The sequence below is a fragment of the Methylobacter sp. Wu1 genome (genome assembly GCF_036553575.1).
Classification (GTDB): Bacteria; Pseudomonadota; Gammaproteobacteria; order Methylococcales; family Methylomonadaceae; genus Methylobacter.
Genome location: NZ_JAZHOC010000066.1, coordinates 1 through 53,231 on the forward strand (window position 1 = coordinate 1; position 53,231 = coordinate 53,231).

The window sequence follows — 53,231 nt, forward strand, 5'->3', positions numbered from 1 at the left end:
CGATGCACTACGGCCGGACTTCATAATTTGGTTGCTGCCACAATCCGGGCAGGTAATTTCTTGATAACAGGTCATGCTCCATATTATATGAGCAAATCACATATTTGACCCATTACCGCAGTTTTTATCTTGTACTTAGCACCAAATTATCAAACAAATCTGTGCCGTAAGCGTTTAAGAGCGACGCATCATAACCATAATGGGATAGAACGGTCTTTTTTAACGGCTTCTGGATTAGGGTTGCAGAAAGAGAGGCTCTAGACGGACACTAAATCATTGCATCTTATCTTTAATATTAATAATGTTAATAATACAATCTGCAATTCTTTCAACATCAATATTGAAAAAGAATAAAAATCATATATAGTGCTCGAGCTATAAATCACGGTGTATATTCTAAAAATAACAAATAAATACTCCGAACAACAGAAATACAGTCGAGACAAATACTTATCGTACTTTAAATTAGCTCAATTCATCTTAAGCAATCCTTCTCTGACAATAAACAACGTGATATTTTGACAAGGCTCTGATTATTATTGCTTTTCGCAATGACTATTGCTTCACAATCACGCTTGCATAGCATAACAAAAAAGCAAAAATGAAAATATTGTCATATCTGGCATCTGCGCAGAGTCGGCGTTTGAACGTATCCAAGTCGCGTGCGGTTTTTACACGGCATCAGAGTATGACTGTATATCTCCAGGACCATAGCCGAGCAGGAATTTATATATTTTTTCTCACCCAAATTTACTAACTGTAAAAACCCTGCCGCTAATTAAGCAAGTTATGAAATGACCGCACTATAAAAACAAAGATAGCCGTATGCAGTGCAAAAAAGTCGAAATGAAAAAAAGCCATATAAGCACGGATAGTACGTCCAATACTCAAGCTTTGCAGACACTGGAATCACACTTTAAGAATATTATCGAGCAGATGGATGAGATTGTCTTTACTGTTAATCCTGACGGCTGCTTCACCTTTCTTAATCCGGCCTGGCAAGTTCATACAGGATATGAAATAGCCGAAACCATTGGCCAGCCTATCCATAATTTCATTCATTCTGACGATTCACCGATATTTCTAGACTGTTTTGATAATGCAGCAAGGTATTCTGAAATTCGCGTTTTAGATAAATCCAATAATACGTTGTGGTTTAAAATGTCGTTAAAATCTATTCAGGAAAAACCTTGCATTAAGGCGTTTTCTGGCATTTTGACTAACATCACCGCGCAAAAAAATTTAGAAGCATCCGAAATACTTTTTACCTCATTAGTCGAAAATACTTCTGAAATTTTTTTTCAGATAGACAACTTGTCGAAGTTGATTTTTTTAAGCCCCGCCTGGTCAAGAATCACCGGCTATTCTGTCGAGGAAAGCCTTCACCAATCGTTGCTTTTTTATGCGCATGAGGATGACCGTAGCAATGTCTTGCGCTTTCTGCACGCTAAACGCGATCCGAGGACCACTTCAAGTTGCCTTGATTTCAGGCTTGTTACTCAAAGCGGTCAAATTCGTTGGGTTTCAATGCGTTTTCGTACCAGTGGCTCCGGTTTTCACTCCATTGGTAAAATAACCGGAACACTGCAGGATATCACTGTACAAGTGAATGCCGAGAGAGACCAGAGAATCTGCAATGAACAGTCGATAACGACGGCATTGAATGACGGCATCTGGAATTGGAATCTGCTGACGGATGAAGTCTACTTCTCACCCCGCTGGAAGGAAATGATGGGGTATGCTGACGATGAATTAGAAAACGCTTATTCCACCTTATATAAACTGATTCATCCCGATGATCTCAAGGAAGAAAAAGCAAAATTAACAAGTTGCCTGCAGAGCAAAAATAATCTCTACGAAACCGTTTATCGCCTGAAAAACAAAAGCGGCGGCTGGATCTGGATCTTATACCGCGGCATTATTACGCGCGACGCATCAGGAATGGCGTTACACATAACGGGATCGCATACTGATATCACCCCACTTAGACAAATTGAAGAAGCGCTGATAGAGCGGTACCGGGAACTCAACGCCATATTCAGCATGAATCCCGATGGCCTTGTTACATTCACCTCAAATAACTGCCTAAGTTCGGTCAATCATACGTTTTTGTCAATGACTGGCTTTTCATCTGAAGAGCTTACGCTGATTTCTGAAAGCGAATTTACTGAGAAAATGCGCTCAATCAGCGCACCTGATTTAGCTTATGCCGTTGATAAAAATCAACCCTTCATAGTAAAAATCCAGCCGATATGCAGCCAAATAAAGAGTCCTTCACCTGCCCGGCACGATAATAAGTTGAACGCTGCCTACCTGAACTCAAATGCGCGGATACTGAAAGTCACTACCTGTGAATTCACCAACGAATCTATATCAAAAATAATCTATTTCCGCGATGTTACGATTGAAACGGAAGCTGATCACATGAAATACGAGTTTTTGTGTAATGCTGCTCATGAATTGAGGACACCTATGTCCAGCGTGTACGGCTTTACTGAATTATTACTGACACGTGAGTTTGATAAAGTAATCAAGCAGGAAATATTACAAAATATCCATCAACAATCGGCTAGTATGGTGAGAATGATTAATGACCTGCTAGATCTGGCAAAAATTGAAGCGCGTACAGGAAATGCCTTTCATTTTGCGGTCCATCCTCTGGAATCTGTCGCCAGGCAAGCATGCGCAGAATTCATGATACAAGGCGATACACGCACAATTAAAACACTATTTAAGGATGAATCTCATCTTGTCTATATGGATATTGATCAAATCAAACGCGCACTGACAAATATCATTAGCAATGCATTCAAATACTCACCTGACGGCGGAGAGATCAGCATCGATATCTGCCAGCGTAACAATATCGGCAGATCAAACGAAGTTGGCGTGCTGATTAAAGATCATGGAATCGGCATGACGCAGGAAGAAGTATCCCGCATGTTTGACCGTTTTTGGCGAAGCCCCAACGCCAATCACATCGCCGGGACTGGACTAGGCATGCCACTGGTAAAAGAAATCATGAACATTCATCAAGGCCACATCGAAATATCGAGCACACCTGGACTAGGAACAGAAGTTGCTTTGTGGTTCAAGGAAAACAAATATGAAGGACGGAAGGATGGAAATCATTGCTAACGAAGACCAACAATTGACCACGCTTTTAATAGTTGATGACATTGCCGAGATGAGAAAACTTCTCAGGCTAACGTTCAGCGATGGCAACTATCAAATATTCGAAGCCCCAAACGGCAAAGAAGCGTTAAAGATTATTCTAGAGGAAAAACCGGACATCATTTTGCTCGATATTATGATGCCCGGCGATATTGACGGCCTGGCTGTCTGCGATTTTGTCAAATCGTCAACGCTCAAAAATTGCCGGGTTATCTTATTGACAGCAAAAGGACAGAAAAAGGATTTTCAAAAAGGGCTTGAGGCAGGCGCGGATATTTATATAACCAAGCCGTTTAGCCCGATCGCGCTGCTCGAGCGTGTTGAAAATATGAAAAGACAATAGCCGCTCATTCCTTCTCGCTCGTCCCCAGCCGCTTTGCAACGCATGATACTTAAAATTGCAATATCGGACGCCCCGATTAACTGGCGCCGGCTGTAACTGTCGACAAAAAGCAGGCAATTGCTCAGGCGGCTTCTCTAGGGTGTTTGCGCTCGAATTTGATCGGGGAACGATAGCATAATGTAGAGCTTGAGCACCATTCGGATACAGCCATACATCCGGCTGGCAAACCGAACCCTGTAAATTTTATAAGCGGTCTTAGTAAGTAGTTATACTTATTTTTTTATTTTACCTTCAGCCTTAATATCGCAGTTTTACTCTCAGCCCTGATAATTGCATTTTTTGTCCTCTGTTTTTTGACTAAGGACATAACACAGCAGTAATTCGATAAAAAAGCCATGTCACCCACCATTAACAAAGCAAAAACGAAGCAGGTTCAAATCCTGAGGATTCAACACGATGATATGTGTTCAAATTTCATGGATGAGAAAATATCGTTGCTTGTAATGAAATTAGCAGCGTACTTGCATCCTGTGGGCGCCGAATGGCTTACTTTGCGAAATATAGCGAACTTCATATAGCAATTGGGGGCGAAGCAAGACTTAAAATTCAATCGGCGTTAATACCAAATACGCGCAACTTACAACAGCAAATGATTGATATATCGATAAAAAATCAACTGCAGGACGCGCCGAAACTGGGCAACTACATTGTTAGCGAAAAGCTGGGAGAAAGCTTGCAGGCAGTGGTGTTCAAAGGCTATCACAAACACGTCCCCGACCAGCCGTTGATCATCAAACTGCTGAAGCAGTTGTCGAGTTGGGACGACCAATCCCGGTATTTGCGCCAGAAAATTGAACGCCTGAAAGTGCTTCACGATCCGCGCGTTTGTACGCCGATTGCACTGGAATCATACGGCGATCTGCAGTTTATCGTTCAGCCCTGGTTCGCCGGACAACCGCTGAACCATTGGGCAAAAAAGCAAGACAGGCTCGATCTCAACAGTTTTTTTACGCTGGCCTGCTCATTAGCCGATACACTGCAAGCTGTGCACGATGCCGGCATTACCCACGGAGGCGTCAAACCCCACAATATTCTGCTGCAGCCCGGAACGCTGACCTTGAGGCTGACCGATTTCATAACGCCGCTGGACATCCGTGATGTCAGCCATTTTATCTACGACCCGGAATTTGTACGCCATACCTTGGCCTACACCTCGCCGGAACAAACCGGCCGCATCAACTACAGAGTCGATTTTTCCACCGATTTGTATTCATTGGGGATTGTATTTTATGAATTGCTTACCGGCCAGCTGCCGTTTTTTTCCAGCGATCCCCTGGAGCTGATTCACTCTCATCTGGCCGAAGAAACGCCTAAAGTCAATCAGCTCAAGCCGCAGATCCCCCGGGTTCTGGCCGATATTATCGCCAAGCTCACCGTCAAGCAGCCGGAGAAACGTTACCAGAGCACCTCAGGTCTGCTGGCCGATTTAAACCGTTGCAAGCAAGAATACGCCGACACGGGCAGCGTATCGGCGTTTGCAGTAGGCCAGCATGATCGCAGCCGCCGGGTCATTTTCATTTCAAAAATGGTGGGCCGTCAGGCAGAAAGCCAGCTGATACAACAGCAATACAATGATGTCATCAGCGGCAAATTCCGCTCGGTCTTTATTTCCGGACTGTCCGGCATTGGCAAAACCCGGCTGATTCAGGAACTGCAAAAACCGCTGGTCAAAAATCGCGGTTACTTCACCTCCGGCAAGTTCGACCAGTATCAGAAAAACATTCCCTACAGTTCACTGATTCAGGCACTGCGCAATCTGATGCGCATTTTTTTGACCGAAAGCGACATGCAGGTTCAACAATGGCGGACCAGAATACTCGAGGTCGTAGGAAACAGCGGCAGCGTCATCATCGATGTGCTGCCGGAACTGGAATTCATCATCGGCCGCCAGCCGGAAGTGCCGCATCTGCCGCCCGTGGAAGCCCGCAACCGCTTCAATAACCTGTTCGGTCGTTTTCTGGCCTGTCTGGCCAGCGAAGACAATCCGCTGGTGCTGTTCATCGACGATCTGCAATGGTGCGACAGCGCAACCTTCGATTTTTTACAAAACCTGTTCGACAACCATCATGAACATCCCTTCCTGTTTTTCATGGGCGCCTATCGGCACAATGAAGTCGACAACAGCCATCCGTTCAGCAAGCTGATCCGCAAGATTCAGGAAAACAACAGCCCGTTCGCGGAAATTCGCGTAGAGGCGCTCACCGACTCCGACTGCCACGAGATGGTGGCCTACATCCTCGATTCTTCACTGGAAGCCACGGCCAATCTGGCGGAATTTATCGCCCATCTCACCGAAGGCAACCCGCTGTTCGTCAGTGAGAGCCTGGCCTGGCTGTATAACGAGGGATTGCTGAATACCGATGACGAACATCACTGGCATTGGGATATCAAGCGGATTCGCGACACGCAGATGCCGACCTCGGTGGTGGAACTGTTCAGCTCCAAAGTAGGCAAACTGCCCTTCAAAACCCTGCACATTCTCGACCACTGTGCCTGCATGGGCAACCGCTTCAGTGCGGAAGATGTGGCGCTGGTGCTGGATATTCGCATCGAACAACTCTTCGAGGATTTGAAGCCGGTATTGAATCTGGGCATGCTGCTGGAAAACAAATCCGATCTGCAATTTGTCCACGACCGGGTTCAGGAAGCGGTGCTGCGCCAGGTCGATCCCCAGGCCAAGCCCGCCATTCACTGGCGCATAGGCAACCGACTGCTGCGAGCGGTGCCGGCAGGAACCCATCTTGAAGCGCTTGACAACCTGTTTACTATAGCCGCCCACCTCAATCTGGGCCGTCCGGCGGACATGGATCACGAGCTGGCTTACCGGCTGGTCAATATCAACTTCCATGCCGGCAACAAGGCGCTGGATGCATTGGCCGGCGATGCCGCCAACGATTTTTTCCAGAAAGCCCACGACTATCTGCCGGCCAATTGCTGGCAGCAGGCTTACGATCTGACTTTCCGCATTTATCAGCGCCTGACCAAGACCGAGCTGATGTGCGGCCGTTACGAAAAATCGGAAGTGCTGATCAATTATCTGATCGAACACGCCGTCAGCGACCTGGATAAAGCCGAAGCCCTGGCCGAACAGACCACGTCATTGTCTTCGTTCGGCAACTTCAACAAGGCGATAACTACCGCCAACCGCGGCCTTGCCTATTTCGACAAGTCAATTCCGGAACAACCCGAAATAGCCAGGCAGCGGATGCTGGACTTGATGGCGGAAATCGAACAGCAGGGCGACGTCTGGACAACCATCCTGCATATGCCTTTTACCCATGACCGCAAAAGCAAGATCGAACTGGCGTTCTACAGTGAGCTGATCCCCGATCTCTACATGTCCGGCCTGGTGCCGCAACTGTATCTGTCAGCGGCGCAATCGACGCTGCATTGCCTGCACGGCGGCATGGATGAATCGGTAATTTATTCGTTTTCGATCATGGGCCTCAACCTCGGCGAGCAGGGCAAGTTCGAACTGGCTTTTCTTTACCAGGATCTAGCCCACGACCTGTGCGAAAAACACCCGAATACTTTTGGCGCCACCCGCGGCATGAACGGCATTGTCTGGTGCAATATGCACTCGCGCAGCCATCCGGCCGAAATCGTCGAATACAGCCACAAAGCCATACAGTGCGGCAAAAATTGCGGCGACTTGTATAACGCCGGCCTGTCCTATGGACCGTTGATGTGGAATTTGCAGGTGCAGGGCAAAAATCTGCGCCTGATTGAAGAAGCCGCCGAGGAATGCCTGCATTTTTCCCGCAAGAACCAGCTATCGTTCTCGGTCGGTCTTGCCGAAGCCGTGCTGGCCGGTTGGGTGGCGCCGATGAAACCCGATTACCAGCCGGTGGACATGGCCGAAACGCTGGCGCGCTGGGAAGTCGATAATTATGTCGCCGCTTCCGGCAGTTATTTTGCACTGCTGGGTTTCGCCCAGCATTATCTGGGCGATTACGCGGCGGCGGCTGTGTCCTTGCAAATGGTGGAACGCTATCTGCACGGCTTGACCGATAACGTGCTGAAACGTCTCTGGTATGTCTTCCGTATCGTCAATCGCCTGCGCTGGCCGGAAGGCGCCGACTGGCCTAAGCTCGAAGCGGAAATCGCACCGCTGCTGGCCGAACTGGAAACCTGGGCCCGTCTCGGACCGTTGCTGAAACCGTTTCTGGCCTTTGTCTACGCCGAGATGGCCCGCGCCCAGAGCCAGATGCGCGACGCCCGCAACTTGTATCTGGATGCGATCGCGGTCGCTCAGGCACAAAACTACGGCCTGCTCACCGGACATCTGTATGAAGCATTGGCCGAGGTGGTAACAGCCGGTAATCTCGGCGATGCCGAACTTTACTACAGCGCAGCGCGGCGCGCGTATAGGATGTGCCGCGCCGATCGCAAAGGCGCCCTATTACAGCAGCGGCACCCTTATACTTACACCGAGCTCGAGAATACAGTTCGTCTCGAAAAAAATGTTGCTCTTGACGCGCCGGCTACTCTGCCGAACCTCGACATCAATTACCTCATGAAATCGGCGCTGGCTCTGTCGGCGGAAGTCGATCTTAATCTGCTCATGCAAAAAATCATGACCGTAGTGCTGGAAAGTTCGGGAGCTCAGCACGGCTACCTGCTGATCAGGGAAGCCGATGAACTGCTGGTCGCAGCGGAAAGCCATGTCGGCAAAAAACACATCGTTAATCGCCAGTATCTCAGCCTTGACAAGACCCGTAGCGGCATCAGCCGCGCCATCGTCAATTACGCGCTGCGCACGCGCAAAAAAGTGTTATTGCATGATGCGATGACTGAAGGCGAGTTTCAGGATACTCCGGAAGTGCAGGCATTAAGGCTGCGTTCGGTCCTGTGCCTGCCGATCATCAAACAAAACGAATTAATCGGCCTGCTCTATCTGGAAAATCGACTGTCAACAGGCGTATTCACCCCTGAAAAAACCGATATGACCGAGTTATTGACCGCTCAGGCTGCAATTTCTCTGGAAAACGCCCGCCTCCTGGAACAAACCCGACTCGCCTATACAAAGCTTCAGGAAAACCAGGAGCACATGCTGCAGATGGAAAAACTCTCGGCATTGGGAACCCTGGTCGGCGGTGTCGCGCATGAGATCAACAATCCGCTGATGGGCGTCATGAATTTTGTCGAATTCGCCGCAGATAGAAGCGCTGATAAAAAATCGAAGGAAATTCTCGATCAGGCGCTGCAGCAGATCCACCGCATCAAGAAGATTGTCAGCAACATGCTGGTCTTTGTTCATAACAGATCAACCCCAAGCGGCACCTGCCAGATTACTGAGGTGGTCAGGCAAAGTCTGTTGCTGCTGGAAGGCGAATTGAACAAGAAAAGCATAAAGGTGGAAATCGACGCCGCCGACGATCTGCCGTCCATCCATTGCTGTGCCGATAGCCTGCAGCAAATCCTGGTCAATCTGCTCATCAATGCCCGCGACGCGCTGGCTGATAGCCATCAGCCGCTGATCAAGATCGCAATCAGGCGCATGGAAGACATGCTGGAACTGAGCGTGGCCGATAACGGCCCGGGCATCCCGCAGGATGTGCAAACGAAGATTTTTGATCCGTTTTTTACCACCAAGCCTCCCGGAAAAGGTACCGGCCTGGGCTTGTCGGTCATACGCCGCCTGGTTCAGGATGTCGGGGGCAATATACAGGTGGAGAGTTCACATGGACACGGCTGTTGCATGCGACTTCGATTTCCCCATGTTTGAGCGTTTAACTTTCCCTTACACATAACTTGTGGATACTGAGACTGCCATTTATGGCCAGGATTCCTCAGCGCTTGAGCATTTAAATTTCTATAAACAAGAGACAAAAATATATGTTAAATAAAATTCTGGTAATAGACGATGACCCCGCAGTGCGCGGCGCTTTCAAACTGATTCTGGAAGAAGACAATTTCTCGGTCCAGGAGGCTGAGGACGGTTTGCAAGGCATTGAAATGGCTCTTGTCGAACGTCCCGACCTGATCTTTCTCGACCTGCGCATGCCCGGCATCGATGGCGTGGAAACCTTGCGCCGGCTGAAGACCATCGATGAAACGCTGAACATTTATATTGTCACTGCCTTTTCTAACGAATATATGGAGCAGTTGAAAGACATACATGAGGAAGGCTATAAATTCGAACTGGCCAGCAAGCCGCTGTCGTCCACACAAATCCGCAATATTGCCCAGATCGCCCGTATTGCCGCGCCCCGGCTAGAACGGCGCGCAACGCAGCATAAACTTGTCCTGACCCTGTATGTGGTATCCTTGAACAACGAAACCCGCCGACTGGTCGAGCAGATTACGGCCGCGCTCGCCAACCTTTACGATCCCGGCCATTGGGTTTTAAACGTAGTTGAAGTACTGGGCATGCCGGAGAAAGCGCTTGAAAAAGATGTATTTGCTACGCCCATGCTGGTGCGCGATATGCCTGAACCCGTGCTGAAACTGCTCGGAGACTTGTCGAGGGTGCCATCAATCATCGCGGCCATTACCACCGAAGCTAAAGGAATTGGCGTACAAACCATCATCGTTTAAGAAACTGTTCGACTATGGCCGCTCACTCTTTCAAGCTTGACCTGATACTGGACACTATCACCGATGGTGTTTTGGTTGTAAATAGCCAGGGCGTCGTACTCTATGCCAACCAGGCCGCCGAAACCCTGCTGGCGCGCAGTCCGATAATCGGCCAATCGTTGGCGATTCCGCTCAATCCTGATAACGACAGCTATCAGGACATTAATCTGATCCGGCCGGACGGACTCGCCTGGGCAGAAATGCGTTCCTCGCCGCTGGAATGGGACGGACAACCGGGCTATGTCATCGCCTTGCGCGACATTACCGAACGCAAGCACATGGAGTTGGAACGGCAAAAGTTTGTGTCGCTGGCCGACAACAGCATGGAGTTCATCGGCATGTTCGACATGAATTTCAATCCATTCTATATCAACGAAGCCGGCATGCGCCTGATCGGTCTCGATAGCCTGGAGCAGTGCATTCGAACGCCAGTCCAGGAGTTTTTCTTTCCCGAAGATCAGGGCTACATCCTTGAGGAATTTTTCCCGCGCGTCCTGCGCGATGGTCATGCTGATGTGGAAATCAGATTCCGTCATTTCAAGAGCGGCGCACCCATCTGGATGATCTACAATGTATTCTTCATCAAAGACTGCAACGGTGAGCCAGTCGGCATCGCCACCGTGAGCCGCGATATTTCCGAGCGCAAACAGGCTGAGGCCGCCCTGCTCGAAGCCGATCAGCGCAAGGACGAATTCCTGGCCATGCTGGCCCACGAACTGCGCAATCCGCTGGCGCCGATCAGCAACGCCGTGCAGATCATGAAACGCTCCGGCCTGGACGAAACACGGCTGACCTGGTGCCGCGACATCATCGGTCGCCAAGTCGAACACCTGGTCCGGCTGGTGGACGACCTGCTGGATGTCTCGCGCATCAGCCGCAACAAAATCGAACTCAAGAAGGAACCGCTCGAGGTATCGGCCATTGTGCAGCGGGCGGTGGAAACCAGCCAGCCGCTGATCGATGCCCGCCGTCATGAATTCACGGTACAGCTGCCGCCTGAGCAGGTTTATGTCGAAGGCGATCTGGTCCGATTGTCGCAAGTCGTGTCGAACCTGCTCAACAATGCCGCCAAGTACACCGATGAAGGCGGCCGCATCAATCTGGCCGTTGAGCCAGCGGGCGATGAAATCTTCATCCGCGTCCGCGACAACGGCCGGGGTATCGATCCCTCGGCGCTGTCAGGCCTGTTTCAACTGTTCTATCAGGTGGACCGCACCATCGACCGCGCCGAGGGCGGTTTGGGCATTGGGCTTGCGCTCGTCAAAAGCCTGGTGGCGATGCACGGCGGTGAGGTGTGGACCTACAGCGAAGGCCGGGGCAAAGGCAGTGAATTTGTCATCCGGCTTCCCTGCCTGCGGACATCAACGGTCGCGCCAATTTTCTGTCAGACAGGCGCCAGGCCGGATGAAGGCCCGCTCCGCATTCTGGTAGTCGACGACAACCGCGATGCCGCCCAGAGCCTGTCCATGCTGCTGACCAGCGAAGGCCACGCTGTACGGTTGGCCTATGACGGTTACACGGCACTGAAAGTCGCTCTGGCTGAACGGCCGCAGATTATGCTGCTCGATATCGGCCTGCCCGGCATGGACGGCTACGCGGTCGCGCGGGCGCTCAGGCAAGATCCCGCCCTGAAAAGGATGCAACTGATCGCATTGAGCGGCTACGGACGGCAAGGTGATCATGAACAGGCGAAAACAGCCGGATTCAACGGTTATCTAACCAAGCCGGTCGATTTTGACGAACTACAGGGCGCCTTGACCCAACCATCATTTCCCGACCATATACCCAGCTAGGTCCGTCTTTGCATCGCGAATGGGTCACGGCAAAATCTCTAGGCAAAAATTGAATATTTGCGGAAAACTTTTTCAAATCGCCCGCACTGAAAGCACTCCCTGAATGGAACTTAGTCGAGCAAGGGCTTCCATCGGGACTTTATCGTTTATATCGAGCAACGAATAAGCATAATCCCCGCGAGACTTATTCAACATATCAACAATATTAATCCTGCTCTCTGCCAGAATCGCAGTAATCTGACTGACCATGCCGGGGACGTTTTTGTTAGCAATCGCAAGCCGAAAGCCATCGTTAAGAGGCAAATTGACATCCGGAAAATTGACCGAATTGCGAATATTGCCGTTTTCCAAAAAGTCACGCACCTGTTGAGAAACCATAGCAGAGCAATTATCCTCTGCTTCAGCGGTCGATGCGCCCAGATGCGGCAATACGATTGTCCGCGGATGATTCAACAAGGCCCGCGATGGAAAATCCGAAACATAAGCATGAAGTTTAGAAGATTCCAGCGCCGCCAGGACGGCAGTTTCCTCGACTATTGCGGCTCGCGAGAAATTCAGCAAAGTCGCTTTGGGCTTCATCTTATCGATGCATAACTCATTAATAAGCTGTCGGGTATGGTCATTCAGCGGTACGTGCAGACTGACAAAATCCGAGCCTGACAACAGCTCATCCAAGCTGCCGGCAGGAATGGCATCTGCTGAGAGTCGCCATGCACTTTCCACAGTAATCTGGGGATCGAACCCCACTACTTTCAAACCGAGAGCCGTAGCGGCATTGCTCACTTTTACGCCAATGGCACCCAGCCCCACTACGCCCAATGTCTTGCCGGCCAACTCGAATCCCGAGAAGCGCTTCTTGCCCTGCTCAACTAACACATCAAGTGATTCCCCATCTCCATCGAGATTTTTTGCGAAATACCAGGCATCGGCAATATTGCGCGCCGCCAGCAACAGGCCGGCGATAGTCAGTTCAGTCACGGCATTTGCATTGGCGCCCGGCGTGTTGAACACGGGAATGCCTCGCTTTGAGTACTCGGAAACGGGAATATTGTTAACGCCAGCACCCGCTCTGCCCACGGCTTTAACGGTCTGTGGGATGGGGATATCATACAGATCGTGAGAGCGCAGCAGAATCGCATCAGGACGTTCAATCTCCGGCCCGACTTCATAGCGTTCAGCCGGAAATTTTTCCAGACCGCTGCTTGACAAGGCGTTATAGGTTTTGATCTTGAATATGGGTGAATAGTGATTCATCGTAAAACCCTGCAACTAATATTGAACTCTGATATCGCTTATTGGAACCGGTCCGCACCTCACCCCCTGCACCCAATAATATTTCTTTAGCTAAATTATTTGCCCAGAAAAATAGGCAAAAACAGCCCTGTTCGCTTCAAAATATTCGAGAAACCTTAATGGTGGAAACCATTAATAAACCTTGGATCAATATAATGATTGGCCAAAAATTCAAGCTGACCGGATTAGCGCTGTAAATCAAAAAAAGAATGGGGAACAAAACGCCATTGACAGTAATAGGCACGCCTTCGAAACCGGGTGCATCGGAAACATTGTATCTGGCCAGTCTAAGCATGCCGCAAGTGATGAAAAACACTGATAAGGCAGATATCAATATTCCCGGGACATTCAGTGAATAAAAAAGCAGCATGGGCGCAAGGCCGAATGAAACCAAATCCGACATTGAATCGATTTGTCTTCCAAAAAGATTTTTCTGATGCAATAAACCGGCTATTTTTCCATCCAGTACATCGAAAATCACCGCTAAAAACAACAATGAAGCGCTTAGATTGAAGTCGCCCTCGATCGACATCGTGATGGACAGTATTCCGCACGATAAATTGGCAATAGTGAAGATATCAGCTAATTTCAACAGTTTTAATATGTTCATATCAACCTACGACATGCCCGACAAATAGCACTACACTATTGCCTTTTGAATTGATTCACTGCGCCCTGAAAAGTCGCCCTGATGCTGAACGGCTCAATAGCGGCGCCACCGGATTGTCTGAGAACTTATAAGCAATAGTAATTCGGCTTTGTGACAGTTTGATGAAGCATTCCCGACTTCCGGCCGGATTTTCATTTAAGGCGATGATTGGGATATGGTTGAATAACCTCAATTCGGTTTAAGCCTCATGAAGAAAGGGTAGTCGACCGATCCAATATGCGCGTAGGTGCGAATTCACTTGTGCCCTTTAGGGTATTCGCACTCAACAAAAACCTATTGCCTTTTAGGAAGCCTGCATGCGTCCCGGGTCGAATACCCACGAGGGGCACAAGTGAATTCGACCCTACAGTTGCATACCATCAGTTACGGAATTTGAAGCTATAGTAAGAAGCGAGGCCGGCAGTGTATGAACGGCGCTGACTGTCGGCTCCCGATGCCAGAGTAATTGCCGCCCGCTGATTTTTGGTAAGCGATAAAGGCGGAAGACGGTCTTCGAGCAACGTATCGACAATCGTTGCCGAAGCGGCAGGTTGGGCAAAACGCAGGGCATTGGCTTTCATTCGGCTCAACCTGGTTGGATCCTCCAGCAAGCGCTCCAGTTTGAAAGGCAGCGTCGTCAAATCGTTACACTTGACAGCAATACCTTCTTCCAGCAAATGATCGCTATTTCTTTCCTCTTGTCCGGGAATGGGAGAAACCACGCACATGGGCAACCCGCAGGCGATAGCCTCGGAGGCCGTCATGCCGCCGGGCTTGCCGATAAAAATATCGGCCATCTTCATCAGCTTGTGCATTTCGCCGCTGTAACCCAGAACCTTGAATCTTGAGCTTCGGCTATCGACCAGTTGCCGAATACGCTGTTTCAGTTCATCGTTGCGCCCACAGACGACCAGTGTCTGCGCATCGCTATTCAGATTAAGCATCCGCTCCACCATGAACTCGGTCGGTCCTACGCCAAGGGCGCCCGCCGACAGGAGCAGAACCGGTTTTTCCGGATTCAATCCGAGACGAAGCCTTTCTTCTTCGCGGTTGATGGATTGCTGAAAAACGGGATCTATGGGTATGCCGGACACCGTAATCCGCTCACTGGGAATCCCGAGCATTTCAAGGTGCGCCCTGGTTTCATCGATGGCGACAAAATAGCGATGGAATGAGCGCGACAGCCACATGGCATGAAAATCGAAATCCGTGACCACGATGGACAAATGCGCCTGTAACTGGTTGGTCGCGATCAGATGGGAAATGATGCCGGCTGGCATGTAATGCGTGCAGACCGTGATATGCGGATTGAATTCCCGGATAAACCGCACCAGCGGCTTGGTATTGAGCCGGTCTATCATGTGCCGCATTCTGTCCGTGTACCAGGGTTCGTCGCTGGTTTTGTACCACCAGCCGAGAAAATTCGGCGCGGACCGCACCAGCGATGTGTAAAAGCTGGAATAGAAATCCCGGAACAGCTTGTTGGTGTACTGCAGCGCATCGTTGCTGATGACTTCGACGACCCGACCGTCAGCGGCAAAAGACTTCTCCAAAGCTTCGGCAGCTTTAATGTGACCGGTTCCCGCACCCGCCGACATAATCAAAACCCGTTTCTTCATTTGTGGATAACCCGCCTGTTTGAGTTATTTGAAAACTGGACGAGGTTGTCAATTACACGCGCGCCAATTCCAGCTTGCTCCCGGGACTCAAATAAGGCCCTGCCTGGAACATGCTGACGCTCCTTTTTATCTGTCCTGATCGTGACCATGTTTTTTAGTAAGCCACCCCATAGTAATCGATACAAACAGCCCAAACACGATCACGATCGTATTCACCGAAAGTCCCGCCTTAATCATCAGCGCATAAGCGCCAAGCATCAATAAAATGCTTAGATTTTCGTTGAAGTTCTGCACGGCGATAGAGTGCCCGGAGCCCATCAACTGGTGCCCCCGGTGCTGCAGCAAGGCGTTCATCGGTATCAAAAAACTGCCGGCCAGGGTCCCGATCAGTATCAGCATCAGCACCGCCAGCCGCCAATCGGTCACCCATATCATCGCCAATACAACGAATCCCATGGCTATCCCCAAGGGCAATACTTTCACGGCATGCGCCAACGGCACAGCCTTGGCCGCCACCACAGAACCGATGGCGAGGCCTACCGCGACGACTGCCGTCAATTGCGTCGCCTGCTCCAGATCAAGCTGCAGCGCTGCCGCAGACCAGGCAAGAATGATGAAACGCAAGCTCGTTCCCGCACCCCAGAACAGGGAGGTTACCGCGAGAGACACCTGCCCCAGCGGATCTTTCCACAGAAGCAGAAAAGTCCGCCAGAAATCTGCCAACAGAAACCCTGGCGTTCGTTTCGATAAAGTATGCTCAATAGGCAGTTTGGGAATGTAATAATTGAGTATCGCCGCCGTCAGATAAAGGCCCAGAATGACAAAAATCGCGAATTCCGGAGCGGTATCGATACCGCCATTGAACTCAAGCCCGCCCAGGCTCTGGACAACCAGATCCTCGACACGATGGCCAATCAACAAGCCGCCAAAAATAGCGCCCGAAATGATGGCCGCCACGGTCAGCCCTTCCATCCAGCCATTGGCCCATACCAGTTTATCGGCAGGAAGATACTCGGTCAGGATGCCGTACTTGGCCGGCGAGTACAGCGCCGCGCCAATGCCGACGAAACCGTAAGCGAGCAGCGGATGCAACCCCAGCAGCATCGCCGTGCAGCCTACTATCTTGATGCTGTTGCTGATGAACATGACCTGCCCCTTCGGCAGCGCATCGGAGAATGCGCCGACAAAAGGTGCGAGCACGATAAAGGCGCAGACGAAAAACTGCTGTAAAACGGGCGTTTGCCAGGAAGGCGCATTCAGCTCCTTGAGCAGCGCGATAGCGGCAAAGAGAAGCGCGTTATCCGCCAGCGATGAAAAAAATTGTGCCGCAAGAATGGTGTTGAAACCTCGGCTTATGGAGTTATCTGCGCTGCGCGATTTTACCGAAACTACCATTATCGTACCCTAAATGGTTGAAGATTTATTTCATGGAGTCCAGCGGCTGCAAACTTGAACCGGAACAAGCGATAAGGCCCCATAAACTTGCTGACTGCATTGATATTTATTGAATTCATTGTCGTTTTATATTGCCGCGTTTAGCCATTAACCAGTTTATCTGTTTAGGCATATCAGCTTCCTGAGCTTCATTATGAGCAAGGGCCAGTTGAGTCTTGTGCCACTTCACCAGTTCCAGAGCGCCATTGGCGTGTTCCACTATGGCCGTGCAGCTTTCCACGAAATCGCCTGTGTTGATATACAAAAACCCTTCTATCTCCTTGATTTCGGCATGGTGTATATGCCCGCAGATAACGCCGTCCAGGTTCTGGTCTCTGAGCGTGCTGACGATGCTTTCTTCATAATCGGAAATGAACTGAACCAAATTCTTGACTTTGAATTTGACGAAAGCCGCAAGGGAAAAGTGCGACTGTATGCCGAACCAACGCCTGGCCATTCGTAAAAAGCGATTGATTTCAAGCAGAAGGTCGTATCCCACGCTGCCCAGCTTGGCAATCCACTTATGGTATCTGGCGATCGTGTCGTATTCGTCGCCGTGGACCACCAGGAATTGCTTTCCTGCGGACGTAATATGAACATCCGAGTTTTTCACGATGATGTCGCCGAAGACATAATCGTGGTAGTCCCTTACGTTTTCGTCATGATTGCCGGGTATGTAAATAATCTGGGTGCCATGCCGCGCTTTTCTCAGCACCTTCTGGATTACCGTATTATGGTCTCTGGGCCAGTACGATTTCTTGGAAAGCGCCCAAAAATCGATAATGTCGCCGACCAGGTAAAGCTTTTCGCTGTCGTTGTGCTTTAGGAAATCCAGCAAAACATCCGCCTGGCACTGGGTAGAGCCCAGGTGGAGATCAGAAATCCAGATGGTGCGATAGGAATGATTGTCCATAATAAAAATGTCAATGTTATGAGGCGCTTTAAGACTGCTCGCTTAACCGTTGCTCATTGAAATTACCGTGGCTCCCCAGACAACATGTTGAACTGTTTTGCAAAGTCATGATCGCGCATAAATCATCCCCCAAGGCAATGTTAGGATCAGGCAACACTATTCTCCATAGTGAATGAAGGGTTTCCTTTAGAAGAGCCTACATCTGTGGAATGCTAGCAAAAGGAAATGAAATTTATGTTACAAGCATTGCGATGGCATTATTTAATGCTGAAAACCGGTACACGACTGCCCACAGGCAAAATGCCTGTTAAAAAATTGACGCGCGGAATCGGATGAAGTTGATTTGAAGAGGTTCTTCGTAAATCAGCTTCAAATTTTTATTGAACAGGACATAGGCAAGCCTGTGGGGGGCGACTTTAGTCGCCTTGTATCTGAATGAGCGACCCAACAGTAGGCGCTTTAGGCGAAGTCGCCCCCACAGGTTTTAAAACCGCTTGTTTCGGCGATTGAACAGGCAAACTGCGTGACCTGCTGAGTTAACAAGCATACGATGACACCATCAAAACGCCATCCGGGCATGAAGCAAACTAAGGAGGCAAGATGAAAGAAGCACTTTCACACGGCAAAGACACCGACCATAAAAAAGCACACAAGCCCGCCATACCCGGAAGCGGCGGCTTGCTTTATCCGCAGCAGAATCCGCTGCGCAACGTACTGGATATTTCCGGGCTTTGGCAGTTCCAGCTCGATCCAAAGGAAGAAGGCGAAGCGCAGGCGTGGTTCAATGCCCTGCCCTCGCCGCGCATGATTCCGGTACCGTGCAGCTGGAACGATCTGTTCGATGATGCGCGGGATTACCTGGGCCTCGCCTGGTACCGGCATGAGGGATACGCCCCGTCCTCCTGGCGAGGGCAACGCGTGTTTCTGCGCGTTGGCTCGGCGAATTATGCGGCGAAGGTGTGGGTCAACGGCATTGCCGTTGCCGAACATTTCGGCGGACACCTGCCTTTCGCGGTCGAGATTACTGATCAATTGCTATGGGATCGAAAAAACATCATCGCCATCTCCATCGAGAACAGACAATTGCCTGAGCGCGTACCGCCAGGGCCTGCGGCAGCGGGCGCAGGGGCGTTCGGAAGCCTGCCCCCGTTCCCGGCGACGACGTACGATTTCTTCCCGTATGCCGGTTTGCACCGCCCTGTGCTGCTCTACTCTGTACCGGCTGAAGCGCACATCGATGACATCACGGTCGTTACGACGATTGACGGCAAGGACGGCATCGTCAAAGTCACGGTGTCCGCCGGCGGATATGCCGGCAAGGGAAAGCTGCAGTTGAACGATAGCGAAGCCGAACTGAACTTCCGTGCCGGATCGGCTGAAGCCATTTTGCGCGTGCCCTCGGCGCGGTTCTGGTGCCCAAAAGATCCGTACCTTTACCTTCTAACCATTACCCTCACCGAAGGAAACCAGGTCATCGACGCCTACTCGTTCGATATCGGCATCCGCACCATTGCGGTGTGCGGGGATCGGTTGTTGCTGAACGGGCAGCCGATCAAACTGACAGGGTTCGGCAAGCATGAGGATTTCCCGCTCAGCGGCCGCGGACAGAACCTGCCCATGTGGGTCCGGGACTACGAGCTGCTCAAGTGGACCGGCGCCAACTCGTACCGGACCTCGCATTATCCCTACGCGGAGGAGGCCATGATGCTGGCCGACCGGCTAGGCGTACTGGTGATCAACGAGATTCCCGCCGTCGGCCTGAATTTCGGGGATGGAGAAGCGCTGACCGCCAGGCGCCTTACACAATGCCGGCAGCAGCTGCGCGAGCTGATCATGCGCGACAAGAACCACCCGAGCACGATCATCTGGAGCGTGGCGAATGAGCCGGTGACAGGGTCGGCGCCCGGCATGTCAACGCAGGAAGCTGTCGCGGCAGGCACATCCTTCTTTCGCCAGCTCTACGGCGAGACGCACAGGCTCGACGGGACACGGCCCATCACGCTCGTCGGATTGCAAGGCGGGCCGACCGAGTGGCTCGGGCTGTTCGATATTGTCAGCATCAACCGCTACTATGGCTGGTACGCCATGCCGGGGCAGCTCGACCGGGCAAAGCAGGAGCTGGAACGCGAGCTGGATGCGCTGCACGAGTCGCTTGCCAAGCCCGTCATCATGACCGAGTTCGGCGCCGACACACTGCCCGGTGCGCACAATACACCGCCGGAGATGTGGACGGAGGAGTATCAGGTCGAACTCCTGAGACACTATCTCGATGCCGTGGCAGATCGGCCCTTTGTAGCCGGCATGCATGTGTGGGCTTTCGCCGATTTCAAGACCGGCCAGAACGTCATCCGCGCGGCCGCGATGAACTTCAAGGGCGTGTTCACCCGCGACCGGCGCCCCAAGATGGCTGCGCATTTCCTGCGTTCGAGGTGGTCAGAAAGCTGATGAGAATACCGTTACCGCGCTGTTCTATAGTTCTTTGATGGTGACATTATAATTTTTCTCATTCCCCGTTATTTTTATAGGCAGGGTGACGTTGGCTTTGACGCAGGCAAGATCAGGCGGCAGATTGAGCGGCTTCAGCAATGAGTCCAACTGGTTGACCAGTCCTGGCAGCGGGATATCGGATAGCGCCAGATTGACGCTTAAATCGATGGCTTTTCCGCCTACGTCCAGCGAGACAATCGCCGGGTCCAGATCCTGTAGGCTGCAAATGTACGTGCCTTTTTTCGCCGCCAGATCAAGTACGCTGTTAAGGGCGATGACGGTGCAGACAGCCAGCGGCTTGGTGCTAAGCTTAAATTGGCTCCCCAGGGTAAGCGACTGGGCGCTTTCAAAAGAGCCGGTGACAATCGCGGCTGTCACAAGGCCTGTGCAGGCACCGCCGGTAGGCGGGGAGGACGGTACGGGATCCGGTACCGGCTCCGTGACTGGATCCGGTATTGGTTCGGGTTCCGGATGAGGGTCGGAGGCTGGGTCCGGTATTGGTTCGGGTTCGGGTTCGGGTTCCGGCGCCGGTTCCGTTCCTGCTCCCGATCCTGACGTATACAATGCCAATGCCATGCCGGATTTCACCGGTTCGACGCCGGTGATGTACGAAGTCAACTGCACGGTTTGCTCGTCGCCTCGCGGGTCTGTCCAGATGACTTGGGCGTTGACTTGCTTGTAATTGGATTCATTGTCATCAATGCTGCCATTGCCGTTGCTGTCGCAAGAGGGGGACAAGTCGGCGCAGCTCGTGACGGTCCAGGTGCGGGTAAAGGTGCCGCTGGCGCCGGCGTGGGTATCGCTGCCTGACGCCATGCCCAGGTAAGCATCCCGATTGGAAAAACTGCGCAGTTCTTCGATTTTGTCTTGCGCCAGATTCAGGGCGTGGGTCTTCATGCGGCTGTCCCCGCTTTCCAGCATGGTGAGGCCTTGCAGCCGGGCTACGCCCAGCATCGCCACCGCGACGACCAAGGCCGCAATCAAGGCTTCCAACAAGCTGAAGCCCTGTTGCCCAGCCGGCTGTGTTCTTCTCATCGTGAGTCTCCTCTAAAAGTCTTTCCAGGTACCGGGGATGCGCGTCGCATCGTCCATGCCGGTATTGAATATGGTGTTCAGGTCGCCAGCGTCTTCATAATCCACCTCGATGAATTCCGAGTTGGCATTGGGTTTGTCAACGCTCCCCTCCCAGATGACCGAGCCGTATACGGTTGCGCCGCCCCAACCGTTAGAGGCGCAGTCGGTCGTCGACTCGAAATAGATGATGCCGTAAATCGTGACGCCGCCATTGAATTTCGGGCAGCCATTAGCACTGGGGACAATCAGCAGCACCGGCTGATTGGGAGCGCCTATCGTGGCGGAATCAACGCCCGTGCCGGTACAGTAACCGGCGATGTCGGCGCTATTGATCGGGCCTCCGTTGTCGATCACATAAATGGCGGGCGCTGACGTTGCAGGGCCGCAGGGAATATCGCTGGCATAAACGTGGCCCGCGGCGGTAGCCCGCTCGATGGCGTCTTCCAAGGGCATTTGGAACACGTAATTCCAGGCGCAATGCGTGCCGGGGCAGCCGGGAAACGTGCCGCGGTTAAAGGTCGTTGAAGCCCCCTCCTCGCCCGCATCCTTGATGCCGTTGCCATTGTCGTCATGCCAGGTGGTCACGTCCAGGTGGCCTTGCGGCAAGCAGGCGGAATCGGCGGCAGTGCCGCTGATCACCGCGTTATTGGCGCCGTTGAGCACAAAGGTATCGGGCGTGCCGGTGGCTGCGCTGGTAATGCAGCCGGCGATCACCCAGGGCGGCGGCATGTGCATGCCGACATCGAACAAGCCGACAGGCGTTTGCTTAACGAAGGTTTCCGAGGCGGCGGCAATGCTGCTGTCAGCGGCGCCCCGTGCGCTCGAGGTGACTTTGACCGAGTCGGCGCCTTTCGTGTAAGTCAGGGTATAGATATAGCTCTCCCCGGTCGATGAGCCGGTGACCGTCGTCAAGGCCGCAGGACACCCGGCCGGCAGTGAGCCAGAGGAACAGGTGACGGTAGCGGGAATGTTATTGTTTTGCGCCCAGGCCACCGCATACTCCAGCCCGGCCTCGGCCGCCTCCTGCGCTTCGCGGGCCCGCAGATCGTTGCCGGTCATTTTTTGTTCCATCAGGCCGGTGCGCGCGGTGGTCAGCGCGACAATGCCCATGATTAACGCCAGCACCAGCACCACCAGTAAGGTAGCGGCGCCTTGCTGGCGGGCTTTTAACTCGAAATGTGGAAATTTCATGATCAATTTTGCAGAACGGGACGGTTAAGGCAGCGCCGCCAGGTATTTGTCGTTGCGCACCCGCACCTGTTCGGTGATGGTTTGGGTGACGGCTTGGTCATCGCGCAAGCGGCCGGACAGCGAAATGGCGACGTCACCCACATACAGGCAGGCGGGATCGGGGCTGCCATCGCGCGTGCAGGTATTGCAGCTTTCGCCGCTATCGCACAGGTTATTGCCGTAATTGCCGGTTTTGCAGCCCGAATCCGCGGTGGCCGGGTCTTGATCATCGCCATCACGGCAGCCGTCGCCATCGGTATCGGTCATCATGCTGCTGACATTCAAGGCGGCGGTCGTTAAGGTGAAAGTCAGACCGGTAATTTCCACTTCCGCTTCGGTAATGGACTGCCAATTGCCGTCGTCGCAATCTTCGTTGGTGTCGCCGCTGCGGCGCATTTCCAGGTTGCCATTGTTCAGACGAAAGCCGGCACGTTCATTGCTGTCGACGACCGGCGGACTGTCGTTATCGCGGTTGTAGGCGTAAACCAGGCAGGCGCCGCCGTTATAAACGGTCAATTCGGTGCTGGCGCCGCCGGTCGTGGCATCAAAAAAAGGGTTGTTTTGCAGCGCGGCCAGATTAGCCGTGGGGTCAGAGGTCACGAACCCGGCCCGACGGATATCGCGTTCCATGAGGTCCATCATGGCCCGCATGTCCTGGTTCAGGCGGCTGAGCTTAATGTTGTCGGCCTGGCCTTTGAGCGAGGTGATGAAAACGCTGAGGCCGGCGGCAACCACAATCAAGCCGATCAGCATGCCGATCAGCAATTCGATCAGCGTGACGCCGGTTTGCCGTTTCTGGATTAGGGGCATGCTTCGTAGCCTCCCATTGAGCCGCAGATATGTACCCGTCCCAGAGGCCTGACGATAACGCCGGCGCTAAAATCAGAGGACGTGAGCATGACCGTGCCGTCATTAAGGGCGATGCCGCGTGTCGGGTCAAAAGTGGTATAGGCAACGTCGCCGGCAAAACTGGCTGTGGTCAGGGTTGTCGAGGCAAACTCGCTGCCGCTGACGGTCTTGAGCAGCGTGTTGCTGCCGGCGGGATCGGCATGCAAGGTATAACTCCATGTACTGCCGGTGGTGAAGGTGACTCTGACTGGCCTATTGCGCTTAATGGCCTCGGCCCGCGCCCAGCGCAGATCGGCCAACACGGCTTCCGCCGCGTGGGTGATGCGTTGCTTGTCGAGAGTGGTTCTGAATGAAGGCACGGCCAGCGCCGCCAGGATGGCAATGATGGCGATAACGATCATGAGCTCAAGCGCCGTGAAGCCCGAGAACTTTAATTTTTTCATAGGTCAATTTTTTGTTTTTATATTGACCTAAGCATGGACAAATATCGGTTTTTTGCCAGGGCACCTCAAGAAGTTCATGCACTCGTCGGCCTGAAAACGATCCATTAATTGGCGCCGATGGTGCGCCAGAGAGTTGCTGAAATCAGCGCTTATGTAGGGGCGAGTTCACTTGTGCCCCTTGCGGGTATTCGCCTAGAGCGCCTACTGTTGGTAGGCGAAGTCGCCCCCACACTGTTGCTGGTCAAAATTCAGGGAAATTATTTCTCGCCTTATCCTCAGTCCGTTCCTCTGCCCTGGCGCTGGAGCCAGGGCAATCGCGCTATATCTTTTTTCCGAAGATCAGTGCGACGCGACTACGGTCCAAACGCCGGACGGGATATTCATCCCGTCCGTAACGTTCGGGCATGTTCCAAAAAGGCAGGCTTGCCAGTTTGTCCAGAACGTTTCAAACCGATTTCATGGCTTCGGTAAAACGTTCGGACGGGTTTAAAAACCCGTCCGGCGGAAGTTTCAACATAGCGCGACTGCCGCTGGAGCGCCTTCAACTTGACAAAGCGCACAGTATTCCGCCGGAGATGTGGATGGAGGAATATCAGGTCGAATTCCTGAGACACTATCTCGATGCCGTGACGAATCGGCCTTTTGTAGCCGGCATGCACGTGTGGGCTTTCGCCGTTTTTAAGACCGGCCAGAACGTCATCCGCGACCGGCGCCCCAAGACGGCTGCGCATTTCCTGAGATCGCGGCAGATGAAAAATGATGGAAAGGCAATGGATTGATAGGTGGCGCGGTGGAAATCCGTTTCCACCAGATGATGTTCCTTAGCTCCCGCACCAAAACTGATTTTCAGGCCGCTGTGGTTTGCCTTGATATTTTCCTGGCTGAGAGCCAAGGCCTGACGACAATCGGCAACAGTCAGGCCATTCGCTTATGATGTTCCCTGTGCGATTTCCTCTGACGCCGATGCTGAATTCGCGCCGCCTCCCAGCGCCTTGTAAAAGGCGATCAGATTCGTGGAAGTCTCCGCTTCGGAGCGGGCCAGCTCGATTTCGGCGGCGTAGAGGGCGCGCTGGGCATCCAGCACGTCCAAAAAGGTAATGACCCCTTCCTTATAACGCAGCTGCGACAACCGAACGGATTCGCGCTGGTCCGCCACGGCGCGGGCCAGGGTTTGCCGCCGCACTTCCTCCTTCAAATAGCGAGTCAGAGTAGTTTCGGTCTCGCTCAGCGCTTCGAGCACCGTCTTTTCGTAGATCAGATAGGCTTCCTGCTGCTGCGCCTTGGTCAGATCGATGCCGGCCTGGATGCGGCCGAAATTGAGCAGCGGCTGCAGCAAATTGGCAGCCGTGCTGTAGGAAAAGGCCGCTGACTTGAACAGGGTTTCAACGTCGGTGCTGCGCAGCCCCAAAAAGGCTGACAGCGAGATTTTCGGGAACAGTTCGGCGATGGCCGCGCCCTGCAGGGCGGTCGCGGCCGCGAGCCGGCGCTCGGCGACGTGAACGTCAGGCCGCCAGCGAATGGTTTCGGCGGGCGAAGTCAGCAGCTTCTGCGCCGACGCAACCGGCAGTGCGGCGGTTGCCTGCAACTCGCCGTCCAGCGTGCCGGGCTGCCTGCCGATCAGCACTTCCAGCTGCCTGAGTGTGGCCGTCACCCCGGCTTCCAGCGTGGGCAGCTGCGCCTCGGTGTTCTCGGCCTGGGCGCGCGCCCTGACCACGTCATGCCGCGTGCCGACGCCTTCATTGAACAGTCTTTCGGTCAGCTTCAGCGTATGCCGCTGCGCGTCCAGGTTCGAGCGCGTGATCCGCAGTTGGTTCTGCAGGTTGCGGTATTCCACGTAAGAGCGCGCCAGTTCGGCCGTGAGCGTCACCAGCGCCTGGGCGTGCTCCTCCTCCGCCGCTTCCAGATCGGCGCTGGCTGCCTCCAGCTGACGCTGCAGGCGCCCGAACAAGTCGACTTCCCACAAAGCATCGAAACCCAGCTCGAATATATTGAAACGGACGCCGCGCGCGTAGATGGGAGAGAGGTTCTGGTGACGCTGGCCGCCCGCTTTTATGCCAATCTGCGGAAACAGCTCCGCCCGGACCGAGCGCCGGTCGGCGCGGGCCTGATCGATGCGCGTCAGTGCCATCTTGAGGTCCAGATTGTCGGTCAGCGCCAGTTCCATCAGCCGGTCAAGCTGGGGATCGCCGAAGCTCTTCCACCAGGTTCTCAGTTTTTCCGAGGTTGTGAATTTCAGATTCGGGCCGGTGTCCTTTTCGGCCTGCCAATGACCCGGTACGGCGAGCGAAGGCGGCCGGTAATCGGGTCCCATGGTGCATCCGGCCAGACTGCACAGCAGCAATAAATAGCCGGCCTTAAGCGCCATAGTAGTGCCCTTCCGGATGTTCCGGACCTAAACGGCATCCAGGCTTCAGTTCTTTCAGCCATTTCGAGCAATAAGGCTCGGCGACGACGGTGTAATGCCCGCCGCCGGCATGGATGATCCTGACCTCGTCGTAGTAGGCGTTCCAGCAATCCGGCTCCAGCCAGCGCTCGCTCTCCTCGGCGATGATCAGCGTCGGCCGGTGCGGCAGCTTGCCGTGCGGATAGCGGTAATCGACGGCCAGCGACGTCTCGACCACATGCCACAGATCCAGAAAATAGTCGGCGGCAATGCCCATCGCCGCGTGCAGCAGCTTTGCCAGTTCGGTTTTCCAGAGCGGATAAGGCTTGTCTTCCAGAATGGCTGTGATGAACGCTTCCTGGCCGGTAGGATCGATGCCGGCATTTTCAAGAATCATCCTGCAAAAGGCGATGACCGAGAGTTTGTCCATTTGCTTCGGCCAGCTGGCGACGCCGCTGTCTATCAGCACCACGTCTTCGACCACAATCCCGGTGTCCTGCAACTGCTTGAGCATTTCGTAAACCACGGTCCCGCCGTAGCTGTGGGCATAAAGCCTGATTGCGCCGCGCGGCTTGATGCTTCTGATCTGCTCGATGTTGTGAGCGGCCATTTCCTCTACCGATCCGGCCGGCGCGCTGCCGGCGTAGCCTTTCATCTGCAGGCCGTACACCGGACCGCAATCGCCGATTCGCGCCGCCAGCTGATGGTAGCCATCGCTTAATCCCGGCATGCCCGGAATGATGAAGGTCGGAATGCTGTCGCGCAACGTGACCACATAAGGCGAGCCTGCCGGTTTGCTGTCGGCGTTGCCGATGCGGTCGGCCAGTTCCCGCACGGTCGGGCATTGGATGATGTCGGCAATGCCGATCCGCGAAGACGGCAGCTGTTGATTGATTTTGTTCGCCAACTGTATCGACAGCAGGGAGTGGCCGCCGAGTTCGAAAAAGTTGTCGTTGAGCCCGACGCGCGCAAGCCCCAGCACGTCTTCCCAGATGCCGGCCAGCTGCCGTTCGACCGGCGTTTGCGGCGCGGCATAGTGTTCGCCGGCGTCGAATTCCACCGGCGCCTGTTCCAGCTGCTTGCGGTCGATTTTGCCGTTGGCGGTCAGCGGCAGCGTGTCCAGACGGACGAATGCGGCCGGCACCATATAATCGGGCAGGCGGCGGCGCAGTTGCTCGCGCAGTCCGTCGGCGTCGATGCCTTCCAAATCGGCCGAGTAATAGGCCACCAGGCGTTCGCCGCCGGAATGGGGCCTTGCGACTATCGCGGCGGCGCTTTTCACGCCTGGCAGCGAAGTCAACACGTTTTCGATCTCGCCCAGCTCGACCCGGAAACCGCGAATTTTGACCTGATGGTCGGTTCTGCCGACATAGGCAACGGTGCCGTCCGGCAGCCAGCGCGCCAGATCGCCGGTTTTGTACAGCTTGCCGGGCGCGTAAGGGTTGTCGATAAACTTTTCGGCGGTCAGTTCCGGATTGTTCAGATAGCCCAGTGCCAGCCCCTCGCCGGCGATATGCAGCTCGCCCGCCACGCCTATCGGCAGCAGCTCGAGGTATCTGCCCAGCACATACAGGCGGGTGTTGGCGATCGGCTTGCCGATGGTCAGGCGCTGCCCGTCGCCAAGCTCGGCGATCGCGGCATTGACGGTGTATTCGGTCGGGCCGTAGGCATTGAATATCCGGACGCCGCGGTCCTGCACGGCTTGCAGCGTCGCCTCCGGCAAAGCCTCGCCGCCGAAGGAGATCAGGCGCAGCTGGCTGAACATCCGCGCTTGCCGCTCCGGCTCCAACGCGGCGATCACGCCGTAGAACTGCGGCGGGAGATTGAGTATCGTGACGCCGTTGTCGACGACGACCCGATAGAAATTGTCCACTTCGATATCGGCGTCCTGGCGGATCACGACGCCGGCGCCGGTCAGCAGGTAGGGGAAGATTTCCTCCACCGACATGTCGAAGCTCAACGAGGCGAACTGCAAGATCCTGTCCTGCCCGGTAATGTCGTATTTTACGGTCATCGCATAGCAAAGATTCACCAGCGACCGGTGAGCGATCGCCACGCCTTTCGGGTTGCCGGTGCTGCCGGATGTATAGATCACATAAGCCGGATGCTGCGGACCGGCCTCGCGGCGCAGTTCGGTGTTACGGGATACCTGGTCGGTCCAGGCGGGATCGTCCACGGCCACGGTCCGGCAGCCGCAGTCAGCCAATAAGCCGGACAGCCGCGGCTGCAAATGGGATTGGGTCAGCAAAAGGCTCACGCCGCCGTCGGTCAGCATGTAGCGGATTCTGTCCTCGCCGTTATGCGGATCGATGGGCAGGTAAGCGGCGCCGGCGCCCAGCACGCCCAGCACCGCAACGATCATGTCCGCCGATCGGTCCATGCATACCGCGACCAGCCGATCCGGCCCCATGCCTTGGGCCTGAAGATAGATCGCCAGGCGCCGGCTGCGTTCCGCCAGGGCGCCGTAGGAGATTTGCCGGCCGGAAAAAATCAGGGCCATGCTGTCCGGCGTTTGTGCAGCTCGGGCTTCGAACAACTCGTGAACGCAGTGCTCTTTGGGAAATTCCTCGGCGGTATCGTTGAAGCCGTCCAGCAACAGGCTTATCTCCTGCTCCGGCAGGCAGTCGTATTCGTCGATGCGCCTGCCGGGATCTTCGACGATAGCCGCTATCAGCGTTTCCAGATAGCCGAGGTGGCGGCGGATCGTGGCGGCGTCGAACAGATTGCGCTGGTATTTCAGGTGCAGTTCCACCTTGTCGCGGAAGTCATAGACTTCCAGCATGTAGCTGTCCATCGTTTCCTGATACACGTCGTAGCTCAGCTCGACGTCGCCCAGCCGCTCTTCGGCCCCGAGTATGCCGTCGAAGATGTTCTGGTAGGTAAACGACACCGAAAACGGCACTTCGCTCGGGTTGAGCAGCGTGAGCCTCAGCTCGCGCATTAACCGGATAAACGGGTAATTGGCGTGATCGAGTGCTTCGGCAAGGTTTGCGCCAATCTGTTTCACCAGTTGCAGAAAAGTATCGTCCGGGCGGACTTGGTTTCTGACGATCATCAGGTTGATGTAGCAGCCGACCGTATTTTCATGGCGCTGCAAGGGCCTGCCGGCCACCGGCATGTTCACGGCGATATCATCTTCCGCGCTCAGCCGGTGGATCAGGATATTGAAGACGCCCAGCAATAACGCCGACAGGTTCTGGTTCAGCATGGAGCCGAGGTATTTCAGCGCGGACAGTGTTGCGCTGTTCAGCGTCAGCGTCTCGCAGCCCAGCCCTAAGTCGGGCAGATCGGGTTGCGGCAGGGTATCGTAAGGCATGGCGATGGTTGCCGGCACGCCAGCCAGGCGGTTTTTCCACCAGGCCAGATCGTCTTCGGCCCGCTTGCAGCTCAGATAGGCGCGCTCCCAGGCGATGAAGTCGAAAAAGACTATGTCGGGCGCTTGCGCGGCCGGCTGGCCGCCGGCGGCCAGGACCTGATATTTGCCCCAGAACTCGTTGGCGAACAGCATGCCGGAAAACCCGTCGATGACGATATGGTGTATGACGAAGAACGCATAGTAGCGCTGGTCCGCCTGACATTCCACCGTATAAAGCCGCAGCGGCGGATCGGTTTTCAGATTGAACGGCTGCTGCAGCAACCGGCGCAAAAACGGCGCCGTCTGTTCGCTTTCCGGCAGGCTCAGATGCTCGATGACAAGGTTGTCGGCGGCGCTCCCCACCCTCTGGACGATGTCTTCGCCCGCTGCATCCTTTTGGCATTCAAAGCGGCAGCGCAGCAGCGGGCGCTCTTCCAGCACCGCGAGCAGAGCCGTCCGCAGACAGCCAGGGTCCGCCGGGGCTTTGAGCCGGAAAATCAGCGGGACGTTGAAGCCGGTAGACTCGGGAAAGGTTTCCTGGATATACCACAGGCCTTTCTGGGTTTCCGACAAGGGTTGCGGCACCGTCGGTACGCTGGCCGCCGCTTGCGGCATTTCAGGCGCAATAGTGTCCGGACTGCGCGTTTGCCGCGCCAGCATATCGAAAAATTCGCCGAAATTTTTGGCGCCCATCGCCTGGGCAACCTTGATGTTCAAGCCCAGCCGTTCGTTCAGGCGCTTGATGAATTGCACCACCTGGATCGAATCGAAGCCGTAATGGACGGGCGATAGCGAACGGTCGATGGCCGACAGGTCCTTGCCGAACACCTCGGCGACCAGACTCGCCAGCGCCGCCTCTGTATCGTCGTTCAAAGCGGCGGCTTGCATTGCCCGAGCGTTAGCCGCACTTGCTGATGGCTGAGTAAAAGCGGCGCCGGCATCGGCCGCCTGCTGTCCGCAATATTCTTCCAGCACAATGTGCGCATTGACGCCGCCGATCGCGTAACTGTTGAGCGCTACCCGGCGTGGTGAGGCCCCGTTTTGCCAATGGGTGGACTGGCTTTGCAGAACCAGGGCATGATCGGCCGGCAATTCGCGATTGAGCTCTCCGAGCCCGGCTATGCCCGGTATGGCCTGATGCTCCAGGGCCTTGACGGCCTTGATCAGCGAAGCCATGCCCGATGCGACTTCCGGATGGCCGATGCTGGGCTTGATGCTGCTGACGAACCAGTTTTTGCCGGGATTCGCGCTCAACAGCTGATAAGCGTCGCTGATGGCGGTCAGTTCCAGGGCATCGGCCAGCGTATTGCCGATGCCGTGGGCTTCCACATAATCTATCGTATCGGTGCCGACGCCGGTCTGGGCGATGCTGGCTGTTATGGCGTGCCTTAGCCCCTGCACGTTGGGGGCTTCCAGCGAATAGCCGCGGCCGCCGTGGTGCACGGCGCTGCCCTTGATGATCGCCAGAATCCGGTTGCCGTCCGCCAGCGCCTGGTCCAGCGGTTTGAGCAGGGCGACGCCGGCGCCTTCGCTGCGGACGAAGCCGTCGGCTTCCTCACTGAAACTGCGCGTCCGGTTGCGGCTGCTCAGGAGTTGATCGTAAAGGCCATGCATGGCCATGGACGCGAATTCGTCGGCATCTATGAGGTTGATGGCGCCTACGATGGCCTGTTCGCATTCGCCGGAGCGGATGCTTTGCACGGCGCGGTGCAGCGCGACATGGACGCTGGTGCAAAAGGTATTGATGACTTCGCTGGGTCCTTTCAAGTCGAATTGAAAGGATAGCTGGTTGGCGATGGGAACCCGATAGGGCTGGCCGCCGTTATCGCTGCAACCCAGGCGATCGACGAACGATTGGGCGGCTATGAAAACGCCGGTCATGGGCTCCGAGAGCATCCGCCCGGTAATTTCGTATTCGTTCTGCAGTTGCGCAATGAGCCGGCTCAGAAGTTGCAGTTGGCGGTCGGCAAGGTCGCTGGTTCCGGCGTCTTCGGACGGACTGCTTTCGCCGATGCGGCCGTATCCGAACGCGGCTGCCGGCGCGTATGGGTCCGGCTGCAGGCATTCGCCGGCCATAACTTTTTCCCATAGCGATTCCGTGTTATCGGCACCGGGAAACAATCCGGCCAGTCCGACAATGGCTATCGGCTGCATCCGACCAACGGACAGCGGGTCGCTGCCGATGCGCGGCTGCGCAGCCAAGGCGGCGTCCGGGGTTTCTTCGGGCGACATCGGCTCTAGCGGCAATATCTCGTCGATCAGATAATCGACCAGCAAATCCATCCTGGGATGGTCGAATAACAAGGTCGTGCGCAGCGAACAAGCCAGATTCGATTCCAGTTTGGACTTGAATCCCACCGCTTGCAGAGAATCCGTGCCCAGTTCGATAAAGCTTTGATTGGGTGTGATGTCTTCCGCACTGTCCATGCCGATAAAATTCGCCAGTAACTCGCGAATATAGGCGTTCAATATCGGCTTTCTTTGGGCTGGCTGGGCTTGTTGTAACGTAGTAATGATCGGGCTGGGATTCATAACGGTTGCTGATTTATTGAACTGAAAAACTAAGGCATTGAAGGAGCATAGGCTGTCGAAACCGCGCAAACGAACGAGGCCTGCGCGCAGCCGGAGGACCGAATGTTTTATCGCAGTTGCGGTGCAGGCGGCCGTCCTTCGACGAGCTCAGGACAAGCTCAGGACGAATGCGCCGCCGCAACAACAACCGTCGCCCGTTTTCCGCTCCTGAAATCGGGAGGGGACGAACCTGTTTCAGGTTTCGCGGAAAGCAGGCGATACTTCGGACTTTATGGCGCCATTACTGCGAGCGTCACTTCTCCTTTGCTTCTGCCGTTGGCGTCATCATGAAAACGGCAATAGGTTTTGATGAATGTGCATGTCGACGTCTTCTTGATGCTATTAATGCCGTATGTGCCGTAAAAATGCTTGGCGTTCAGCTGGCTTTGATAGCTCGAGGTGAGTTTTGCGATCAAGACGTTCGGCAGCTGCTTCTCGAAGAACGTCTCCATATCGTAATCATCCGATAATTCCGGTATCAACGCATTTTTAATGCAATGCGCCAAATGCACATAGCAAATCTGGTTGAAGCAGATATTGAACTCAACGGCGTTAAAATGCCCGGTGTCGTCGATATAGCAGGACTCGGGTATCGAGAATTCGCCGTTCATGATCAGGCCTTGCGGATCAGAGCTGTCCGATTGCATAAACCAGGCATGTTTCAGATAACGGCTGTGGTTGAAATAAGGCTTTAACACCTCGGCCATAAAACCATCGTCGATATCTGTAACGGTGACGTTCTCCAGAGGGTCGACCATCCTTAACATGTTCATTGTTCTATCCCTACATAAAATGGCAGATCGTCATAGATGCCGATGCGGTACATTCTGCTGTATTCGCCTGGCTTGGCCTTGGAGCCTTTATGGACCAGCGAGCGGTTGTCCCAGATAATCATGTCGCCTTCCTCCCAGAAGTGCGTGTGTATGAATTTCGGCTGCTCGGCGAATTCGAACAGGGCCTTCATCACCCGCTGATTTTCTTCATAGGACAGTCCAACCAATCCGCTTGTAAAGCCGCTGCTGATATAGAGGATTTTTTCGCCGGTCACCGGATGTTCAATGACGGCAGGGTGGGCTTGCGGCGGACATTCGGCTTTGAAGTTCTCGATGAGTTCGTCAATCGAACGGTCGAGGTCGCACGCCTGTACTTTGTAACGCGGCCAGGCTTCCTGCATCGCCATCCTGCCGTCCACATAGCGCCTCAAATCATCGGGGAGTTCGCGGTAGACGCGCGCCATATCGATATAAGAGGTTTCCCTGGCCGATTTAGGGAAGAATATAGGGCGCACCGAGGTAAAGGGCAGAGGATGTTTCTCGAAGGAACAATCCGTATGCCAATAGCGTCCTGTGCCGGAAACGCCGAATTTTTTGCCGTCTTCGTTGAGGTTGTTGGAAACGAAAATCTCGGGATAATCGGGGTGGTGATAATTCGCTTGGAAATAAACTTGAGGCCGGCCTACCGCTCTGGCGAAGTTGACTTGTTCCTGTTCGGTCATGTCAAGGCGCTGGCCGCGCATGACGACCACTTTATTACGGTAGATCAATTGCCGGAGCATCTCCGCTTCGGAACAGCCCGGAGTAAAGGTCGTAACATCCCATCCCCTGACTTCGGCGCCGATTTTCCCTGGTGCTGCTTCGGTGATGGTTACTCGATTTTCAGATACCACTGCATTCATGATTTGTTATTCCTTTTATGGTCTATATTGTGAATTTACTTACTAACTAACCTGCCTGTCCTGATCTTGCCAAAACGGCGCCCTCAGCACCCGTTTAAGGACTTTACCGCTTGGATTTCTCGGCAAGGCATCGACAAACGTAACCGATTTAGGCACTTTGAAATCCGCGATCCGGCTTCTGGCGAAATCGATCAACTCCCGTTGCTTGATTTCGCCGCCCTGGCGCGGCACGACAAAGGCTTTTACGACCTCCCCCCATTTCTCATCGGGAATCCCGATGACAGCGACTTCGGCGACCGCCTCATGCTCGCTGAGCACGGCTTCAATTTCGGCGGGGAACAGGTTTTCTCCCGCGTAGATGATCATGTCCTTGATCCTGTCGCAGACATAAACGTAGCCATCCTCATCTCTATAGCCCACGTCGCCGGTATGTACCCAGCCACCGACCAGCGTTTGCGCGGTGGCGGATTCATTCTTCCAATAGCCCAGCATGTTGCTGGGCGATTTAATGCAGATTTCGCCGCTGCGTCCTGCCGGCAATAGCCGGCCTTGCCCGTCAATGATCTTGATCTCGACGCCGGGCAAAGGCCGGCCTGCGGCTTTCATCCTTGGACTGCCTTCCGGGCAATGATCGGCGGGACGCAAACAGACGGCCATATTGCCGGTCTCGGTCAGCCCGTAAATCTGGAAGAAATCGCAGCCGAAGATTTCCATAGCCTTGCGCAGCAGCGGCGGGGCAATCGGCGAGCCGCCATAGAGCAGCCCTTTGAACGACGATAAATCGGTTTGCGCGCAGCTGGGTTCTTCCAGCATCAGTTGAATCATCGACGGCACCAGCACGGCTTTGGTGACTTGATGCCGCTCGATCAGCTGCAGGGCCTGCCAGGCGACGAAGGTGTCGACGATGACGCCGGCAGCGCCGACCGCATAACCCTGTATGGCCCACCAGAGCCCGCCTATGTGGAACTGCGGCAGAGCCAGCAGCAGGGTGTCGGCCGGATTCAGCGACATCCATGTATCGCCGGCCGCCCGCATGCCTTGCATCAGCCTGAAAAAGCTGTAATTCGCGAGCTGTACGCCTTTAGGCCGCCCTGTCGTGCCGCTGGAATACATTTGCACGGCCGCATCGTCGGCGCTGTATTCGCAATCAAATGGCGTGGCCGGTTTCGCGTTTTTCCAGTCCTCGTAAGCCGGCCAATCCGGATACCCTTCATTCAGGGCGATTATCGTCCGTATAGTGGTCAGCTGCGACGTCAGCGACTGCACTAACGGGAAAAACTCCTTCGCCACGAACAGCACTTCGGTTTCGCTGTCATTCAGAATATAAAGTATCTCGGGGGAAGCCAGCCGCCAATTCAGGTCGACCAGCACCGCTTTGATCTTGGCGCAGCCGAACAGAATCTCATAGTGAGCAATGGTATCCTTGCCGATTATCGCCACCCTGGAGCCGGGCTTGACGCCGGCTGCGATCAAACCGTGGCCGACTTGGTTACTGCTTAGATCAAGCTGCTGAAACGTCTGTCGATTGTTGCCCGCTATAAAGGCAACGGCATCCGGCCGCGTTTGGGCCTGCTGGATGCACATCTCGGCAAGGGTTTGAAACTCACTGGATTTCATGGAATAAAGACTCCTTCTTATCGGCCCGTACTTAGGGGAAATTGACTCTGTCTTCCAGATTGCAATTGCTATGCCAACCGATAATCCCATCCCGGCTGACCAGACGGAAAACAGGCCGCACTCCAGGTTTGGCGGAACTTGGCTCGATTTTATTATTCCTTCCCTGGCATGAGTTGCGTAACTTCACTCGGGAAGATTTTTGGCGTATTCGTCGATTTCTATCGATATTCATCGATTTTTAGCCAAAAATTATGTTATATACCGCACTTGATATGTGGGATATGACCGATTGAATGAATATCACTATAAAAAACAATAATTTATTATTTTGCTAATATTCTGTATTGTGTTATTTGACCTGTTTCGCGGCCGGCTTGGCCTATAGTAGAATGATGCCCGCTTCGGGGTACGCGTAGATCCGCCGTTAAGGAAGCTTTATATAAGGTATCGAACTCACCGCTTGCATACCTTAATCTCTACAGATTTCTACGTGTTGGCTGGTTGAATACCGATCCGTTTTTACTCAAGTATTTTCCAAGCCGGAAATCAGCCGTATCGGGTTTGTCAGCCCCGGAATGCCCTCATCTAATGGCACGGTACTTGCAGGAGGTCTATGTTATTTGACTGGTGCGCAGCTTATCGAGTTGCTGTCATCATTACCGTCAGGCGGCTCTCCTCTGGACGTTATTTGGGAACTTTGGTTTTCTCTAAGTGCGCTTAAAACAACTTATACATCTTTCAAAACGCAGGAAAAAACAGTGCAAAAAATGGGATTAAAAAATACGACCTCGGCAGAACGTCCGGCACCGGTTCAGGAGGCTTGATCCGCTTAATCGACGGATAACTACTGTCGGCCAGGCATCCGTTTGCCGGGTCTGACCTATTGCTGTTTTCTGAACTACACACCGTTTGCTAAGGCACTGAAAGAACATGCACTTTTCCCTTTTTCCGAGAACCCTCCTGATCCTTCTGATAATTGCCTCCGTTGCGGCGGGCGGCATAATGTACTGGCTCAAAGCGATCCATCCCTTTGAAACCACCGACAACACCTACCTCAAATCGCACCTGAGCCTGGTCAGCCCCAAGGAGACGGGCTACGTCAAGGAAGTCCTGTTCGAGGACAATCAGAAAGTGATGCCGGGCGATCTGCTCGTTGTGATAGACGATCATGATTTCCAGGCCAAGGTCGCTCAGGCGGAAGCGCAAGTGCTGATAGAAACGGCGCACATCCATACGCTGGAAACCGAAAAACGCACGCAGAGCGCCAAAATCCGCCAGCAGGAAGCCAATATCGCCGCCGCAGAGGCCGATCTGGAGCGCGCCGCGAAAGATACGAAACGCTTCGGCAACCTGGCGGCGGAGGGAGCGGTTTCAGCCCAGACCCGCGATGCCGCCGAAGCCGCGCTCAAGCAGGCGGCGGCTCAGCGGGAGAAAACGCTCTCGGCACGGCTGGAAGCGGAGAGCGAACTGGCCTCGCTGGAAGCGCGCATCGACGAAACCCGGGCCAAGCTGAAGGCAGCCCAATCCGCCCTGGAGCTGGCCCGCATCGACTTGGCGAACACGCGCATAGTCGCTCCCATCGCCGGCATCATCGGCAATCGCAGTGTGCAGGTCGGGCAACTGGTCAAACCCGGCAGCGTGCTGGCGTACCTGATTCCGACTGACGGCCTGTTCGTGGAAGCCAATTTCAAGGAGACCCAGATCGGGCGCATGCAGCCGGGCCAGCCGGTGGACATCCTGATCGATGCTTACCCTGACAATCGGTTTGAAGGCTTGGTGGACAGCTTCGCGCCCGCTTCCGGTTCCGAATTCAGCCTGCTGCCGCCGGAAAACGCCACCGGCAATTTCACCAAGATCGTACGGCGCGTGCCGGTCAAGATCCGCTTCAAACCCGGCACCGATCTGGGCCGCCTGAGGCCGGGTCTGTCCACGGTAGTCAAAGTCAGGGTCGGGTAAGCGATCATGGCCGCGGTAGTAAAGCCCTCCCCGCCCCAGTCGACGAGCGCCGGCGAAAAACTGCCTGAGATCGTCGCGGCCCCGGTCAATGTCGACGAGAAGACGGTCAGCCCCCAGCAATGGATAGGTTTTTTCGCCATGGTCCTGGGGATGTTCCTGGCGGTCCTGGATATCCAGATCGTCGCCAGTTCCCTGGAACAGATCCAGGCTGCGCTGTCGGCGACTCAGGATGAAATCACTTGGGTGCAGACCGCCTACCTGGTGGCGGAAGTGGTCATCATTCCGTTATCCGGCTGGCTCGGGCGGGCGCTGTCCATGCGCTACCTGTTCGCCCTGTCCAGCGGCGGCTTCACCGTGATGAGCCTCCTATGCGCGTTCGCCTGGAACCTGCCGTCCATGATAGTGTTTCGCGCGCTCCAGGGATTTTTCGGAGGTGCGATGATCCCGTCGGTGTTCGCCGTCACCTACACCTTGTTTCCGCGCCGCCTGCAGCCCACGATGACAATCGTCGTCGCCATGGTGGTGACGGTCGCGCCCACGGCGGGCCCGGTGCTGGGCGGCTATCTCACCGAAGTGGCGTCCTGGAACACGATGTTCCTGATCAACGTAGTGCCGGGAATACTGGTATCCGCGGCTACCGGGATGTTTCTGCGGGTGGACGAGCCGGACTGGGCGCTGCTGAAACGAATCGACTTCCGCGGCATCCTGTATATCGTCGTGTTCCTCGGCAGCACGGAATTCGTGCTGGAAGAAGGCGTGCGCGAGGAATGGTTCGACAGCCGCGAGATCGTGTTCTTCACCCTGGTCGCGGCCGTCTCCGGCATCGCCATGTTCTACCGGGAGCTGACCATCGAACACCCGATCGTGGACCTGTGGGCGTTCCGCAACCGCAATTTCGCCATCGGCTGCCTGTTCAGCTTCATTCTCGGCATCGGGCTCTACTCCATCATTTTCCTGATGCCGACCTATCTGACCACTGTCAAAGGGCTGAACAGCCTGCAGGTCGGCCAGTACATCATGGTCACCGGACTGTTTCAGTTCGCCTCCGCCTTCATTGCCGGCCGGGTTGCCAAAAAGCTTGGCCCGCGCCTGACGTTGGCTTTGGGGCTGTTCGGTTTCGGCCTAGGCACCCTGATAAACAGCAACCTGACCCATGAAGCCGGGTACTGGGAATTCTTCTGGCCGCAGGCGCTCCGGGGCTTCTGCCTGATGTTCTGCTTTCTGCCCATCAATTACCTGACTTTCGGCACGCTGCCGCCGGAAGAAGTGAAAAACGCCAGCGGTCTGTACAATCTCATGCGGAACCTGGGCGGCGCCATCGGCCTGGCGCTCGCCAACACCCTCATGATCCGGCTGAACAAGGAACATTACGCCGTATTGCGCGAAGCGGTGAAGCCCGGTTCGACGACAGCTCAAGCTCTGTTAGGCAGTTTACAGGAGCGATTCAGCTATGCGTCGCTGCCCGACAGTGAGCTGGCCGCACTGAAGCAGGTTTACGGTCTGGTCAGGCGCGAGGCGGAAGTGCTTACCATCAATACCCTGTTCAATATCCTGGCCTTGATCTTCTTCCTGGCCTTATTGCTGATACCGCTGATCCGAATGGCGCCGGCGGCTTCTGGCGGCGCGAGCCGCCGTTGATCCATCGCCAGAAAAATAAGGAGATGCCTTTCATCCTGGCGTTATAGACGCCCACAGGAAAGCTATCATCCTGAAAAGCTCGCATAAGAAACAATTCATTTCACCAATCGCTCAACATGGTTTGATGAACAAGCCCTGGCGCATGCTAAGGATTTGGTTAAAAAATAACTTTCCTATTTATTGATAAAAATCTGCTTTTATGCAGGGGCGGATTCACTTGTGCCCTTTGGGTATTTGCTCATGGCGATTTAGCGCTTCACAAATTTTACTCGCCAAAATTCAGAGAAGTTATTTCTCGCCGTATCCTAAACGAAACGCCTCCCTCCAAAGAGCCGGTGCCTAAACCTGACATGCCCGGCGACTCTGTTGACCAAGCCGATATGCCAGGCCTTCAGGCTGGCTGATGGTGTAAAAGTGTTGACAATACGCCACATCAATTGTAAAAAATAACCTACGCCAATTCTATGTGGCTTTATTACTTTACTGTTCCGGCAAAGCGCCGAAGTAAAGGTGGCAATAAAAACAATAAATCAGTCATAAAACGTCTTAACTATACGCTTTAAATTGTATGTTGCGACAATGGGCTTCACTTTTGCCGAGAATGACATTGTCATTGAAAAACTGGAAAATCATATCCGCATAACCGGGTATTTTCTCCATTAATACAATATAAGACCCCGTCGGGCGGCGCTTACCATCATCACCGCATTGCGAAGGACTGGCGTATTTGTAGAGTATTTACATAGCAGGAGGAGTGATGAGGTCGTATTTCAATTTATTCAGCGCGGGCACACTAGCGGTTACACTGACCGCTTTAAGCGCCTGTACAGAAACCGATTATTCGCGCGAAGCACCCGAAGCGAAGAAAAAACACAACTGGGCGCAAGAGAAAAAACTGCGTGAACAACAACAGGCGTCCTACTTAAACGATACAACAATCAGATCCATATCCACCGACGACGCCACCCGCGCCCCCTGGTACAGCAATCACCTGGGGTATGCCTGGTTTACTGACAGCCCTTTGGGTTTGAACGGAACCCCTTACGTATTATTGCGAGCCCTCATTGAGCTTTATCCGGAAATCTGGCACGGCGAAGGCTCGCTCGGAAACCTCGGCTTCGGACCGCATCCGGACGACTATGATCCAGCCACGGGAAAACTCTTGCCGGCCGAGCAGCGCCACCCTTTACCCTATGGACTGGTTACCGCCCAGGATCCAAACCTGCCCGAGGAGGAGAGAACCGACAATGTATTTTTTTCCTGCGCCGCCTGCCATACCGGACGGGTCTATGTAAAAGGCCGCGTCCGGCATTACGTCGGGGCGCCCAATACCGAGATTGAAGCGCAAGCTTATGCAGGCTTAATCTACAAGACAGGAAAAGCGATCCTGAAAATCGATAACTCCACCACGCCGGCGCAAGTGCAGGTCAACCCCGCAGAGGCTGTCAAAATTGCCGATTTTCTAAAGAATAAGATAGCGGCGGATCCCGCCTGGTTCTATGGCGGACGGACGGACGAAGAGCGTAATGCCAACATAGAGAAGGCCAAGGTGCAGGTGGGCCGCGTTCTCAAGAACTTCAACAGGGCGCTTGGGACGTTGGCGCAATCTTCCGCCAAAACCGAGCTCATGTATATTACGCTTGCCTCCAAATTATCTTATACAGAGAAAAACGGCCAGCAATCGCCAGGCATTTTCGGTCCGCGTCCCGGACGCATGGATGCCTTTGGCCTCGCAACGGGATTGGTGGCGCTGCATACCAAGCGGGAAAGCTTCTTTGAACGCTTGCCCGGCAATCATCCGTTCTTTGAAGGATTGGAGAATCTCGAGGGCAGCGCAAAATACCAGGCGGCCGGCCAGAGACTGTTTGAAACCGCACCGCAATGGATGCCTCATGATCCCGCCCCTTCCGACATCAAAGCGCTTTGGAATCTGCATGACAACGCCTATGCGAATTGGGATGGAAACCAGGCAGAGGAAGCCCGGGTTATCGCTTCCGGAGTCTCCTCCGTCGGCGATCCATCCAAGGTCGATATTCGTATTCATGAAGCCATGAATCCTCTCATTAACGATTTGCCCCCTTCGCCCTACCCCTTCAATGTCAATCTCAAGCTGGCGGATCAGGGCAAACCCCTGTTTGAGAAGGAATGCGCGAGCGCTTGCCATTTCGCCGACAACCCCAAGATCTATAACGTCGCGACCGATATGAATCGTGCGACACAGATCTCCCCAACTGCCCGCTTAGGATTACTGGAACTCACCCGGGAAGCTTGTGAACGTTATGTGGAACAGGGGGGCAGTGACTGGTGCCGACCTAAAAAGGGCAGCCGGGAAGCGGATGATGAGGCGTACTTCGTCACGCCTCGCGGCGACAAGGCCGGTTATAAGGCCAATGTGCTGCATGGCATCTGGGCCCAGGCGCCCTACCTGCACAACGGCTCGGTGCCGACCCTCTGGCACCTTATGCGGCCGGCAGAACGGCCGGCAACATTCATCCGGGGCAATATAAAATATGATGAAGCCCGTGTCGGCTTTGTCTGGAATAAAACTCCGAAGCCGGATGAATACGGCAAGGGCGACGCCGTACATTATGCCGAGCATGACGCCAGCCTGCGTGGCAACTCGAATCAGGGGCATACCTTCGGCAGCCAATGGACCGATGACCAGGTACGGGCGGTCATCGAATATATGAAAACACTCTAGGCGCTGGCAAGGAGAACACTATGGCTCTCTGGAATTGGCACACGCTCATAAACAACCCCGCCGCGTTTTTCAACACGGTCATTACACTGGCAAAACGGATATGCAAGGGAATAAGCTCTGCTGAAATGGGGAAAACACCTGCGCAAACCGACGATAAGCCGGAAAATATCCCGACCGCGGGCTTTTTGGGAACAATTGCCGCAGCGGAACAAAAAACCCCTTTAGTTCCCATGCCTGATCCGGATGATCCCCGCTACGATGCTGACCGCGCCGCTTATGAAGCGGACAAAAAAGCCTATGAAGCTGCACTCCAGGCGCGCGGCGCCGCAGTCGCCGGTATCATTGCCGCTGACTTGAGAAACCGGCCTTATGACATGCTGCAGGAATTGCTGGACCAGCCAAAGGACGCGATGCCGTTTTTCAAGCCGGCTGTCGGTCCGGCCGTAGTGGTACGCCATGCTCACGTGATCAAATGCCTGGAACGCACGGATTTATTTACCGTGGATCCCTATGTCTCGGAGATGGTCAAGGCCAATGACGATAACGCCAGAAATCCCGAACTTTCGCCTCCCTTCATGCTGGGCACGGACAAAGATGAATGGTATCTCCCGGACGACGTTCTGTTGAGACGGGTCGTCTCCCGCCAGGATGAAAAAATCCTGACCGCGCTGGCAAGGCAGGAGGCGGAATACTGGACGCAGCGGGCGAAGGAGGAAGGCCGAGGCGAAATCGACGTTGTACCGACCCTTGCGCGCTTCGTCCCCTTGCGCATCGTCAGCGATTATCTGGGCGTCCATTATTATTCCGCCGGCGAGCCTTCCTGCCTGCCCGGCCTGCGGGGCGGGGACACGTTCCCTCTGGATGACGAACTGCGGCAGGTTTTCACCTTTCAGCAGATTCAGGAAGGCATCGTACCGACAGGCGATAATCTGTTCAACTGGGTGAAAGACGCCTTCCGCAATATCTTTAACAACTTCAACCCCGCAGACCCTTTGTTTGCCCAGTTTCGCCAACAGGGCCTGCAGGCCACCGAGTATCTGACCGCCTATATCCACGAACTGCTCAAATTCTACAAGGGGCTGCTTCAGCAGGGCGAGCCGGTCCCCGACACCATGCTGACCCGTCTCCTGCGATTGCAGTTGAATCTGGCCAATGGTCAGGATACGGCGCTGGAGCAGGAAGTGCAGGACGCGCTTGGATCTCTTCTGCCTTCCGGCGAATTAGGCAGACGGTTGTCCGACTCGCAGATCCGCGCCAATGTCTTCGGCACGGTTGTCGGCGGCGTCGTCAATCCGGAGGAAGCCAGCGCGAGGGTCATCGACGCGATCCTGTCCCTGAAAGATGGCAAGTATCCGGTGTTAAACGGCTCCACTTATCAGCAGGCGCTGGAAATGGCTCAAGTACCGGCGGGCGGGCCGCGTGAAACTGAAAGCCTCGGCATCCTGCGCAAGTATGCCCTGGAAGGATTGCGCCTTGAACCGCAAGGGGAAGTGCTGATCAGGCGCTGCATCAAGGACAATGCGGAACTTGACGGCATACCCATCCGCAAGGGAACTATGGTTTTCATCTCTCACGCGGCGGCGATGCGGGACCCGGAAGCCGTGCCCGATCCCCTGGCTTTCGATATCACCCGGGACGAGCGTCTTGCTGCTTACCATAAAGATCGGACGCGGGGCGACGAGGCGCCGCAAAGCGCCCTTTATCTCCAGCACGGCTTTGGGCGGCATAAATGCCTCGGCCGCTACGCTTCGGAAATTACCCTCCAGGAAACGCTGCGGGCCATGCTGCGCTTAGGCAATCTGGAGCGGCTTGGCAGTCTGCAGATGGATGATCAAAACCTTTATGCCGTCAGTTTACGCGTGGGTTTTAGTTAACGATGAAGCGCTTACATTTATTGTTATTCAATCCTTTGACAATTAAACGCTCACAGGGAATTTTGACATGAATATACTCGTTACCGGAGCGACTGGCTTCCTTGGGTATCACGTTGTTAAGCTGCTTAATATCCGCAAGGAACGGCCCCGCGTATTACTGCCTGCCGACCTTGATCCGGATTTGCCGGCCCTGAAGGCCCTGAAAAAGCTCGACATTGAAGTGGTTGAAGGCAACACGCATGACATGGCCTCACTGCAGGCCGCCTGTGCAGGCATCGATACGGCCTTGCATCTGGAATTTGCGATTGCGTTGGGCAGCGGCGAGCAGGCAGAACGGACTTTGTACGAGAAAAATGTAGTCGGCATGCGCAATTTGCTGGATGCCGCCGCACGTGCCGGTGTAGCGAGCGTCGTAGTGAGCAGCAGCGTGCTTACCGTAGGCCTGAACCACAATCCGCTCCCGCTCGATGAGGGAGCCGATTGGGATCGTTACGCCATCTCTCTGCCCTATGCCCTATCCCGGCGTCAGGCCGAGCAGGAGGCGCTGGCTCGCTTCCCCGAGGGTATGCCCAAGGTTGTCGTGGTTAATCCTGCCTTTACATTAGGCCCGGAAGACTGGGTCGGAGCGCCGGCAAACAAACTGATAATGAAAATGGCTAAACCCGGATTCCGCATTACCGCGCCGATCGGTTTCGGCATTCTCGACGTGCGCGATTACGCCGATGGCGTGCTGCGCGCCGCTGAGCGCGGTACCTCCGGCCAGCGCTACATTCTCAGCGGAGAGAATATGATGCCTGATCAGCTCGTGGGAAAAGTCGCAGAAACGGCCGGGATCAAACCGCCTGCCTGGCTGTTCTCCCTGCGCGCCTGGATGATTCGTCCCATTATCTCAGCATTGGCGCTATGGAGCAGACTCAGGGGCAAACCGGTCAAGGTAGCTCCCAGCCTGCTTGACCTATGGGGACGCTACGCCTGGTATGACGCCAGCCGCGCGCACGATGAGCTCGGCTGGAAACCCCGCCCGTTGCAGGAATCGCTGCGCGATACCATTCAATGGATGAATGAGAACAGACCTGCATGAATATGCCCGCCCCGCCGGGTGTGCCCGGACTGTCCTTTTCCATTCTGTCGCATTAGCCGAAAGGCGCCTGACTCAAGCAAGGCATTTCTGCGACAAACGGATCGCAATGATCGGCTTAAAAGGATTATTAAAGCAACAAGAAATGGATTTGTCTTCGCATCGGATTACGTTAGAATTTTTCTATTCTTGCTGATAGTATTTTTATACGATCAACCCTCGCCCACTGCATTAACAGGCGAACTTAACTATTCCATAACGACAATCAATAATAAGGAATGAAATGAATAAGAAAATTTTAGTAATCACAGCGTCTTTATGCATCGGCTTATCGGCATGCAGTGGAGAGAAAGGCGATGAATATAAAGTTAAGTCCGCTTTTATCAATAGTTGCGTAAAACAGGAGAGTTCCTCACGTTCTGAAGAACAGGCCCAATCCTACTGTGATTGCGTAGCCGATTCGGTTTTCAGCAACAGGGACATTTCCGATGAAACCAAAAAGCTTATGTCGACTATGAGCGATAAGGACAGCAAGCTATATAAACAAAATGATGCGGCAATGGTCAGGGGCGCGCTTATGTCTTGCTACACCGCTAACTTTTACAAGAAAAAATAAGACTTAATACCTGATTTGCATATCCGGCCAGTACGCGCTGGGCCGCTATCTGCTGGTTCAGTAACTGAGACACAGGCAGTGAAGCGAACACCGAGCTGGCCGGCTTTCCCGGGACAGGCATGATGCATGCTGCAAACGGTCCTCGAAACAACAAATCATACAGCCCCCCGGCCCTGCGCTTCCGGGCTGCCGAGTGCGGCCACGGCGGCGCCTGTCAAACCTTTGAGAATGTTCCATTCGGCCTCGACAAGATGCACCACCTGCTCCCATTGCTCGTCTTCTGCAGTATGATCGGCCAATACCCGCGCACGTAATGTCTCGTAACAGGCCAGTGCCGTAGCCGTCGAGCGAGGCATGGAAAACTCTTCAGCCGTATCAAGGGCGCGCTGCTTGAGCGCTTGTCTTTCAGTCCGGACCAGACCGGCGACCCATTGCAACGCAGAAACGAAAGCCGAGGCGCTCTCCTCGCGCAGCAACAGCCCGTTGCGCCGGTCCTTGACTATTTCCCGCACGCCGGGCGCATCCAGACCCACCACCGGCACGCCCGCGGCCATAGCCTCGGCCAGTACCATGCCCTGGGTTTCGCTCTTGGAAGAAAAAGCGAACACATCCATGGCGTGGTAGGCATCTGCCAATTGCCGGGATTCCAGGATGCCTGCCACATACAGGCGCGCGCTCAAGCCCTCGCGCTCGAAAATCGCCCGCACATCCGCTTCCGATGGGCCGGTGCCAACCAGCAGGAAACGGGCGCGAGGCTCCAGCTTAAGAAAGGCCGCTGCCGCCTCGGCCAGAAACACCAGATTCTTCTCCGGCGCCAGCCGCCCCACATGTCCGACCACAAAGGCATTTTCGGGGATGCCCAGATTTTTGCGGAAGCCAGTCCCATCCCCCTGCGCGAAGTGCTCCACGTCTACACCGGTGGGCACCACAGCGATAGGCGTCTCGACGCCGCGCCCGCGCAGCAGTTCGGCGATGCTTTCGCTCGGACTGAACACCTGATCGCACAGGTTTGCATAGCGGGTGGCCAGCTCGATGATAAAACGCCGCAAAGCCGGCGAGTTGCCGGGTACGTAATGGGTATACTGTTCATACAAGGTGTGATGGGTGAAGACCAGCGGCAGTTTCCGGTAGCGCGCCACGCGCAGCGCCGTCATGCCCAGCAGGAATGAATGGTGGGCATGCACAAGGTCCGGCTGGAAGGCGTCCAGGGCCTCGGTAAGCAAACCCGGAACCGGCAGCGCGACGGAAAAATCGCTGCCGTTGAAATTCTGGATGGCCGGCACGCGAACGACATCCGTCTCGTTCTGCGGCATGCCGTCGAACGCTGGCGCCACCACCAGCACGCGATGGCCGCAACGCCGGTACTCGGCGGTGAAAGCCTCTACCGAGCGAGCCACCCCGCCCACATGCGGCGTGTAGGTATTGGTCAGCATGACGATATTCATGCGTTCGCCTTTTCCAGTTCGACGGACACTGCGCCCGGTTCGGCAGTATAGGGAAGGAATCCGGGCATGCGCACCTGAATGGTTGGCGCCGCTTCATGCCAGGCGGCTTGCCAGGCGACGCTTACCCGCCCGGTATCTGCACTGCGCTCGACGCTGATTGAAACCGGGCCGAATGCTGTCGGCGCAGAGCCGAACGTCACCGGCGAGGTTCCTTCAAGCCATCGTTCCGGTACGCCCTGGCACAGGATCAGCGTTTCGCCCTCCTCGCGCACGAAGCAATTGCGCAGCATCAGCACCCAATCCGCCGCCGCCCAGACATGCTGGCCATCGCCCATGCAGCCGCCGCCCGTGCGCGGATGGATGGCCTCCGGCCACTGGCCGGTGGGCGAAGCTAACTTTGCGACTGCGTCCATCAGCGCCAGGTATCGCGGATCGCCGTTGCGCAGCAGTATCTGGGCCAGATGCAGAGTCAGGTAGGCATTGATGCCGGAATGGATCATGTCCTGAAAGAATCCGCCCCTGACCAGGCAATTAGCCAGCAGGAATTCGACCGTATCGAGCAGGCGCACATCGTCCGGCGCGCAAAGTTGCGTCGGGTAGCCCACGGCAATCGAACCGATGGCCCCCGCATCCAGCCGGCGGTAGGGCGAAGCCGGTATGGCCGCCTGCCCCAATCGTCCGGCCACCTCGGCAAGGCTGCGGTCGACCGCCTCCTGGAATCGCTCCGCTTCGCTCAGAAACGTCGCGCGCCAGGACGCTTCACCCGTCAAGCCGCACAGTACCGCCGCTGAGCGCAAGCCGGCGATGCTCCAGAAATCGTCCCAATAGTAGTAGTCGTTGGGGCCCAGATGCTCGGCGGAAAAGCCTGCCGGCATCAGGCCCGCGTGCGGAGCATCCAGATTCTCGGACAAGCGCTTATGCACGATCCAGCGGGCGCCTTCCACGATGGACTTGCTCCATTCCGGTTTGGGCGCACGGCCCGTGAATTCACAGAAACGGCGCATGATCCACAGCGCCTCGCCGTTGGAATCCCATTCCCCTTCCTGGGAACGGAAATAGCCCAGCACGGTCTGGCGGAGCGGAAAAAGGTCCAGCGCGCGCTCGGCATGCTCGGTCAGGCCGGCACACAACAGCCCGTGAATAATGAAAGCGGCATCGCGGAACCAGAAGCGCTTGTAGGTATACGGGCCGGGATAAACGTCATCGATCGAGTGCAGGATCAGCGTGCGCAACGCCGCATCGTAAAGGAACTGAAAATGCGCATCGGGAATATGCAGCCGGCAATGACCGTGCAAGCTTTTTTCCCAAGTGTCGTCAGCTGAGCTTGCGGTTTTCTGGGCGCTCTTCAGCGGCACACTGGCTCGGACAGTGCGCGGCCGGCCGGCTTCCAGCCTGAACAGAGCCGCCGCCGTGGCCATGCCTACTTTGCACGAGCCGCTTTGCTGATCCTCGATGTCCTGCAGATGGATATGCACATCGCCGGCCCGGTAGTCGGAAACATGATGCCGTTCAGCCGGGGCGTCGAACTCGACAGCGTGCTGGCCCTCGATGCTCCATACGGTGCGCTCGGGCGACAGATTGACTTTATGGATAAAGCTGATCCCCTCGGGATTGTACGGACGCAGGGCCAGCACCAGCCAGCCGCCGCTGTCTGACTGCGCGGTCAGCGATAATTCGCAGACCGGCTGAGCGGAATCCTCTGTGACCGCAGCATTGCTGATCAGCTCCAGCCCCGTTGCGCGGCTGGTCGTGACCACGGAGACGCCGTCGCTCAAGTCGAGGCGCTGCTCGGTCACGCCTGCATCTTCGGCGCTAAGCCTTTCCTGACCGACATGGCCATCGGTGCGTGAAGGCAACAGCCAGCGCCCGTCGTCGGTCTCGATCCAGCCTTCCAGCGACCAGCCGTCAAGCAGGGGCGTAAGCAGACCGCGCGGGTCGACGATAGGCAGTTCCGGGCAATCGGGCCGGCCGACAGCGGTCCAGTTACGGTGCGTGAGATTGATATGGGTAATGGAGAACGCCCGCGGCACGAAGGCGTCGTCATGGGGATCGAACTGGCGCTCGATCCAGTAGGGCCACACCCAGTCCAGATTGTGCTGGATCACCCGGCTGTTGATAAGGCCGCGGGCGTGGAACACGACCCCTGCCCGCAGCAGTTCGATGGGCTCGCCCACCTCGGAAGGCTGGGCAAAGCCGTGCAGGCGCGCCCACACGCTCATCGGGTCGAGAAAACCGCGGGAGCGAGCCGCGCGGCTGATCAAATAGCGCCAGGGCAACCATTTCAACCACATCAGTTACCTCCTTACCTTCATTGTTTGCATATACTTGGCCGAGGCTTGGCGGGCCAAACGATATTGATATAACCTGAATTTGGGATAAGGAAAGCAGACGGTTTTTGCAAAAACAGAAAAACGGATTCCGAAATCCATCTATTCCTCAAAAACCTCTCTTTATGAAGTTAACTAACACACACTTTTGCGATGTAGATCATTTTTGCCGGATTTTATTCCGGCCTGGCAAGAAAAATAGCTATAGATTCGGTAATATGAAGTTTTAACTCCGTTTGGACTGCTAACGCCATAGCTAGCGGAGAATATGTTAAAACTTCAAGGGACAGGAGCAATCAGGAACGATGACAGCGTAGATTTACGCCCCGAAAGTACGGCCGGATCAAGGTCAACGAGAATCAAGTCTCTATAGGTATGACGCGTCGATAGAATCAAGCAGAAGCCGACAACTAAACCTCGGGGTTAACCAAACGATTAAGGCAACCCGGGCAATCTCGGCGTTTGCTTTCCCAAAATTCCCGAGGGCAGTCTCTTACCCGATGCCGATAACATAACACACAGCGATTTAACCGACGCTGATAACGGCAATACGCCCACCTTACCAGATAATCAAGACGATCAAATCGGGTTTTGTTTTCGCTGGATTGCGCATATTGCTCGACATGTAATACAGCATAAAGGCGCCGTGCTTGATCGATGAGAGTGTCATTGTCCATTTCTGATTACCTTCGAGTTTTTACTGACCATCCCTCTTGAGGAATGCGTATGATTGGCGGATTAAACAGGCTTACATGATCTTTATAACTCAAATATATTAAAAAAAATTGATTGTAAAATGACAGTTTTATGAACTAGCCAATTCTATTCTTAATCTTAATAGGATATTTCTAATAGAACGACCTCTTTACATTGAAAGAGTAAGCTTGCACATTGAAACAACTCAGACATTTTTAGTTTTATATTTAGGAGACAACAATGGCTAAAAAGACCTCTCACAAAGCCACTGAAAAAGCGACAGTTGATAATGCATCGGAAACTGGCGCTGGTAAAGAAGCCAGTATGGCATTGGCTGGCGTTAAAAAAGGCGCGGCAGCCGCTAAACAAGCAGTAAGTACAATTGCTTCATCACCTTCCAGGATATTGGATAGCACCGTTTATGGCGTCAGCTATGGACTCTCCTATGGAGCGGTATTTAGCGCTTTGATGGTTGTAAAAATGCTGCCTGCCGATGGCTTAGCGATCAAAGGTTTTCATGAAGGGGCGAAAGCGGCCCGCAAGGATTTCAAAACGCACGAGTATAAACATGCTGCTGAAAAAACAGTGTCAGAAAGCTAAACCCGAGTAAATCTTAAACACCTTATTCCCTGCCTGTTGGATACAGGCTGGGGATAAGATGATGCTGTTATATTGACGAGGTAGATTTTAGCTTGGGCTCAAAATTAAATAAGCTTAAACCAATTTTGGCGACAAATTGCCCGGCACGTTTCGATTGCTTCCGTGCGATATTCTTTAACTGATGTTACGCAGTTGTAGGATCGAATGTACTTGTGCCCTTGGGTATTTGGCCCGGGATAAGCGCCCGTATGCCGACTTATGCAGTGCGAACAAACTCACACCTACACCGCATCGCTGTTTTATTTTGCTGCAAGCCTTCCTCTCATGCCCCTGGTTAGCTCATTCTCGATGAATAACGACTTTTTCCGCCGCTTCCCGCTCCTGCAACAGGGCTTCTTCCTCACCGTGAGCGAGGGCTATCATGTCAATGCCGGCCGGTATGTGCGAGCTCTTGAGCATCTGCCAGTCCTCGGCGGTATTGGCTTCGGGCTGGTTGCCCACTATTTGCCGGGCCAGCTGATTCCCGGCCTCAATCAGCGGATGAATGATAAAATCCGCGCCGAGCTGCTTCAATTGCTGTTCCTCTTCGGGGAGATACCCAATCGTGCCGATTTGCCCGGTATAGCCGTTTTTCCGGAGCTGGCGCACAGCCGAGCATCGGGCATCGAATTCAGGCAGGGTCAGAATGACGCCTTTCACTCTGTCCAACGGCAGTCCCGACCATAGCTCGGGGTCTTCGGAGTCCCCGTAAATCACGCGTTTGCCCTTGGCCAGCAGGCTTTCCAAAACGGTCGGGTCGGCATCCAGGCCGACGACCCGCTTGTCCCGCTGAGACAAAGACAGATAGGCGGAAAGTCCGGTACGCCCCATGCCCACGACCAGCCATTCCGCCAGTCCGATGGACTCGGGCAGCCGGTCCGGGTGCCCGGATTTTTTCTCGAAGCGAATCAGTACAGGCTCAAGCCAGGAAAATAAACGATGAGAATACCGGTTCAACGGCGCGGCAATGGCAAGCGATCCGGCGACTGCCAAGGCAATGGTGGCGTTCCACTCCGGCGCCAGCAGTCCCGCATGCACAACCGAGCCGGTCGTAATCAGGGCGAATTCGCTGTAGGTCATCAAGGCCAGCGACGAGATAAAGGCGGTGCGCGCACGTAATTTGGCCAGCAAAAACAGCGCAAAGAACAACAGTCCCTGCAGCGGCAAGAGTCCCAGCAAGCCGAGCGCCTGAATGATTTGATCGCGATTGGGCAAGTCGGCCAGGCCGATTTGCAGAAAAAAGGCCACCAGAAAAACTTCCTTGAGACTCCAGAGCTTATCGGAAAGATCATCGATGTGCGGGTGAGTCGCCAGCATCACGCCCGTCAGCAAGGCGCCGATATCCGGTGAAATGCCGACGCTTTCAGAGGTGACCCCGCCGGCGAGCGCCAAAGAGACGCCCATCAGCAGCCTCAGCTCATCGGTACGGCTGGCTGTGAGCAAACGATGCGCCAGCGGGCGCAGCAAAGGCAACAGCAATAAAGCCAAGGCCCAATACGAAGGCTGTCTGCCGTCGGCCAAGGCCAACAGCGCGATCGCGACGATATCCTGCAGAATCAGGATACTGAGCACATCCCGGCCATGCAAGGACGAGAGCTCGCCATTGTCGTCCAGGACCTTGATCGCGAGCACGGTACTGGAGAAAGCCAGGCTCGCCCCCAAAACCAGTCCGCCAATTGTATGCTCGCCCAGCACCAGAAAAACCAGCCCGGAAAAGCCGGTGACCACTGCCAAATGCAGGCCGCCGACGCTGACCACTTCCCGCCGCAGCAGGGAGCTCAATTTAAGCTTCAAGCCTACCGTGAACAATAATAACTCGATGCCGATTTCAGCCAGATGAGTCAAGGTTTGTGCAGACTCTACGCCCAGGGCGTGCAGCATATAGCCGGCGGCCAAATAGCCGACCAGCGGCGGAAAAGATAAACGGCTTGCGATCAGGCCGACCAGATAAGCCGTGCCGACCCAAACTAATTCTGTCATGGATGAGTTCCTGTTTTATTCAAGCAATCTATATAGTATAGAAGCGGGTGTGGGTTAGTAAGAAGCGCACAGGCTATTCTGAATTATATCGCGATGTTTTATAATCCTCATCGGCTATTTCGTACTTGGGTTACAAAAGCCCCGATCAGCATGAAGCAGAAATGGCGCAACTACAAAATGTCGCTTAACGGGGCTGGCCGATTTTTCTCGACCACCTCAATGCGGTTAACCGACTATGACAAACATGAAGCGAGACAATAATTTATCTTGGGTCCATATTCACTAAAGCCCTTACCTTCTCTTCTACTGCCGTCCACGGCAGGAAGGCGGGTTTACGAAAAACGGTAATAGTCAGAACATTTTCCTGAAACAGATAGTCCGCTTTAAATCCAAAACCTTTTATTACGCCCTGATCAGTATCGCCCAGGAAATGCACACCGTATTTTTGGGCAGTTTCCTTAGCTTTGGTAATCAGTTCATCCGGGTGATCAAAAATCTCTATCTGTATTGATTTTGGTGTTTTCATTGTATGTACCCAGAAAATAGTGATGTCATAGCAACTGTTTAGATAGGTTCTTTGCCTTGGTGTTTTCTAATTGGGCATAGTCGATGCTAAAAATGATGGCTCATAATGGATTCCGGGGAGTTAGCTGATAATCAGTTCCAACAGTGAACTTAATAACGCTTTACCGCGTTTTCTGGCGTTATGCACAAATTCAAAAAAGCCTAAATAAATGGGC

33 protein-coding genes are annotated in these 53,231 nt (G+C 54.4%); 15 read left to right on the forward strand and 18 right to left on the reverse strand.

What is annotated here, in order from left to right:
• Positions 1-825 precede the first annotated feature (825 nt).
• From V2P20_RS14300 to V2P20_RS14320, 5 genes are all read left to right on the forward strand, one after another.
• Positions 826-3,138, forward strand: coding sequence for a PAS domain S-box protein (locus V2P20_RS14300; RefSeq protein WP_331819445.1), 2,313 nt, complete (start codon positions 826-828; stop codon positions 3,136-3,138).
• A complete protein-coding gene (locus V2P20_RS14305; protein WP_331819447.1) occupies positions 3,122-3,517 on the forward strand; it encodes a response regulator in 396 nt (131 codons plus the stop codon). Before V2P20_RS14300 ends, V2P20_RS14305 begins: the two co-directional genes overlap by 17 nt.
• A gap of 649 nt (positions 3,518-4,166) precedes the next feature.
• Positions 4,167-9,305, forward strand: a complete 5,139-nt coding sequence (locus V2P20_RS14310; RefSeq protein ID WP_331819449.1) for an AAA family ATPase — start codon at positions 4,167-4,169, stop codon at positions 9,303-9,305.
• A 110-nt stretch (positions 9,306-9,415) separates the two neighbouring features.
• On the forward strand, positions 9,416-10,117 hold the full coding sequence (locus V2P20_RS14315) for a response regulator (protein WP_331819450.1): 702 nt from the start codon (positions 9,416-9,418) through the stop codon (positions 10,115-10,117).
• Positions 10,118-10,131: 14 nt separating this feature from the next.
• The gene (locus V2P20_RS14320; RefSeq protein ID WP_331819451.1) at positions 10,132-11,949 is read left to right on the forward strand and encodes an ATP-binding protein; all 1,818 of its coding nucleotides are present in this window, start codon (positions 10,132-10,134) and stop codon (positions 11,947-11,949) included.
• Positions 11,950-12,021: 72 nt separating this feature from the next.
• Here the strand turns inward: V2P20_RS14320 and V2P20_RS14325 are convergent, their stop codons facing one another.
• From V2P20_RS14325 to V2P20_RS14345, 5 genes are all read right to left on the reverse strand, one after another.
• On the reverse strand, positions 12,022-13,203 hold the full coding sequence (locus V2P20_RS14325; RefSeq protein WP_331819453.1) for a phosphoglycerate dehydrogenase: 1,182 nt from the start codon (positions 13,201-13,203) through the stop codon (positions 12,022-12,024).
• A 136-nt stretch (positions 13,204-13,339) separates the two neighbouring features.
• Complete coding sequence (gene pssA, locus V2P20_RS14330) at positions 13,340-13,852, reverse strand: CDP-diacylglycerol--serine O-phosphatidyltransferase (RefSeq protein ID WP_331819455.1); 513 nt, start codon at positions 13,850-13,852, stop codon at positions 13,340-13,342.
• 419 nt (positions 13,853-14,271) lie between these two features.
• Positions 14,272-15,510, reverse strand: a complete 1,239-nt coding sequence (locus V2P20_RS14335; protein WP_331819457.1) for a glycosyltransferase — start codon at positions 15,508-15,510, stop codon at positions 14,272-14,274.
• Positions 15,511-15,636: 126 nt separating this feature from the next.
• Entirely contained in the window at positions 15,637-16,905 is a 1,269-nt protein-coding gene (gene lplT, locus V2P20_RS14340) for a lysophospholipid transporter LplT (RefSeq protein WP_331819459.1), read from the reverse strand.
• A 115-nt stretch (positions 16,906-17,020) separates the two neighbouring features.
• Positions 17,021-17,857: a UDP-2,3-diacylglucosamine diphosphatase gene (locus V2P20_RS14345; protein ID WP_331819461.1), complete on the reverse strand. Its 837-nt coding sequence runs from the start codon at positions 17,855-17,857 to the stop codon at positions 17,021-17,023.
• Positions 17,858-18,457: 600 nt separating this feature from the next.
• Between V2P20_RS14345 and uidA the strand changes: the two genes are divergently transcribed.
• Positions 18,458-20,302 (forward strand): beta-glucuronidase, encoded by a 1,845-nt coding sequence (uidA, locus tag V2P20_RS14350; RefSeq protein ID WP_331819463.1) that lies wholly within the window; start codon positions 18,458-18,460, stop codon positions 20,300-20,302.
• A gap of 24 nt (positions 20,303-20,326) precedes the next feature.
• Here the strand turns inward: uidA and V2P20_RS14355 are convergent, their stop codons facing one another.
• The 4 genes from V2P20_RS14355 to V2P20_RS14370 are packed head-to-tail and all read right to left on the reverse strand — an operon-like array spanning position 20,327 to position 23,940.
• The gene (locus tag V2P20_RS14355) at positions 20,327-21,379 is read right to left on the reverse strand and encodes a prepilin-type N-terminal cleavage/methylation domain-containing protein (RefSeq protein WP_331819465.1); all 1,053 of its coding nucleotides are present in this window, start codon (positions 21,377-21,379) and stop codon (positions 20,327-20,329) included.
• Between the two features lie 12 nt (positions 21,380-21,391).
• Entirely contained in the window at positions 21,392-22,609 is a 1,218-nt protein-coding gene (locus V2P20_RS14360; RefSeq protein WP_331819467.1) for a PilX N-terminal domain-containing pilus assembly protein, read from the reverse strand.
• A 24-nt stretch (positions 22,610-22,633) separates the two neighbouring features.
• Positions 22,634-23,458, reverse strand: coding sequence for a prepilin-type N-terminal cleavage/methylation domain-containing protein (locus V2P20_RS14365; protein ID WP_331819469.1), 825 nt, complete (start codon positions 23,456-23,458; stop codon positions 22,634-22,636).
• A complete protein-coding gene (locus V2P20_RS14370) occupies positions 23,449-23,940 on the reverse strand; it encodes a GspH/FimT family protein (protein WP_194970402.1) in 492 nt (163 codons plus the stop codon). Before V2P20_RS14370 ends, V2P20_RS14365 begins: the two co-directional genes overlap by 10 nt.
• A 431-nt stretch (positions 23,941-24,371) precedes the next feature.
• On the opposite strand from V2P20_RS14370, the gene V2P20_RS14375 reads away from it, so the two are divergent.
• Complete coding sequence (locus V2P20_RS14375; RefSeq protein ID WP_331819472.1) at positions 24,372-24,719, forward strand: hypothetical protein; 348 nt, start codon at positions 24,372-24,374, stop codon at positions 24,717-24,719.
• Positions 24,720-24,868: 149 nt separating this feature from the next.
• Here the strand turns inward: V2P20_RS14375 and V2P20_RS14380 are convergent, their stop codons facing one another.
• The 5 genes from V2P20_RS14380 to V2P20_RS14400 all read right to left on the reverse strand — a co-directional run bounded on the left by V2P20_RS14380 (position 24,869) and on the right by V2P20_RS14400 (position 35,541).
• On the reverse strand, positions 24,869-26,305 hold the full coding sequence (locus V2P20_RS14380; RefSeq protein ID WP_331819474.1) for an efflux transporter outer membrane subunit: 1,437 nt from the start codon (positions 26,303-26,305) through the stop codon (positions 24,869-24,871).
• Positions 26,295-32,210, reverse strand: a complete 5,916-nt coding sequence (locus V2P20_RS14385; RefSeq protein WP_331819476.1) for an amino acid adenylation domain-containing protein — start codon at positions 32,208-32,210, stop codon at positions 26,295-26,297. The genes V2P20_RS14380 and V2P20_RS14385 overlap by 11 nt, the downstream gene beginning before the upstream one ends.
• A 269-nt stretch (positions 32,211-32,479) precedes the next feature.
• Positions 32,480-33,022: an FcoT family thioesterase gene (locus tag V2P20_RS14390; protein ID WP_331819478.1), complete on the reverse strand. Its 543-nt coding sequence runs from the start codon at positions 33,020-33,022 to the stop codon at positions 32,480-32,482.
• Positions 33,019-33,924, reverse strand: coding sequence for a TauD/TfdA family dioxygenase (locus tag V2P20_RS14395; RefSeq protein ID WP_331819480.1), 906 nt, complete (start codon positions 33,922-33,924; stop codon positions 33,019-33,021). The genes V2P20_RS14390 and V2P20_RS14395 overlap by 4 nt, the downstream gene beginning before the upstream one ends.
• A 42-nt stretch (positions 33,925-33,966) precedes the next feature.
• Entirely contained in the window at positions 33,967-35,541 is a 1,575-nt protein-coding gene (locus V2P20_RS14400; protein ID WP_331819483.1) for a fatty acid--CoA ligase, read from the reverse strand.
• Positions 35,542-36,161: 620 nt separating this feature from the next.
• On the opposite strand from V2P20_RS14400, the gene V2P20_RS14405 reads away from it, so the two are divergent.
• The 7 genes from V2P20_RS14405 (at position 36,162) to V2P20_RS14435 (ending at position 45,404) form a co-directional block, all read left to right on the forward strand.
• Positions 36,162-36,365, forward strand: a complete 204-nt coding sequence (locus V2P20_RS14405) for a hypothetical protein (protein ID WP_331819486.1) — start codon at positions 36,162-36,164, stop codon at positions 36,363-36,365.
• Between the two features lie 178 nt (positions 36,366-36,543).
• Positions 36,544-37,497, forward strand: coding sequence for an HlyD family secretion protein (locus tag V2P20_RS14410; RefSeq protein WP_331819488.1), 954 nt, complete (start codon positions 36,544-36,546; stop codon positions 37,495-37,497).
• Positions 37,498-37,503: 6 nt separating this feature from the next.
• Entirely contained in the window at positions 37,504-39,135 is a 1,632-nt protein-coding gene (locus V2P20_RS14415) for a DHA2 family efflux MFS transporter permease subunit (protein ID WP_331819490.1), read from the forward strand.
• Between the two features lie 757 nt (positions 39,136-39,892).
• A complete protein-coding gene (locus V2P20_RS14420; protein WP_331819491.1) occupies positions 39,893-41,836 on the forward strand; it encodes a hypothetical protein in 1,944 nt (647 codons plus the stop codon).
• A gap of 20 nt (positions 41,837-41,856) precedes the next feature.
• On the forward strand, positions 41,857-43,710 hold the full coding sequence (locus V2P20_RS14425; protein WP_331819493.1) for a cytochrome P450: 1,854 nt from the start codon (positions 41,857-41,859) through the stop codon (positions 43,708-43,710).
• 67 nt (positions 43,711-43,777) lie between these two features.
• On the forward strand, positions 43,778-44,791 hold the full coding sequence (locus V2P20_RS14430; protein WP_331819495.1) for an NAD-dependent epimerase/dehydratase family protein: 1,014 nt from the start codon (positions 43,778-43,780) through the stop codon (positions 44,789-44,791).
• A 280-nt stretch (positions 44,792-45,071) separates the two neighbouring features.
• A complete protein-coding gene (locus V2P20_RS14435; protein ID WP_194970392.1) occupies positions 45,072-45,404 on the forward strand; it encodes a hypothetical protein in 333 nt (110 codons plus the stop codon).
• 155 nt (positions 45,405-45,559) lie between these two features.
• Here the strand turns inward: V2P20_RS14435 and V2P20_RS14440 are convergent, their stop codons facing one another.
• Positions 45,560-46,849 (reverse strand): glycosyltransferase, encoded by a 1,290-nt coding sequence (locus V2P20_RS14440; protein WP_331819497.1) that lies wholly within the window; start codon positions 46,847-46,849, stop codon positions 45,560-45,562.
• Positions 46,846-48,987 carry a hypothetical protein gene (locus tag V2P20_RS14445; protein WP_331819499.1) on the reverse strand — a complete coding sequence of 714 codons (2,142 nt, stop codon included), beginning with the start codon at positions 48,985-48,987 and terminating at the stop codon, positions 46,846-46,848. The genes V2P20_RS14440 and V2P20_RS14445 overlap by 4 nt, the downstream gene beginning before the upstream one ends.
• Positions 48,988-50,112: 1,125 nt before the next feature.
• Here V2P20_RS14445 and V2P20_RS14450 point away from each other — a divergent pair.
• Positions 50,113-50,472: a hypothetical protein gene (locus tag V2P20_RS14450; RefSeq protein WP_331819501.1), complete on the forward strand. Its 360-nt coding sequence runs from the start codon at positions 50,113-50,115 to the stop codon at positions 50,470-50,472.
• A 339-nt stretch (positions 50,473-50,811) separates the two neighbouring features.
• On the opposite strand, the gene V2P20_RS14455 is transcribed toward V2P20_RS14450, so the two are convergent.
• On the reverse strand, positions 50,812-52,491 hold the full coding sequence (locus V2P20_RS14455) for a cation:proton antiporter family protein (RefSeq protein ID WP_331819503.1): 1,680 nt from the start codon (positions 52,489-52,491) through the stop codon (positions 50,812-50,814).
• A 262-nt stretch (positions 52,492-52,753) separates the two neighbouring features.
• Positions 52,754-53,017: a hypothetical protein gene (locus V2P20_RS14460; protein WP_331819505.1), complete on the reverse strand. Its 264-nt coding sequence runs from the start codon at positions 53,015-53,017 to the stop codon at positions 52,754-52,756.
• Positions 53,018-53,231 lie beyond the last annotated feature (214 nt).

What these genes read in the sequence shown, in the direction of transcription:
- V2P20_RS14300 (WP_331819445.1), top strand. Translation starts at nt 826, where the DNA reads ATGCAGTGCAAAAAAGTCGAAATGAAAAAAAGCCATATAAGCACGGAT.
- V2P20_RS14305 (WP_331819447.1), top strand. Translation starts at nt 3,122, where the DNA reads ATGGAAATCATTGCTAACGAAGACCAACAATTGACCACGCTTTTAATA.
- V2P20_RS14310 (WP_331819449.1), top strand. Translation starts at nt 4,167, where the DNA reads ATGATTGATATATCGATAAAAAATCAACTGCAGGACGCGCCGAAACTG.
- V2P20_RS14315 (WP_331819450.1), top strand. Translation starts at nt 9,416, where the DNA reads ATGTTAAATAAAATTCTGGTAATAGACGATGACCCCGCAGTGCGCGGC.
- V2P20_RS14320 (WP_331819451.1), top strand. Translation starts at nt 10,132, where the DNA reads ATGGCCGCTCACTCTTTCAAGCTTGACCTGATACTGGACACTATCACC.
- V2P20_RS14325 (WP_331819453.1), bottom strand. Translation starts at nt 13,203, where the DNA reads ATGAATCACTATTCACCCATATTCAAGATCAAAACCTATAACGCCTTG.
- pssA (WP_331819455.1), bottom strand. Translation starts at nt 13,852, where the DNA reads ATGAACATATTAAAACTGTTGAAATTAGCTGATATCTTCACTATTGCC.
- V2P20_RS14335 (WP_331819457.1), bottom strand. Translation starts at nt 15,510, where the DNA reads ATGAAGAAACGGGTTTTGATTATGTCGGCGGGTGCGGGAACCGGTCAC.
- lplT (WP_331819459.1), bottom strand. Translation starts at nt 16,905, where the DNA reads ATGGTAGTTTCGGTAAAATCGCGCAGCGCAGATAACTCCATAAGCCGA.
- V2P20_RS14345 (WP_331819461.1), bottom strand. Translation starts at nt 17,857, where the DNA reads ATGGACAATCATTCCTATCGCACCATCTGGATTTCTGATCTCCACCTG.
- uidA (WP_331819463.1), top strand. Translation starts at nt 18,458, where the DNA reads ATGAAAGAAGCACTTTCACACGGCAAAGACACCGACCATAAAAAAGCA.
- V2P20_RS14355 (WP_331819465.1), bottom strand. Translation starts at nt 21,379, where the DNA reads ATGAGAAGAACACAGCCGGCTGGGCAACAGGGCTTCAGCTTGTTGGAA.
- V2P20_RS14360 (WP_331819467.1), bottom strand. Translation starts at nt 22,609, where the DNA reads ATGAAATTTCCACATTTCGAGTTAAAAGCCCGCCAGCAAGGCGCCGCT.
- V2P20_RS14365 (WP_331819469.1), bottom strand. Translation starts at nt 23,458, where the DNA reads ATGCCCCTAATCCAGAAACGGCAAACCGGCGTCACGCTGATCGAATTG.
- V2P20_RS14370 (WP_194970402.1), bottom strand. Translation starts at nt 23,940, where the DNA reads ATGAAAAAATTAAAGTTCTCGGGCTTCACGGCGCTTGAGCTCATGATC.
- V2P20_RS14380 (WP_331819474.1), bottom strand. Translation starts at nt 26,305, where the DNA reads ATGGCGCTTAAGGCCGGCTATTTATTGCTGCTGTGCAGTCTGGCCGGA.
- V2P20_RS14385 (WP_331819476.1), bottom strand. Translation starts at nt 32,210, where the DNA reads ATGAATCCCAGCCCGATCATTACTACGTTACAACAAGCCCAGCCAGCC.
- V2P20_RS14390 (WP_331819478.1), bottom strand. Translation starts at nt 33,022, where the DNA reads ATGAACATGTTAAGGATGGTCGACCCTCTGGAGAACGTCACCGTTACA.
- V2P20_RS14395 (WP_331819480.1), bottom strand. Translation starts at nt 33,924, where the DNA reads ATGAATGCAGTGGTATCTGAAAATCGAGTAACCATCACCGAAGCAGCA.
- V2P20_RS14400 (WP_331819483.1), bottom strand. Translation starts at nt 35,541, where the DNA reads ATGAAATCCAGTGAGTTTCAAACCCTTGCCGAGATGTGCATCCAGCAG.
- V2P20_RS14410 (WP_331819488.1), top strand. Translation starts at nt 36,544, where the DNA reads ATGTACTGGCTCAAAGCGATCCATCCCTTTGAAACCACCGACAACACC.
- V2P20_RS14415 (WP_331819490.1), top strand. Translation starts at nt 37,504, where the DNA reads ATGGCCGCGGTAGTAAAGCCCTCCCCGCCCCAGTCGACGAGCGCCGGC.
- V2P20_RS14420 (WP_331819491.1), top strand. Translation starts at nt 39,893, where the DNA reads ATGAGGTCGTATTTCAATTTATTCAGCGCGGGCACACTAGCGGTTACA.
- V2P20_RS14425 (WP_331819493.1), top strand. Translation starts at nt 41,857, where the DNA reads ATGGCTCTCTGGAATTGGCACACGCTCATAAACAACCCCGCCGCGTTT.
- V2P20_RS14430 (WP_331819495.1), top strand. Translation starts at nt 43,778, where the DNA reads ATGAATATACTCGTTACCGGAGCGACTGGCTTCCTTGGGTATCACGTT.
- V2P20_RS14435 (WP_194970392.1), top strand. Translation starts at nt 45,072, where the DNA reads ATGAATAAGAAAATTTTAGTAATCACAGCGTCTTTATGCATCGGCTTA.
- V2P20_RS14440 (WP_331819497.1), bottom strand. Translation starts at nt 46,849, where the DNA reads ATGAATATCGTCATGCTGACCAATACCTACACGCCGCATGTGGGCGGG.
- V2P20_RS14450 (WP_331819501.1), top strand. Translation starts at nt 50,113, where the DNA reads ATGGCTAAAAAGACCTCTCACAAAGCCACTGAAAAAGCGACAGTTGAT.
- V2P20_RS14455 (WP_331819503.1), bottom strand. Translation starts at nt 52,491, where the DNA reads ATGACAGAATTAGTTTGGGTCGGCACGGCTTATCTGGTCGGCCTGATC.
- V2P20_RS14460 (WP_331819505.1), bottom strand. Translation starts at nt 53,017, where the DNA reads ATGAAAACACCAAAATCAATACAGATAGAGATTTTTGATCACCCGGAT.